This is a genomic window from Desertihabitans brevis (assembly GCF_003327535.1).
GTDB lineage: Bacteria > Actinomycetota > Actinomycetes > Propionibacteriales > Propionibacteriaceae > Desertihabitans > Desertihabitans brevis.
Map to the genome: position 1 here is coordinate 341,444 of NZ_QOUI01000002.1, position 55,956 is coordinate 397,399.

58 protein-coding genes, 2 tRNA genes and 1 pseudogene (1 of these 61 running past the window's edge) are annotated in these 55,956 nt (G+C 72.5%); 21 read left to right on the forward strand and 40 right to left on the reverse strand.

Annotated elements, in window-relative coordinates; all coding sequences use genetic code 11:
- Positions 1-28: 28 nt before the first annotated feature.
- Complete coding sequence (locus DT076_RS04940) at positions 29-1,252, forward strand: LCP family protein (protein WP_114125521.1); 1,224 nt, start codon at positions 29-31, stop codon at positions 1,250-1,252.
- Positions 1,253-1,268: 16 nt separating this feature from the next.
- On the forward strand, positions 1,269-1,670 hold the full coding sequence (locus DT076_RS04945) for an SRPBCC family protein (RefSeq protein WP_114125522.1): 402 nt from the start codon (positions 1,269-1,271) through the stop codon (positions 1,668-1,670).
- 39 nt (positions 1,671-1,709) lie between these two features.
- On the opposite strand, the gene DT076_RS04950 is transcribed toward DT076_RS04945, so the two are convergent.
- Together DT076_RS04950 and treS are read right to left on the reverse strand one after the other, a co-directional pair.
- Positions 1,710-1,964 (reverse strand): hypothetical protein, encoded by a 255-nt coding sequence (locus DT076_RS04950; protein WP_114125523.1) that lies wholly within the window; start codon positions 1,962-1,964, stop codon positions 1,710-1,712.
- A complete protein-coding gene (treS, locus tag DT076_RS04955; protein WP_233493643.1) occupies positions 1,957-4,233 on the reverse strand; it encodes a maltose alpha-D-glucosyltransferase in 2,277 nt (758 codons plus the stop codon). The genes DT076_RS04950 and treS overlap by 8 nt, the downstream gene beginning before the upstream one ends.
- Positions 4,234-4,624: 391 nt before the next feature.
- On the opposite strand from treS, the gene DT076_RS20415 reads away from it, so the two are divergent.
- Both DT076_RS20415 and DT076_RS04965 read left to right on the forward strand, forming a co-directional pair.
- Entirely contained in the window at positions 4,625-4,783 is a 159-nt protein-coding gene (locus tag DT076_RS20415; RefSeq protein ID WP_233493644.1) for a DoxX family protein, read from the forward strand.
- An 18-nt stretch (positions 4,784-4,801) separates the two neighbouring features.
- Positions 4,802-5,431, forward strand: a complete 630-nt coding sequence (locus tag DT076_RS04965) for a DUF2461 domain-containing protein (protein WP_114125524.1) — start codon at positions 4,802-4,804, stop codon at positions 5,429-5,431.
- A 39-nt stretch (positions 5,432-5,470) separates the two neighbouring features.
- Here DT076_RS04965 and DT076_RS04970 read toward each other — a convergent pair whose 3' ends face one another.
- The 4 genes from DT076_RS04970 to DT076_RS04985 all read right to left on the reverse strand — a co-directional run bounded on the left by DT076_RS04970 (position 5,471) and on the right by DT076_RS04985 (position 10,145).
- Entirely contained in the window at positions 5,471-6,610 is a 1,140-nt protein-coding gene (locus DT076_RS04970) for an acyl-CoA dehydrogenase family protein (protein WP_114125673.1), read from the reverse strand.
- Positions 6,611-6,831: 221 nt separating this feature from the next.
- A complete protein-coding gene (locus DT076_RS04975; RefSeq protein ID WP_147264056.1) occupies positions 6,832-7,620 on the reverse strand; it encodes an EI24 domain-containing protein in 789 nt (262 codons plus the stop codon).
- A gap of 171 nt (positions 7,621-7,791) precedes the next feature.
- Entirely contained in the window at positions 7,792-9,306 is a 1,515-nt protein-coding gene (gene glpK, locus DT076_RS04980; protein ID WP_114125526.1) for a glycerol kinase GlpK, read from the reverse strand.
- A 23-nt stretch (positions 9,307-9,329) separates the two neighbouring features.
- The gene (locus tag DT076_RS04985) at positions 9,330-10,145 is read right to left on the reverse strand and encodes a carbon-nitrogen hydrolase family protein (RefSeq protein ID WP_114125527.1); all 816 of its coding nucleotides are present in this window, start codon (positions 10,143-10,145) and stop codon (positions 9,330-9,332) included.
- Positions 10,146-10,233: 88 nt separating this feature from the next.
- Between DT076_RS04985 and DT076_RS04990 the strand changes: the two genes are divergently transcribed.
- On the forward strand, positions 10,234-10,932 hold the full coding sequence (locus DT076_RS04990) for an NUDIX hydrolase (RefSeq protein WP_114125528.1): 699 nt from the start codon (positions 10,234-10,236) through the stop codon (positions 10,930-10,932).
- A gap of 72 nt (positions 10,933-11,004) precedes the next feature.
- On the opposite strand, the gene DT076_RS04995 is transcribed toward DT076_RS04990, so the two are convergent.
- From DT076_RS04995 to DT076_RS05005, 3 genes are all read right to left on the reverse strand, one after another.
- Complete coding sequence (locus tag DT076_RS04995; RefSeq protein ID WP_114125529.1) at positions 11,005-11,880, reverse strand: Bax inhibitor-1/YccA family protein; 876 nt, start codon at positions 11,878-11,880, stop codon at positions 11,005-11,007.
- A gap of 71 nt (positions 11,881-11,951) precedes the next feature.
- Positions 11,952-12,764: a hypothetical protein gene (locus tag DT076_RS05000; RefSeq protein ID WP_114125530.1), complete on the reverse strand. Its 813-nt coding sequence runs from the start codon at positions 12,762-12,764 to the stop codon at positions 11,952-11,954.
- Between the two features lie 50 nt (positions 12,765-12,814).
- On the reverse strand, positions 12,815-14,146 hold the full coding sequence (locus DT076_RS05005) for a threonine/serine exporter family protein (protein ID WP_233493645.1): 1,332 nt from the start codon (positions 14,144-14,146) through the stop codon (positions 12,815-12,817).
- 850 nt (positions 14,147-14,996) lie between these two features.
- On the opposite strand from DT076_RS05005, the gene DT076_RS19145 reads away from it, so the two are divergent.
- Complete coding sequence (locus DT076_RS19145) at positions 14,997-15,656, forward strand: hypothetical protein (RefSeq protein ID WP_147264057.1); 660 nt, start codon at positions 14,997-14,999, stop codon at positions 15,654-15,656.
- A gap of 30 nt (positions 15,657-15,686) precedes the next feature.
- Here DT076_RS19145 and DT076_RS05010 read toward each other — a convergent pair whose 3' ends face one another.
- The 3 genes and pseudogenes from DT076_RS05010 to DT076_RS05020 form a co-directional block, all read right to left on the reverse strand.
- Positions 15,687-16,457: a hypothetical protein gene (locus tag DT076_RS05010; RefSeq protein WP_114125531.1), complete on the reverse strand. Its 771-nt coding sequence runs from the start codon at positions 16,455-16,457 to the stop codon at positions 15,687-15,689.
- Entirely contained in the window at positions 16,454-17,095 is a 642-nt protein-coding gene (locus tag DT076_RS05015; protein WP_114125532.1) for a hypothetical protein, read from the reverse strand. Before DT076_RS05015 ends, DT076_RS05010 begins: the two co-directional genes overlap by 4 nt.
- 725 nt (positions 17,096-17,820) lie before the next feature.
- Positions 17,821-19,058 (reverse strand): annotated as a pseudogene (locus DT076_RS05020) (IS256 family transposase).
- A 216-nt stretch (positions 19,059-19,274) separates the two neighbouring features.
- Here DT076_RS05020 and DT076_RS19305 point away from each other — a divergent pair.
- Complete coding sequence (locus DT076_RS19305) at positions 19,275-19,427, forward strand: hypothetical protein (RefSeq protein ID WP_158548048.1); 153 nt, start codon at positions 19,275-19,277, stop codon at positions 19,425-19,427.
- Positions 19,428-19,667: 240 nt separating this feature from the next.
- On the opposite strand, the gene DT076_RS05030 is transcribed toward DT076_RS19305, so the two are convergent.
- The 6 genes from DT076_RS05030 to eno form a co-directional block, all read right to left on the reverse strand.
- A tRNA-Leu gene (locus tag DT076_RS05030) sits at positions 19,668-19,743 on the reverse strand.
- 30 nt (positions 19,744-19,773) lie between these two features.
- The gene (locus DT076_RS05035; RefSeq protein ID WP_199538967.1) at positions 19,774-21,045 is read right to left on the reverse strand and encodes an alpha-galactosidase; all 1,272 of its coding nucleotides are present in this window, start codon (positions 21,043-21,045) and stop codon (positions 19,774-19,776) included.
- Positions 21,042-21,977, reverse strand: a complete 936-nt coding sequence (locus tag DT076_RS05040) for a Ppx/GppA phosphatase family protein (protein WP_114125534.1) — start codon at positions 21,975-21,977, stop codon at positions 21,042-21,044. Before DT076_RS05040 ends, DT076_RS05035 begins: the two co-directional genes overlap by 4 nt.
- Positions 21,974-22,516 (reverse strand): DUF501 domain-containing protein, encoded by a 543-nt coding sequence (locus DT076_RS05045; RefSeq protein WP_114125535.1) that lies wholly within the window; start codon positions 22,514-22,516, stop codon positions 21,974-21,976. Before DT076_RS05045 ends, DT076_RS05040 begins: the two co-directional genes overlap by 4 nt.
- Complete coding sequence (locus DT076_RS05050) at positions 22,513-23,175, reverse strand: FtsB family cell division protein (protein WP_114125536.1); 663 nt, start codon at positions 23,173-23,175, stop codon at positions 22,513-22,515. Before DT076_RS05050 ends, DT076_RS05045 begins: the two co-directional genes overlap by 4 nt.
- 14 nt (positions 23,176-23,189) lie before the next feature.
- Positions 23,190-24,485 (reverse strand): phosphopyruvate hydratase, encoded by a 1,296-nt coding sequence (eno, locus tag DT076_RS05055; RefSeq protein WP_114125537.1) that lies wholly within the window; start codon positions 24,483-24,485, stop codon positions 23,190-23,192.
- A 277-nt stretch (positions 24,486-24,762) separates the two neighbouring features.
- Between eno and DT076_RS05060 the strand changes: the two genes are divergently transcribed.
- Both DT076_RS05060 and DT076_RS05065 read left to right on the forward strand, forming a co-directional pair.
- The gene (locus DT076_RS05060) at positions 24,763-24,981 is read left to right on the forward strand and encodes a hypothetical protein (protein ID WP_147264058.1); all 219 of its coding nucleotides are present in this window, start codon (positions 24,763-24,765) and stop codon (positions 24,979-24,981) included.
- Positions 24,978-25,814 carry a nucleotidyltransferase family protein gene (locus DT076_RS05065; protein WP_199538968.1) on the forward strand — a complete coding sequence of 279 codons (837 nt, stop codon included), beginning with the start codon at positions 24,978-24,980 and terminating at the stop codon, positions 25,812-25,814. The genes DT076_RS05060 and DT076_RS05065 overlap by 4 nt, the downstream gene beginning before the upstream one ends.
- Before the next feature lie 12 nt (positions 25,815-25,826).
- On the opposite strand, the gene DT076_RS05070 is transcribed toward DT076_RS05065, so the two are convergent.
- Complete coding sequence (locus DT076_RS05070) at positions 25,827-26,843, reverse strand: alpha/beta fold hydrolase (protein WP_114125539.1); 1,017 nt, start codon at positions 26,841-26,843, stop codon at positions 25,827-25,829.
- An 83-nt stretch (positions 26,844-26,926) separates the two neighbouring features.
- On the opposite strand from DT076_RS05070, the gene DT076_RS05075 reads away from it, so the two are divergent.
- Positions 26,927-27,505, forward strand: coding sequence for a TetR/AcrR family transcriptional regulator (locus tag DT076_RS05075; protein WP_114125540.1), 579 nt, complete (start codon positions 26,927-26,929; stop codon positions 27,503-27,505).
- 1 nt (position 27,506) lies between these two features.
- Here DT076_RS05075 and DT076_RS05080 read toward each other — a convergent pair whose 3' ends face one another.
- Genes DT076_RS05080 through trmD form a run of 6 tightly spaced genes read right to left on the reverse strand, consistent with a single transcriptional unit; the run spans position 27,507 to position 35,646 of the window.
- Complete coding sequence (locus DT076_RS05080) at positions 27,507-28,535, reverse strand: glycoside hydrolase 5 family protein (protein ID WP_114125541.1); 1,029 nt, start codon at positions 28,533-28,535, stop codon at positions 27,507-27,509.
- Between the two features lie 2 nt (positions 28,536-28,537).
- Positions 28,538-29,560: a zinc-dependent alcohol dehydrogenase gene (locus DT076_RS05085; protein WP_114125542.1), complete on the reverse strand. Its 1,023-nt coding sequence runs from the start codon at positions 29,558-29,560 to the stop codon at positions 28,538-28,540.
- Positions 29,561-29,605: 45 nt separating this feature from the next.
- Positions 29,606-30,211, reverse strand: coding sequence for a MazG family protein (locus DT076_RS05090; protein ID WP_114125677.1), 606 nt, complete (start codon positions 30,209-30,211; stop codon positions 29,606-29,608).
- Between the two features lie 41 nt (positions 30,212-30,252).
- Positions 30,253-30,789: a hypothetical protein gene (locus DT076_RS05095; protein WP_114125543.1), complete on the reverse strand. Its 537-nt coding sequence runs from the start codon at positions 30,787-30,789 to the stop codon at positions 30,253-30,255.
- Between the two features lie 53 nt (positions 30,790-30,842).
- A complete protein-coding gene (gene mfd / locus DT076_RS05100) occupies positions 30,843-34,442 on the reverse strand; it encodes a transcription-repair coupling factor (RefSeq protein ID WP_407642704.1) in 3,600 nt (1,199 codons plus the stop codon).
- Between the two features lie 28 nt (positions 34,443-34,470).
- On the reverse strand, positions 34,471-35,646 hold the full coding sequence (gene trmD / locus DT076_RS05105; RefSeq protein WP_114125545.1) for a tRNA (guanosine(37)-N1)-methyltransferase TrmD: 1,176 nt from the start codon (positions 35,644-35,646) through the stop codon (positions 34,471-34,473).
- A 70-nt stretch (positions 35,647-35,716) separates the two neighbouring features.
- Here trmD and DT076_RS05110 point away from each other — a divergent pair, with 70 nt between their 5' ends.
- From DT076_RS05110 to DT076_RS05125, 4 genes are all read left to right on the forward strand, one after another.
- Positions 35,717-36,799, forward strand: coding sequence for a hypothetical protein (locus DT076_RS05110; protein ID WP_114125546.1), 1,083 nt, complete (start codon positions 35,717-35,719; stop codon positions 36,797-36,799).
- Between the two features lie 87 nt (positions 36,800-36,886).
- Positions 36,887-37,873, forward strand: a complete 987-nt coding sequence (locus DT076_RS05115) for a TIGR03557 family F420-dependent LLM class oxidoreductase (protein ID WP_114125547.1) — start codon at positions 36,887-36,889, stop codon at positions 37,871-37,873.
- A gap of 19 nt (positions 37,874-37,892) precedes the next feature.
- Positions 37,893-38,591 (forward strand): dihydrofolate reductase family protein, encoded by a 699-nt coding sequence (locus tag DT076_RS05120; protein ID WP_114125548.1) that lies wholly within the window; start codon positions 37,893-37,895, stop codon positions 38,589-38,591.
- A gap of 47 nt (positions 38,592-38,638) precedes the next feature.
- Positions 38,639-39,967, forward strand: a complete 1,329-nt coding sequence (locus tag DT076_RS05125) for a DICT sensory domain-containing protein (RefSeq protein WP_114125549.1) — start codon at positions 38,639-38,641, stop codon at positions 39,965-39,967.
- A 401-nt stretch (positions 39,968-40,368) separates the two neighbouring features.
- Here DT076_RS05125 and pth read toward each other — a convergent pair whose 3' ends face one another.
- The 4 genes from pth to glmU all read right to left on the reverse strand — a co-directional run bounded on the left by pth (position 40,369) and on the right by glmU (position 44,327).
- A complete protein-coding gene (gene pth / locus DT076_RS05130) occupies positions 40,369-40,965 on the reverse strand; it encodes an aminoacyl-tRNA hydrolase (RefSeq protein ID WP_114125550.1) in 597 nt (198 codons plus the stop codon).
- Between the two features lie 24 nt (positions 40,966-40,989).
- Complete coding sequence (locus DT076_RS05135; protein ID WP_114125551.1) at positions 40,990-41,649, reverse strand: 50S ribosomal protein L25/general stress protein Ctc; 660 nt, start codon at positions 41,647-41,649, stop codon at positions 40,990-40,992.
- Between the two features lie 150 nt (positions 41,650-41,799).
- Positions 41,800-42,777, reverse strand: a complete 978-nt coding sequence (locus DT076_RS05140) for a ribose-phosphate diphosphokinase (RefSeq protein ID WP_114125552.1) — start codon at positions 42,775-42,777, stop codon at positions 41,800-41,802.
- A 44-nt stretch (positions 42,778-42,821) separates the two neighbouring features.
- Positions 42,822-44,327 carry a bifunctional UDP-N-acetylglucosamine diphosphorylase/glucosamine-1-phosphate N-acetyltransferase GlmU gene (gene glmU, locus DT076_RS05145; protein ID WP_114125553.1) on the reverse strand — a complete coding sequence of 502 codons (1,506 nt, stop codon included), beginning with the start codon at positions 44,325-44,327 and terminating at the stop codon, positions 42,822-42,824.
- Positions 44,328-44,456: 129 nt separating this feature from the next.
- On the opposite strand from glmU, the gene DT076_RS05150 reads away from it, so the two are divergent.
- Complete coding sequence (locus DT076_RS05150) at positions 44,457-45,065, forward strand: dihydrofolate reductase family protein (protein ID WP_114125554.1); 609 nt, start codon at positions 44,457-44,459, stop codon at positions 45,063-45,065.
- A gap of 43 nt (positions 45,066-45,108) precedes the next feature.
- On the opposite strand, the gene DT076_RS05155 is transcribed toward DT076_RS05150, so the two are convergent.
- A tRNA-Gln gene (locus tag DT076_RS05155) sits at positions 45,109-45,188 on the reverse strand.
- A gap of 153 nt (positions 45,189-45,341) precedes the next feature.
- Between DT076_RS05155 and DT076_RS05160 the strand changes: the two genes are divergently transcribed.
- The gene (locus tag DT076_RS05160) at positions 45,342-45,935 is read left to right on the forward strand and encodes a TetR/AcrR family transcriptional regulator (protein WP_114125678.1); all 594 of its coding nucleotides are present in this window, start codon (positions 45,342-45,344) and stop codon (positions 45,933-45,935) included.
- A 2-nt stretch (positions 45,936-45,937) separates the two neighbouring features.
- On the opposite strand, the gene DT076_RS05165 is transcribed toward DT076_RS05160, so the two are convergent.
- From DT076_RS05165 to DT076_RS05195, 7 genes are all read right to left on the reverse strand, one after another.
- Entirely contained in the window at positions 45,938-46,435 is a 498-nt protein-coding gene (locus DT076_RS05165; protein WP_114125555.1) for a MarR family winged helix-turn-helix transcriptional regulator, read from the reverse strand.
- Between the two features lie 54 nt (positions 46,436-46,489).
- On the reverse strand, positions 46,490-47,416 hold the full coding sequence (locus DT076_RS05170; protein WP_114125556.1) for a 4-(cytidine 5'-diphospho)-2-C-methyl-D-erythritol kinase: 927 nt from the start codon (positions 47,414-47,416) through the stop codon (positions 46,490-46,492).
- An 11-nt stretch (positions 47,417-47,427) separates the two neighbouring features.
- The gene (rsmA, locus tag DT076_RS05175; RefSeq protein WP_114125679.1) at positions 47,428-48,309 is read right to left on the reverse strand and encodes a 16S rRNA (adenine(1518)-N(6)/adenine(1519)-N(6))-dimethyltransferase RsmA; all 882 of its coding nucleotides are present in this window, start codon (positions 48,307-48,309) and stop codon (positions 47,428-47,430) included.
- A 10-nt stretch (positions 48,310-48,319) separates the two neighbouring features.
- Positions 48,320-49,543 carry a resuscitation-promoting factor gene (locus DT076_RS20340; RefSeq protein WP_114125557.1) on the reverse strand — a complete coding sequence of 408 codons (1,224 nt, stop codon included), beginning with the start codon at positions 49,541-49,543 and terminating at the stop codon, positions 48,320-48,322.
- 110 nt (positions 49,544-49,653) lie between these two features.
- Positions 49,654-50,175, reverse strand: coding sequence for a phosphotransferase-like protein (locus tag DT076_RS05185; RefSeq protein ID WP_158548049.1), 522 nt, complete (start codon positions 50,173-50,175; stop codon positions 49,654-49,656).
- Positions 50,176-50,235: 60 nt separating this feature from the next.
- Entirely contained in the window at positions 50,236-50,805 is a 570-nt protein-coding gene (locus DT076_RS05190; protein WP_114125559.1) for an AAA family ATPase, read from the reverse strand.
- Between the two features lie 64 nt (positions 50,806-50,869).
- Complete coding sequence (locus DT076_RS05195) at positions 50,870-51,757, reverse strand: helix-turn-helix domain-containing protein (protein ID WP_114125560.1); 888 nt, start codon at positions 51,755-51,757, stop codon at positions 50,870-50,872.
- A gap of 179 nt (positions 51,758-51,936) precedes the next feature.
- On the opposite strand from DT076_RS05195, the gene DT076_RS05200 reads away from it, so the two are divergent.
- From DT076_RS05200 to DT076_RS19310, 4 genes are all read left to right on the forward strand, one after another.
- Positions 51,937-52,335, forward strand: coding sequence for a VOC family protein (locus DT076_RS05200; protein ID WP_199538969.1), 399 nt, complete (start codon positions 51,937-51,939; stop codon positions 52,333-52,335).
- Positions 52,325-52,612, forward strand: a complete 288-nt coding sequence (locus DT076_RS05205) for a mycothiol transferase (protein ID WP_233493646.1) — start codon at positions 52,325-52,327, stop codon at positions 52,610-52,612. The genes DT076_RS05200 and DT076_RS05205 overlap by 11 nt, the downstream gene beginning before the upstream one ends.
- Before the next feature lie 214 nt (positions 52,613-52,826).
- Positions 52,827-53,192 carry a hypothetical protein gene (locus tag DT076_RS05210; protein WP_325048353.1) on the forward strand — a complete coding sequence of 122 codons (366 nt, stop codon included), beginning with the start codon at positions 52,827-52,829 and terminating at the stop codon, positions 53,190-53,192.
- Positions 53,193-53,344: 152 nt separating this feature from the next.
- Positions 53,345-53,500 carry a hypothetical protein gene (locus tag DT076_RS19310; protein ID WP_158548051.1) on the forward strand — a complete coding sequence of 52 codons (156 nt, stop codon included), beginning with the start codon at positions 53,345-53,347 and terminating at the stop codon, positions 53,498-53,500.
- 163 nt (positions 53,501-53,663) lie between these two features.
- Here the strand turns inward: DT076_RS19310 and DT076_RS05215 are convergent, their stop codons facing one another.
- Positions 53,664-54,305 carry a GNAT family N-acetyltransferase gene (locus DT076_RS05215; RefSeq protein WP_114125564.1) on the reverse strand — a complete coding sequence of 214 codons (642 nt, stop codon included), beginning with the start codon at positions 54,303-54,305 and terminating at the stop codon, positions 53,664-53,666.
- Positions 54,306-54,437: 132 nt separating this feature from the next.
- Complete coding sequence (locus DT076_RS05220) at positions 54,438-54,932, reverse strand: DinB family protein (protein ID WP_114125565.1); 495 nt, start codon at positions 54,930-54,932, stop codon at positions 54,438-54,440.
- A 356-nt stretch (positions 54,933-55,288) separates the two neighbouring features.
- Between DT076_RS05220 and DT076_RS05225 the strand changes: the two genes are divergently transcribed.
- Positions 55,289-55,630, forward strand: coding sequence for a TetR family transcriptional regulator C-terminal domain-containing protein (locus tag DT076_RS05225; protein WP_233493647.1), 342 nt, complete (start codon positions 55,289-55,291; stop codon positions 55,628-55,630).
- Positions 55,631-55,642: 12 nt separating this feature from the next.
- Here the strand turns inward: DT076_RS05225 and DT076_RS05230 are convergent, their stop codons facing one another.
- Positions 55,643-55,956 carry the 3' portion of a nitroreductase family protein gene (locus DT076_RS05230; RefSeq protein WP_114125566.1) on the reverse strand. Its footprint extends 301 nt past the window's final position, so only the last 314 of its 615 coding nucleotides appear in the window; its start codon lies off the right edge, out of view — the gene reads right to left on this strand; it ends in the stop codon at positions 55,643-55,645.

The window sequence follows — 55,956 nt, forward strand, 5'->3', positions numbered from 1 at the left end:
GCCGCGGCTGGGAAGTACGGTGGCTGCCATGGGTCCCGACTCCAGGAACGACGACCTCGACTGGCTGTACCGCCGGGAGCCGAGGGACCGTCCGGTCACACCCGAGCAGACCCGGATGATGTCGGACGAGGAGCTGTCGGAGCTGCGGGCGCGGACCGAGCAGCACGACCGGGACGCCGGGGCCCGTCAGCCGCGGCCCGAGCCCAGCCGGCGCGAGCCGGTGCGCCCGGTCGCCCCTCCCCCACCGCCCGACGACCCGTACACCACCCCGACGCGGACGCGCACCCGCCGCCGGCACCCGGTGCGGCGCTTCTTCGCCGTGCTCGGCGTGCTGCTGCTGGCGATGCTGGTCTGGCTGGTCGGCGTCCCGGTGTACGCCTGGACGCAGGGCGACGACGTCGAGGCGTTCCCGACCGGGGAGCGTCCGGACGGCCAGCCGGGCGAGCTCTACCTGCTGGTCGGCTCGGACTCCCGGGAGGGGCTGTCGGAGGAGGAGCGCGACCGGCTGGGCACCGGCGACGCCGAGGGTCGCCGGGCCGACACCATGATGCTGCTCTACGTGCCGTCGGAGGGGCCGCCGGCGCTGATCTCGCTGCCCCGCGACTCCTACCTGGAGATCCCCGACAACGGCTCGAACAAGCTCAACGCCGCCTACGCCTTCGGCGGCCCGCAGCTGCTCACCGCCACCGTCGAGCAGAACACCGGGCTGCGGGTCGACCACTACGTCGAGATCGGCTTCGGCGGCTTCGTCGGCGTCATCGACGCGGTCGGCGGGATCGAGATGTGCGTGGAGGAACCGATCAAGGACAAGGCGTCGCGGCTCGACCTCGAGGCCGGCTGCCAGACCATGGACGGGGGCACCGCGCTGGGCTACGTGCGGATGCGCAAGGCCGACCCCCGCGGCGACCTGGGCCGGGTGGAGCGGCAGCGGGAGATGCTCGGCGCGCTGGCGCAGGAGGTCGCGAGCCCCGCCACGGTGCTCAACCCGGTGCGGTACTGGAACCTCAACCGGGCGGTGGCCGGTGCGCTGTCCACCGATCCCGGCACCGGGCTGTTCGACGCCGGGGCGATGGCGCTGGCGGTGGCCCGGGTGTCGGGCGGCGACGGGCTCACCCTCACCGTCCCGGTCGGCGACCCCGACTACGCCACCTCGGCCGGGTCGTCGGTGCTGTGGGACAGCGAGGACGCCCCGGAGATGTTCGAGGCGATCGCCCGCGGCGACTCGGCCGCGCTGGCGCAGTTCACCGAGTGAGCGCGGAGCACGGGCGATGAGCTGGTTCGGGTCGGGGGCGGCGCACACCGTGGCGGTGGCCGGTCCGGTGCCGGTGGCCGAGGCGTGGGAGCGCTACCCCGACGTCGCCCGGTGGCCGGAGTGGTCGCCGCAGATCCGGGCGGTGGAGACCGCCTCCACCCGGCTCGTGCCGGGCATGAGCGGCACCGTCCGCACGGTGCTCCCGGTGGCGGTGTCGTTCACCGTGGAGACGGTGGACGCCAGTCGACACACCTGGTCGTGGCGGGTCGGCACGGGTGCGGTGACGGTGCTGATGGAGCACCAGGTGGTCGCCCGCGACCGCGGCTGCATCGCCACCCTGACGGTGCACGCGCCGCTGCCGCTGGCCTTCGCCTACGGGCAGCTCTCCCGGCTGGCGCTGCACCGGCTGGTGCACTGACCCTCCACCACGACGTCGGTCCGGGCTCGGACCCGGGGCTCAGCCGTGCTCGTGCTCCGGGCTCTGCACCGACTCCTCCAGGGTGCCCTCCGGGTCGTCGGTGCGGGCGTCGGAGTCGTGCAGGATCTCCGCGGCCTGGGCCTGCGGGTCGTCGCTGCCGACGACGTCCTCCTCCGGCAGCAGCTGCGCCCGCTCGGCCTCGCGCAGCTCCTCGGAGTGCTGCTCGCCGGAGTCGGGGGCGCGGCCGGTGCCGTCCGGCTGCGGGGTGTTCTCGTGGGTGCGCGGTTCAGTCATCGTCGCCGTCCTCCTTGATGATCAGGGCGAGCCCGCCGAACGGGCCGAGGGAGACCCGGAAGCTGCCGAGGTCGTCGACCTCGGCCACCTCCTCGTCGGTGGTGAGGTCGACCACGCGGGCCCCGATGGGCAGCCGTGGCGACATCACCGTGCCGCGGATCTCCTCCTCGCCGAAGTTCAGCACCGTCACCTGCACCGCACCGACGGCGAGCCGGTTGACCAGCACGAGCATGGCGGCGTGGCTGCCGTCGGGGACGTCCAGCAGCTCGCCGGTGGCGATCCCGTGGGCCTCGCGGACCGCCAGCAGCCCCGCCAGCCGGGAGGCGAAGGAGGACGGGTCGGCCAGCTGCTCGGGCAGGGTGCCGTAGAGCGAGGTGGCCCGCAGCATGCCCGAGGAGGACTGGTTGGCCTCGGGGTTCCAGCCCATCAGGTCGTGGGCGCCGCGCTCGAGCCAGCGGGTGTCGCCGGTGCGGATCAGGCTCTTCACCTGCTCCCGGGTCAGCGGCAGCGTGCCGCACAGGTCCCAGCCCGACAACGCGAACACCCCGGGCTGCCAGGCGTTGTACATGGCCAGCAGCAGGTGCGCGGAGCGGATCCGCTCGACGTCGTCCTCGCCGATCTCGTCGAGGTCGGTGATGCCGAGGGAGGCCGTGATCACCGACGCGGTGGTGCAGGCGATGCCGTTCTGGGTGAAGATCGCGTTGTACGGCCCGGCCTCACCGGTGAGCTCCTGGCGCAGCGTCTCGCGGACGTGCTCGGCCAGGTCGGAACCGACCATCTCGACCCCGCCGAGGGTGTAGACGTCGTCGCGGTGGGTGGTCGCGAAGTGCACCAGCTCGTAGGTGAGCTCGTCGTGGTTCTGCAGGGCGTGCACCAGGGAGGCCTGGTCGATCCCGACCCGCATCCCCTCCCGCAGCACGAGCCGCAGGAACTCGGTGTCGCCCGTGGCCAGCGCGTGGTGGTAGGCGGGCCGGGTGACGAAGTCGTAGGACAGGTCGGGCCCGGACTCCGAGGTCGCCTTGATGGCGTCCATGGTGAGGTTCAGCTCCTGGAAGGTGAACCCCCCGACCTTGCGCACCATCGAGCCGATCAGCTGGTTGGCGGCCTCCGACAGCGGGTGGCCCTCCGACCAGGCCGGCGACTCCTCGGCCGAGCGCTCCACGCCGAGGAAGCCGTTGGCGTCCAGCCGCAGCCCGCCCGAGCCGAGGTCGAGCAGGGAGTGCAGGGCGTCGCCCATCACCAGCCGCATCCCGGCGAAGGTGGGGTCGAGCCAGTTGATCGAGGGCTGGCCGGCCTTGAAGTAGTGCAGGTACACCCAGCGGCGCCGCTGGCCGGTGGTGTCGGTGACGGCGCGGGTGGCGCTCCAGTTGGTCTCCTTGACCCCGGGCTCGTAGAAGATCACCCGCTGCAGCTGGCCGATGATGTAGCCGGCGTCCTGCAGCTTGCGCTCGGTCTCGGCGTCCAGGTTGACCGAGTCCTCGCCCTCGGGGACGTCGGGCAGCAGGCCCCAGTCGCTCTCGGGGATCTCCACCATGTGGTAGATGCCCGGGTAGTCGCGGTAGTTCATCTCGGCCAGGCGGAAGTCCGCGCCCTTGCCGGTGTGGCCGGGGACGATGTCGTCGATGATCGTGCCGCCGTGGGCCGCGGCCTGCTCGCACATGTGGCGGAAGTCGTCCTCGCTGCCGAACAGCGGGTCCATCGCCATCGCGATCCGGTCGAAGTGGCCGTCGATGCTGGGGGTGGGCTCCCAGCCGGTGATGCCGCCGGCCATCTTCACCGGGCCGGTGTGCACGGCCTTGATGCCGATCTGCTCGAAGCACTGCCACAGCTCGTCCGCGCCGAGCGCGTTGAGGAAGGACTGCCCGCGCCCGGTGATCAGCGACAGCGGGTAGGCGGTGAACCAGACCGAGGCGGTGTCGACGGCGCGTCGCGGGTTGGGGTGGGCGAAGGGGTTGTTCCACATGCTCGACTGCCCGGCCAGCTGGCGGGCCATCATGGTGGCGTCGCCCAGCATCGACTGGTTGACCAGCCACTCCACGTAGGCCTTGTTCGTGCCGGTCGGCTCGAACGGCGGGGTGAGGTCGCCGGTGAAGGTGAGCTTGCGCCGGGCCCGCGGGCGCAGCGACCGCGGACGCGCCGGGTAGAACTGCTCGTCGAAGTTGAGCTCGGAGCCGCCTTCACCGTCCTCGCCGGGTTCGCCGACCCCCGGGGCGGGGATGGGCGGCATCTCCTCGACGACGGGCTCCTCGGCTGTCGACTGCTCGCTCACGCGCACTCCCCACTCGGGCCGCTGCTGCTGGGACCCGTCCATCCTGTCATTGGGACGACCGGGTGCTTCAACCCGGCACGGGAGCGGGACGGACCGGGTCCGCTGGGTACGGTCGGAGCACCGTCCCCGCAGCCCGGAGGAAGCACATGACGACCCGTCGCACTGTTCCGGCGAAGCACCTGGCCCGCTGGGCGCTCGGCGGCATGCTGGTGCTCTCCGGCACCAGCCACCTCACCGTCGCCCGCAAGCCGTTCCGGGCGCAGGTGCCCGACTGGGTGCCCCTGCACAAGGACACCACCGTGCTCGCGTCGGGGGTGGTGGAGATCCTGCTCGGCAGCGCGGTCGCGCTGGCCCGCGGGGTCTGCGACCCCTGGTCGGCAAGGTCGCGGCGTTGTTCTTCGTGGCGATCTTCCCGGGCAACCTCGCCCAGCTCAACCGCCACCAGGACGCCTTCGGCCTGGACACCGACCGCAAGCGGATCGCGCGGCTCTTCGGACAGCCGGTGCTCATCGCCTGGGCGCTGTGGTGCACGTCCGGCCGGGGCCGCTGACCGCACTACCCTCGGCGCGTGGCGTTCAGCGGCATCCCCGAGGTGGCTTTCGACTTCTACGACGACCTCGAGACCGACAACTCCCGGTCCTTCTTCGAGGCGCACCGGAGCACCTACGAGGAGTCGGTGCGCCGGCCCGTGCAGGAGCTGTGCGCCCTGCTCGCCGAGGAGTTCGGCGAGGCGAAGCTGTTCCGCCCGCACCGGGACGTCCGCTTCAGCAAGGACAAGTCGCCGTACAAGACCCACCAGGGCGCCTACGTCGCCACCGGCCCGGCCACCGGCTGGTACCTGGAGGTGTCGGCGGCCGGGGTGCGGGTGGGTGCGGGCTTCTACGACGCCGAGCCGGCACGACTGGCGGCGATCCGGGCGGCGGTGGCCGACGAGCGCAGCGGGCCGGCGTTGCGGCGGGTGCTCACCACCCTGGAGAAGCGGGGGTTCGAGGTGGGCGGTGACCGGCTGAAGACGTCCCCTCGCGGCTACCCGGCCGACCACCCGCGGATCTCCCTGCTGCGGCACAAGACGCTGGCGGTCAGCCACGTCCTCGGCTTCGGCGCCGACGTCACCTCCCCCGCGCTCGCCGACCTGGTCCGCGCGGACTGGCGCGCCTGCCGGCCACTGCTGACCTGGCTGGAGCGGGCCACCGCCTGAGCAGCGATCCGGCGGCGCCGGTGGCCTCCGACCAGCGGGTCAGCGGCGCAGCAGCTGGCGGGCCATGACGATGCGCTGCACCTGGTTGGTGCCCTCGTAGATCTGGGTGATCTTCGCGTCGCGCATCATCCGCTCCACCGGGAAGTCCTTGGTGTAGCCGTAGCCGCCGAGCAGCTGGACCGCGTCGGTGGTGACCCCCATCGCGACGTCGGAGGCGTAGCACTTGGCCGCGGCACCGAAGAAGGGCAGGTCGGCGTCCCCGCGCTCGGACTTCGCGGCAGCGGCGTAGGTGAGCTGGCGGGCGGCCTCCAGCTTCATGCCCATGTCGGCGAGCATGAACTGCAGCCCCTGGAAGTCGGCGAGCGGCCGGCCGAACTGCTGGCGCTCCTGGACGTAGCCGAGCGCGAAGTCCAGCGCCCCCTGGGCGATCCCGAGGGCCTGCGCGGCGATGGTGACGCGGGTGTGGTCGAGGGTGCGCATCGCGGTGGCGAAGCCGGTGCCCGGCTCGCCGATCATCCGTGACGCCGGCACCACCACGTCGTCGAGGTAGACCTCGCAGGTCGGCGAGCCCTTGATGCCGAGCTTGCGCTCCGGCGCACCGAAGCTGACCCCCTCGTCGTCGGCGCTGACCACGAAGGCGCTGATCCCGCGGCTGCCGGCATCGGGGTCGGTGACGGCGAAGACGGTGTAGAAGCGCGACACCCCCGCGTTGGTGATCCAGCGCTTCACCCCGTTGAGCCGGTAGCCGTCGCCCTCCGCCACGGCCCGGGTGCGCATCGCGGCGGCGTCCGACCCGGCCTCCGGCTCGGACAGGCAGTAGGAGAACATCGCCTCCCCCGACGCCACCGGCGGCAGGAACTCCCGGCGCAGCTCCTCGCTGCCGCTCAGCAGCAGCGGCAGGGTGCCGAGCTTGTTCACCCCGGGCACCAGCGACGTCGCCGCGCAGGCCCGGGCCACCTCCTCGATGACGATGCACGTGGCCAGCGCGTCGGCGCCGACCCCGCCGTAGGTCTCGGGCAGGTGCGGGGCGTGCAGGTCGGCGGCCCGCAGCGCGTCGTAGGAGGCCTGCGGGAACTCCGCCCGCTCGTCGGCCTCCGCCGCGTTCGGTGCGACCTTGGCCTCGCACACCTCGCGGACGGCGGCGCGGAAGGCATCGTGCTCGTCATTGGGCCGATACATCTGCGTGAAGTCGGTCACGTCGGCAGCGTACAACGCGTTGCTACTGGTGAGTAACTACTGCTGCCGAACGCCGGGCGGGGGCCGCGCCGAACGGAACGTCCGAGGGGTCCCGGAGGTGCTCGGACCCCGCGGACGTTCCGCTCGGCGTCCTCCCCCGGTGCTCGACCCGGCTGGCTGCACCGCCATGTGAGCGTCCCACCCGGCTGGGACGCGCCGGGTCGTCAGGTCGCGGGCGCGGAGGGCTTCGGCTCCGGCCGGCCGGGCTCGGGCGCCAACAGCTCCCGGGCGAGCAGGGTGCCGGCCGCGCTCGCGACCGGGAACACCGCGATGGCGACCAGCGGCAGCGCCAGCAGCAGGAACAGCGGGACGCCGAAGCCGAGGGTCCGGGCGGGCTGGCGGCGCATCGCGGCCCAGCGGTCGCGGAGACGGAACCGGCCCCGGCGTTCGAACCCGCCACCGACCATCTCGGTGGTGATCATCCAGCCGCCGAAGACGGCCGACAGCAGGCCGCCGACCACGGTGCCCACCACGGGCAGCAGCCCGAGCAGGAACAGCGGCAGCGCCGCCAGCGCCGAGATCGCCACCAGGGTGAGCACCTGCCGGATCGTGCGGGGCACCGAGCGCAGCAGCGGCTCCTCCACGGCGGTCGGGACGTCGCCGAGCACGTCCTCGGCCTCCTCCCCGATCCGGTCGTACAGCGGGGACCCGACCGCCAGTGTCACCGCGCTGAACGCGATGACCATCAGCGCGCCGGCCGCCACCAGCAGCGCGATCGCGACCAGCACCCGGAACGCCTCGACCCAGCCCCAGTCGGCGGCGAACGGGGTGAGCGCGGCGGCGAGGTCCATCGCGTTCACCGCGAGCAGCACGAACACCGCGCCGAAGACCAGCGAGACCACCAGGGGCGGGATGAGCCCCAGCCCGAGCAGCCGCGGACGTCGGGTCATCAGCCGGAGCCCGCGAGGCAGCAACGCCGCCCCGGCCAGTGCGTTCGAGATCGGGTTCGCCACGCGCACAGCGTAGGGCGCGCGGCGCTGTGCGGGCTGCGCCGTCGGGGGCCGGTCAGGGACGTCCCCCGGCGCACGTCCGCGGGTCGCCCTCCGACAGGGTCGGGGCGTTGGGGCACGTCGGGCGGTCGGGCTCGAGTGGTCGGCCTCCGGCAGGTTCGGGGCGAGGTGGGGTCAGCGGGTGTCGGCGTCGACCCAGTCGAAGGTGCGCCGGACGGCCTTCTGCCAGTTGCGGTGGAGGCGCTCGGCCTCGGCACGCTCCATCCGGGGCTCCCAGCGGCGGTCCTCGCTCCACTGGTCGCGCAGCTCGTCCAGCCCGCTCCAGAAGCCCACCGCGAGCCCGGCGGCGTAGGCCGCGCCCAGGGCGGTGGTCTCGACCACCCGGGGCCGCACCACCGGGATGCCGAGCACGTCGGCCTGGAACTGCATCAGCGTGTCGTTGGCGACCATGCCGCCGTCGACCTTGAGCTCGGCGGCCGCCTCGTCGGCGTCGGCGTCGGCCGCGGCGAGGACGTCGCGGGTCTGGAAGGCGACCGACTCCAGCACCGCGCGGGCCAGGTGGCCCTTGGTGACGTAGCGGGTCAGTCCGACCAGTGCGCCGCGGGCGTCGGGACGCCAGTAGGGCGCGAACAGCCCGGAGAACGCCGGCACGAAGTAGGCGCCGCCGTTGTCCTCGACGCTGAGCGCGAGCTCCTCGATCTCCGGCGCCTCGCGGATCAGCCCGAGGTTGTCCCGCACCCACTGCACCAGCGACCCGGTGACGGCGATCGAGCCCTCCAGCGCGTAGCGGACCGGCTCGGTGCCGAGCTGGAAGGCGACGGTGCTGAGCAGCCCGTGCTCGGAGCGGACCAGCTCCTCCCCGGTGTTGACGATGAGGAAGTTGCCGGTGCCGTAGGTGTTCTTGGACTCCCCCGCCTCGAAGGCCACCTGGCCGAAGGTGGCGGCGTGCTGGTCGCCGAGGATGCCGGTGACCGGGGTCTCCCGCAGCAGGCTGGAGGACTCGATCCGGCCGTACTCCTCACTCGAGCTGCAGATCCTCGGCAGCATCCGGGCCGGGACGCCGAGCTCGTCGAGGATGGCCTGGTCCCACTGGCAGGTGCGCAGGTCCATGAACAGGGTCCGGCTGGCGTTGGTGACGTCGGTGGCGTGCACGCCGCCGTCCGGGCCGCCGGTGAGGTTCCACAGCAGCCAGGTGTCGACGGTGCCGAAGAGCACCTCCCCGGCCTCGGCCCGCCTCCGCAGACCGTCCACGTTCTCCAGCAGCCACAGCAGCTTGGTGCCGGCGAAGTAGGTGGCCAGCGGGAGCCCGGTGACGTCGCGGAAGCGGTCGGTGCCGCCGTCGGCGGCCAGCCGGTCGACGATCTCCTGGGTGCGGGTGTCCTGCCAGACGATCGCGGGGTGCACCGGCTCGCCGGTGGCGCGGTCCCAGACCACGGTGGTCTCCCGCTGGTTGGTGATCCCGACGCAGGCGATGTCGTGGCGGGTGATGTCGGCCCGCGACAGCGCCTGGCCGATCACCTCCCGGGTGTTGCGCCAGATCTCGGCGGCGTCGTGCTCCACCCAACCGGCGCGGGGGAAGGACTGCCGGTGCTCCAGCTGCCCGGTGGAGACGACGCCGCCCGACTGGTCGAAGACCATGGCCCGGGTGGACGTCGTCCCCTGGTCGATCGCGAGCACGTACCGGGCCACGGGGCGGGTCCTTCCTCCAGGGATCAGCTGAGCCGGGCGTTGGCCAGCACCGGCAGCTGCTCCCGGACGCGGGCGACGGTGTCGGCGTCCACGTCGGCGAGGAGCAGCTCGGGACCGGCTCCGGCCCGGGCGGCCACCGTACCGTCCGGGGCGACGACGGCGCTGCGGCCGATCCCGGTCGGCGCGCCGGGCACCGCCTCGACGCCGGCGGCGGCAGGGTCGGACTGGGCGCAGGCCAGCACCCAGGAGGTGCAGTCCAGGGCGCGGGCGCGCAGCAGCAGGTCCCACTGCTCGGCCTTGCCGGGTCCGGCGGCCCAGGAGGCGCAGACCACCACGGCGTCGGCGCCGGCGCGGGCCAGCGCGGTGAACAGCGCCGGGAACCGGACGTCGTAGCAGGTGGCGAAGCCGAGGGTGAGCCCGCCGACGTCCACGGTGAGCAGCTGCTGCCCCGCCGCCACGGTGGCGGACTCGGCGAAGCCGAAGGCGTCGTAGAGGTGGATCTTGTCGTAGCCGCGGTGCAGCCCCGGGCCGGTGACCAGCACCGTGTTCGTCACCTTCGGACGTCCCGAGCCCGGCCGGGTCTCGGTGCTCGGGGTGAACATGCCCAGCACCACGGTGAGCCCGGTCTCCTCCGCGAGCCGGTGCACCCGGGACGCGAAGGGGCCGTCCAGCGGCTCGGCGACGTCGTCCAGCCGGTGCCCGAAGGCGCGCTGCGTCGCCTCCGGCAGGACCACCAGCTCGGCACCCCGCTCGGCGGCCGCCCGCACCTGCTGCTCGACGAGGGTGAGGTTGGCCGCGACGTCGCGTCCGGTGGTGACCTGCGCCAGGGCGATCCGCATCCCCTCACCCTAGGGCCGCCGGTGACCGGCCGGCGGGCGCCCGCCTGTCGCCGGCGTCCGGTTTCACCGGATGAGGCAAGATGACGGGATGGACATCGTGGGGCTCTCGGTCTCCTCCCTCGATGTGGTCTACCGGCACCGGCTGGCCCACGGGGAGGATCCCCGGCACGCGGCCGCCGAGCGCGGCTGGAAGGTGGAGCGTGCCCTGCGCGCCGAGCTCTCCGGGGACGACCTCGAGCTCGCCCTGCTCGTCTCCCCCCTTCGCGGCGGACCCCGCAGGCCGTCCCGCACCCGATCCGACAGCGTGGCCGGGGCCGTCGTCCGGCAGCGCCCGGCCGCCTACGGGATCGTGCTCTGCGAGGACTCGCTGCTCGCCACCGAGTTCTCCTCGCTGACCGGTGTGCCCGGCCAGTGGGGGCTGCCTGGCGGCGGCATCGAGCACGCCGAGGACCCGGCGCACACGGTGGTCCGCGAGGCCTGGGAGGAGGCCGGCCAGGAGCTCGAGGCGCCGGTGCTCATCGACGTCCAGTCCGACCACTGGGTCGGGCACGCCCCGAGCGGGGTGCTGGAGGACTTCCACGCGGTGCGGCTGATCTACGCCGCCCGCTGCCCAAGGCCGAAGCGGGCGGTGGTGCACGACGTCGGCGGCACCACCTCGGCCGCGCAGTGGGTGCCGCTGCAGCGCTGGCACTCCGTCTCGTGGACCCGCGGTGCGCGCTCGCTGCTGCAGCGCCACCTCGACAGCTGCGTCAGCGGGCTGTCCGCCGAGTTCTCCTGCCGCTCCTGACCGTCCCCTCCGCGGGCCGGGACGCGACGAGGCCCGCCACCCCGGAGGGTGACGGGCCTCGTGCGTCCGGGCTCAGCGCCGGAAGTAGGAGATGATCCGCAGGATCTCGATGTAGAGCCAGACCATGGTGACGGTCAGACCGAAGGCGGCCAGCCAGGACTGGGAGGCCGGGGCACCGTTGCGGACGCCGCGCTCGACCAGGTCGAAGTCGAGGATGAGGTTGAGCGAGGCGAGCACCACGCCGAGGATGGAGACACCGATGGCCAGCATGCTGACCGGGCCGTCCACACCGGCGCGGAAGCCGAGGCCGCTGCCGCCGTTGACGCCGAAGATCGCCAGCGCGAAGTTGAGCAGCATGGCCAGGCCGAAGGAGACCGTGGCGATGATCAGCACCTTGGTGAACACCGGGGTGACGCGGATGACCTTGAAGCGGTAGGCGACCAGCATCACCGCGGCCACGACCAGGGTGGCGAAGACGGCCTGGACGACGATGCCCGGGTAGGACTGCTCGAAGACCATCGAGATCATGCCGACGAAGACGCCCTCGAGGACGCCGAGCAGCAGCGCGGCCACCGGGCCCACCTTGGAGCGGAAGCCGACCACCAGCGACAGCACCACGGTGCCGAGACCGCTGACCACCATCAGCGGCAGCGCGGCCTGGATCGGCAGCAGGCCGGTGATGATCGAGGCCCACGTGGCGGCGGCCACCAGGATCATCAGACCCATGACGACCAGCGTCTTGGTGAGCACGTCCTCCATGGTCATCCGACCCTTGGACGACGTCGGCGCGCCGACCGGGCCCTGCTGGTACGGGTTGGCTCGGCGCGGGTCCTGCATGCCGAACCCGGGCGCCTGCTGCGGGTAGGCGCCCCACTGGCCCTGACCCTGGGGCGCCCGCGGGGCGAACGCCTCGTCCTTGGTCAGGATGGGGTTGCTCGTGCGGAGCATGTGTCCTCCTCGGGAAGTCTCTGCACCCCGATCCTACCGGGCCGCACCAGGGTCGTGGTGGTGCCGCGACCTCACCCGGCGGCCTGCTCGCGGGCGTACCCGCGCAGGTCGTCGACGGCCGTGGCGGTGGCCTGACCCCGGCCGGCGACCTCGGCGTCCAGGGTGGCCGCGGCCTGCTGCAGCCGCTGCAGGTAGCGCTCGTGCAGCCCGGTGAGCTCGTCGGCGGCGGCAGCCTCGCCGCCGCGCACCCGCTCGGCCAGCGCGGCGTAGTCCTCGACGTGGGCGGCGTGGGCGTCGGCGAAGGCCTGCCAGGCCCCGTCGGGCACCTCGCGCAGCGACTGCACCCGCTGCAGGCACGGCGCGCTGGCCGAGGCGATCTGCTCCTCGCTCGGGCCCGCGGCCAGGTCGAGCTCGGTGTCCCAGGTGGGGCAGGCCGTTCCGGCGCCCTGCAGGGGCAGCAGCGCGGTGCTGTAGCGCTCGAGATAGCCGTCGAGCTCGTCCACCGCGGTGTGCAGGGTCTGCAGCCGGCGCGCCACCTCCGGGTCGTCGGCCGCGCGCAGCCGGTCGAGCGCCGCGGTCTGGTCCTGCAGCTGCACCGTCTGCAGCTCGATCGCCCCGACCAGCTGCTGCACCTGGTCGGGCCCGGGCGCCGACACCGCGGCCGGGGCCCGTCCCACCTCGGCGGCCAGCAGGGTGACGAAGTCGCTGGTCAGCGCGCTCTCCTGCTCGAGGCGGGTGTAGTCGGCGGCCGACGGCGGGCGCCAGGCGTTCCAGCCCAGCAGGCCGAGCACGCCGAGCACGAGCAGCGCCAGCACGCCGCCGACCACGGCCACCATGACGGTGAGCGGGGAGCGTCGCCGACGGTCGGGGCTGGGCGCGGGCATGGCCCCGAGTGTGCCAGCGCCGTCCGACCGTCCGGCCGGGGACGGAGCGGTCAGCTGTCGGGGTGGCGGACAGGCCGGGAGCGCAGCGGCCCGACCAGACGCGGCCCGGACAGCCGCCGTTCCAGCCGGCGGGCCTCGCGCGCCAGCGGCTGGGCGATGTACTCCCCGAGGATCACCCCGGCGGCCAGCGCCAACGCGATCGAGGCGGCGGTGACCATGGCGACGATGCCCTGGGTGCTGGCCTCCACGCCGCCCTCCCCCAGCAGCGAGAGCCCGCGGTAGATGGTCAGCCCGGGCAGCAGCGGCACCACCGCCGAGACCACGACCACCAGGGGCGGGACGTGCACCCGACGGGCCACCGCGTAGCCGACGACGCCCACGCCGACCGCGGCCAGACCCACCGGCCAGAGCCGTCCGAAGCCCAGCTCCTCGACCACCCGGGACAGCCCGGTCGCCCCCGCGGCCACCACCGCCACCGGCAGCAGCACCACCACCCGTGCGTAGCTGGCGTAGGCGAAGCCGGCCGCGGCGACCCCGGCACCGACCCCGAGCAGGGCCAGCTCGACCAGACCCGGCGGGGAGGGGTCCATCCGTCCGATGTCGACGCCCAGCACCGCCGCGGCGGCCAGACCCCCGGAGACGCCGACGATGATGCCGGCGGTGGAGAGCATGGCCTCCAGCAGCCGGGCGCCCGCGGTCACGTAGAAGCCGCTGAGGGCGTCCTGCAGGGCACCCATGAAGCCGATCCCGGCCAGCAGCATGACGATGTTGGCGGTGACGACCAGGGACGGGTCGATGCCGTCCACCCCGGTCAGCGCCACCACCACCGCCCCGATGGTGGCGATCGCGCCGCCGGCGACCTGCTGGTAGAAGGTCGGCAGCCGGCGCCGGGTCATCAGCGCCTGGGCGTGGTCGATGACCATCGCGGTGACCAGCGCGCTGCCCACCACCCAGGCCCCGCCGCCGAGCATCAGCGCCACCCCGGCGGCCATCACGCCCCAGCCGAGGGTGACCGCCCACCGACGCCGGTGGTGGCCGGTCGAGAACAGGGTGAGGATCGAGGCCCGGGCCGAGCGCAGCGACTCCTTGTCGGCCAGGATCCGCGCGATCAGGTGGTCGACCCGGGTGAGGTCCTCGTAGTCGATGCCGCGCTGCTTGACCTGGCGGATCATGGTGTGCGCGGGCTCGCCGTCCGCCGGGTGGTAGCTCATTGAGAGCGAGGTGAAGGTGACGTCGATCTCGGCGTTGCGGAGCCCGTAGTGGTGGGCCACCGAGTCCATCGCGAGGGTCACGTCGGCCGCCCCGGCACCGTTGGCCAGCAGCATCTCACCGATCCGCAGGCACAGGTCGAGGACGCCGGTCACGTCGTTCTGGGCAGGCACGGGGCAAGGGTGCCAGAGCCGGCCGGACGTCCGGGACGTCGTCTGGGGCGCCTCGCGGGATGCTTCTCAAACCCCCGCAAGCCTGTGAAGACCTTCTCAAACCCCCGCAAGCCTGTGAAGACCCTGATCCGCCGTGTTCTGCGAGAATCCCGGCGTTCGAGTCGTCGTTCCAGGGACCAGCGTATAGAGGATGTGCGCGGTCCAATGGCGAAAAAGACTCGCTTCGTCCTCAAACCCGTTTGAGCGTCCCCAATCGAGCCGCGCTGGCCGATGCGTACGCCAGCGGCACGTCGGTAGATGAGTTGGCGCAGCGGTTCGGAGTGCATCGACAGACGGGCCTTCGCATCATCACTCAGGCAGGTCTCGACCTGCCTCGCCGCGGCCTCGCTCCCGAGCACGCTCACGCTGCAGCGCGAGTCTACGAGGGCGGCTCGTCGTTGGTAGAAGTCGGGAACAGGTTCGGTGTTGGTCCGATGCCGTCAGGCGAGTCCTGTCGGATGCCGGGGTCACCATCCGCCGACGGGGACGACGCGCAAAAGAATCAGTGACTGAGCACGGCCCACGGGATAGAATAAGAGACTGCCAGATGTCAAGGCGCCCCGTGAGTACGCGAGCTTGCGGCGGGAAGACGCACGTTCTGAACCGTGCGGATCCCGGCTGCTTGTTCCATTCACCCGGACTGGGGCCTGGTGAGGCTTGGCCCAGGCATCCGCGCTGTCGCTCTCACTTCGGCTGCCCACGCTGGTCGTGTAGCTCTCCCCTGGCCGACGTAGCTCGGGCGGTGCCGGGCTCGGAGAGGCTCTGCCCGGCTCGAAGCTGCGTTTCCCTCTCAGCACGACAGACCAACGGGTTGGAGCATCCGCTGTCGGGTATCGATGCAAGTGGGGTTTACCTGCTGTTGAATCTGGCGCAGGCGGGAAAGGAGTGTCGAATGTCGACCGTTTGGACTGAGTGGGGTGCGCTCACTCGATTTCTCGAAAGCGCCCGGCTTGCTTTCGCGCGGCAGCGAAATCTATGGAGCTCGCTTGAACTCGCCGATCCTGACGCGGTGAAGATCACGAGCGCCACAGGCCTCCGGCGCTATGAAGTGGCGCTCAAGAACCACCTATCCGCCGTCGAAGACGAAGTCACTCTTTACGCGTCGGTGCTGATCCACACGTACGCACTCGCAGAGTCGGCTGCGTGTCGGAAACTTGGGATCGATTCGCGGACTGCTGGCGGCATCGAAGCCTGGGGAGGGAGTCTGCTCGGCGCGCACGGCCGAGACTGGAGTGGGGTCTTCGATGGCGAGGCCGGTGCAGTTGAAGTTGCAGTAGTACGGAACGCTTTCGCGCACGGCACGCGGCTGATCGACGACTCCTCAGAGCAACGATTGGCGGCAGCAGGTGCCCCGCCCCGAACGTCTGGAGATGCTGTGACCTTGGAGTACGAAGAGTTGCGCCAGTATCGAGACCGGCTGCGAAGTTTGCTACGGGTCGGCGGCGTAGATCTGATGTCGCCGACTCCATGAATATCGGTGCCGTCGGCTTCCGGGGACGGCCTACTGCGGTTCGAGCAACTTTCGCTGCTCGACGTCCCGTTCGCCGAGGTGCGTCAGAACGTAGCGGTCACCGTTGAGGTGAATTAGATCCTTGGCGTCCAGCGTGTTCAGGGTGCGCTTCAGGTTGGCGCGCATCGCTGCCCTCGACCACGAGTGCAACTCGGTGAAAGTGGCACCCTCGACACCGCGCCAGTAGAGCAGGGCGAGCATGTGGTCCGATGCCTTCAACTGCTTCAGCACGCGCGGGAAGCCGTCGAAGACCTGGATCAGCGGGACGTCCTTCGACACCAGGGCGACGATGATCCCGTGCGCCTCGGTCGCAGACACGTTGTGGTGGAGGCGTACAAGTTCGGCGAGCACCCACTCCATGTTCCGAACGACCATCGTGGCGTCCTGCTGGTTCGGGTCGATGCCGTCGCCAAGGTGCGCCACGTCCCGCTTGTTCCGCACGTCGTAGATCAGACGGAGCGTCCGCGGGATATGGAAGCGGACGCTCTCGGGCGCAGCCGTAGCCTGCTCCAACTTGCCCATCAGGGTCGGGACCTTGGGCAGGTTGCCGCCGAGCGGCGTGTACTGCTGCGCCGTCGCCCACTCGAGGATCCGGAACACGGCCTCCGAGAACCGAGCCCCCTCGATCTCGGAGGGCCGCAGGTCGTCCCGGTAGAACCGCCGCTTTGCCTCGGCGAACGCCTCCAGCAGCTCCTTCACCAACTCGGCGGGGATGCCCGCAGTGACGAAGCCCTGCTGGACGCGGACGTCGAGCGCGGTCACGACTCGTCCAGCAGGCTGTCCACGAACGCCGGGAACGCGGTGATGCCACCTGACTTCGCCCGGATGCGGCGGTTGGCGCCGCTGCCCGTCATGAGGTAGCCGTTGAGTGCCCTGATCTGCGACGAGAAGTTCGCCTGGTCGTAGCAGCGTAGACGCTGAGCCTCGGCGCGAACCAGTTCCACCGACGTCTCCTGCTCGTCCAGACCGAAGCCGCGCACGATGGTGATGATCTGCGCAATCGCCCGCGTCTTGTCGGCGTTGCTCTTGCCCAACTTGATTCCGGGGATACTGACCTTCAGGACTCCGTCGTCGAGGTGGACCAGTTCCTCCAGCTTCTCGCGGGAGACACCGGTGTGCTGCGCGACCTTGTCGAGGATCGTGTCCTCGGCCTCAGCAATCTTGGCCCCGTCGCCGTTGGAGCCCCCGCCGCTCACACCGCTCCCGGTGGACCCGCTCGTCGCGCCAGACTTCTCCGTCTGGCCAGACGTGCGCGGCGCGGCAGGAGAGGCAGCCGCCACGACCTGAGTGGGGACGAGCAGTCGCACCGCTTCGCGGAACGCGACTTCCTGAATCTTCTCGGGCAGACCGGCATCCTCGACGGCAGTCCACGCCTTCTTGAGCGTCTCGCTGACTTCCATGCAGCACTCCTACCACTTGTGGACTTCCTAGAGTAGCCATCCGTGATGGGCAGTCACAAGAAGGTCCGTTGTGGGGCGCGTCCATGCATGCGTTGGTATGTCTCCGCCCCATTCTGCTGCTGGTTGTAAACACACAGTTCAAACCCATCTCTGAGCACTCCGGAAGGCGGACTAGCTCATCAGCCCATGACGAGTCAGCCTCAAACTACGTCCATGAGAGCTTCAGATCGAGTGCGTTGCACGTCGTTCCAGACCTAGCGGGAAAACGGAAGTGGCAGGTTCATGCAGTCCCATACGACCCATCCATGGGATCCATGTCCTTGCGGGGCCGCTGCGTACGCCGCTCCATTCGGTGGCAGCGCAGCGAGCCCCACTCCGAGGGGTTAGCGGGGGCTCTGCCAACGGTGCGCGGCGGTCAGGTGACGCGCCCCGAACCGAATCGGAGGGAGGCCGGTACGCACGACCACCGACCCCATATGCTGGCGGGCCGGCTGAGCCGAGCGACCAGCAGGAGGTCGGCGTCGCCGTCTCGGAGGGCGGCAAGGACACCAAGCAGGCCGCGATGGGCCTGCCGGTCTGGCTGTGGTTCCCAGCTCGGTCGGCGACCCGTGTCGAATCGACCGAGTTTGTGCCGGCGTCATTCCGGGCGGTAGGACGCGGGTTCCCAGGAGTGGCGACGGTCAAGTTCCTGGAGGTGGTGTAGCAGTTGGTGACTCTCCGGGGTTTCAGGCTGTGAGTGCGGGCAGGGGCTGGTCGGGGCCGGTGGTGGTGTCGGGTCGGTGTCGGCAGCGGTGGAGGAGGTCCAGGCCGAGGTAGCGGCGGCCTTCGGCCCACTCGTCGGTCTGCTCGGCCAAGACCGCGCCGACCAGGCGGATGATGGCCTCGCGGTCGGGGAAGATCCCGACCGCGTCGGTGCGTCGGCGGATCTCGTTGTTCAGTCGTTCGGCGGGTTGTCGGACCAGATCTGCATCCACACGTCCTTGGGGAAGGTGGCTAACGCCAGCAGGTCTTCTCGGGCGGTGGCGAGGTGGTCGGCCACGGCGGGCAGCTTCTCAGCGACGTAGTCGATCAGCCGGTCGAACTGGGCCTTGACCGAGGCGGCGTCGGATTGGTCACAGACCGAGTGCAGCATCGCCTTGACCGCCGGCCACATCGATTTGGGGTCACAGACATCAAGTTCGCGGCGTAGTGGGTGCGGCAGCGCTGCCAGACCGCGCCGGGCAGGTTCGCAACCACCGCCTCGACCAGACCGCGGTGAACATCGGAGGTGATCAGGCGCCACCCCATCCAGGCCGCGGGCGACCAGGTCGGCGAAGAACTCGTTCCAGGCCGCCCCGGTCTCAGCGTTGGCCAGCCGCAGCCCCAGGACCACGCGGTGTCCGTCACCGTTGACCCCGTGGCCAGCAGGCAAACCGCGTTGATCACCCGCCCGCCCTCGCGGACCTTCACCGTCAACGCATCAGCGGTCACGAGAGTGGACGGGCCGGCGGTGTCGAGGCGGCGGTGCCGGAAGTCGGCAACCAACTGGTCCAGGTCGGTGGCCATCCGGCTGACCTGGGAACGGCTCAACGAGTCGATGCCCAAGGTCTTGACCAGCTTGTCCATCCGGCGGATGGAGACCCCGGCGAGGTAGCAGTCAGCGACCACGGTGATCAACGCGGTCTCGGCCCGCTTCCTGCGCTGCAGCAGCCGCTGGGGGGACATAGCTGCCGGTGCGCAGCTTCGGCACCGCGACATCGATCGTGCCGACCCGGGTGTCGAGGTCGCGGTGGCGGTAACCGTTGCGCTGGGCGGTCCGCCCCGGTCAGCGCTCACCCCACTCCGCGCCGACCACCGCATCGGCATCGGCTGACAACAACGCGTTGACAATGGTCTGCAACAAGCTGCGCATCAGGTCCGGGCTGGCTTGGGCCAGGGCTTCCCTCAACAGCCCGGCAGGGTCGACAATCTGTGGCGCGGTGATCGTGTGTCTCCCTTCGAGAGTGCTGTGAGGTTCGCTCGAAAGATCACGCGGTGACCGCGCCTACGTCTAGGACGCGATCCCGGCCACAGCGCTACACCACTATCAGGGACTCCACTTGAGCAGCGAGACTGCGTCGAACGTGTCGCGCTCGCCCGGTTACGACGGCAGCAGGCCGCGAGTGTGGAGAGGTTGGAGCAACTCGAGGAGGAAGCAACCATGATCGAGACCAACCGCAGCAAGCTGCTCGACGCCTATTACGCCAACGCCATCGGCCGCGACCTGTTCCTGAGCGCGCAACGACGGCTCAAAGCCGACCACGCCGCAACGATCGAGACCGGAAGACTGCCGAAGCCGACCTCGCCGACTTAGAACAGCAGACTCGCGACGCTCTCGATATGCTCCAAGACGCACACGTGAGCTATAAGCAAGCCACCAGCCCGACTCGCAAGCAACTCAACCGTGCGATCTCGCTCGCATCCTGCTGGGCTACGAGCCCGACCAGATAGGGATGGAACTCAACGAGCCCTACAACGCCCTGAACGAAGCAAGCGACCGGCCAGATCCGAGCGGGCTGGACTCAGGCCACTGGCGCTTTCGATAAGCACCTCCTGGTGCCCCCGGTGGGACTCGAACCCACACTGGAGCGGGTTTAAGCCGCCTGCCTCTGCCGTTGGGCTACGGGGGCCCCGGCGCTCAGCATGCCAGGAGGCGACGGTCAGGAGAGCAGGAACAGGGCGGCGTCGTGGGAGGCGAGGTCGACGACGACGCCGTCGGTGACGTCCACCTCGGCGCCGGTCCAGGCCTCGCGAGCCCGGGTACGGCCCTCGCCGGCCACGCTGGCCAGCGGGATGGTCCGGCGGAGCCGGTCGGGACCGATGGCGAAGACGGCCACCACCAGCTCCTCGCCGAGGCGGGCCGTCCAGACCACGTGGTCACGTTCCCGGAGCACCTCACGCGGTCCGGTGGCCGCGTCGTTGACCGCCAGTAGCAGCGGGTTCTGCAGCAGCGCGATGGTCTGCGGCGGGCTGGTGGGCAGGTCGCCGCCGACGAAGAACGGCGAGCGACCGACTCCCCACAGGGTCAGCAGCGTCCGCTGCTCGGCCCAGGTCAGCCGCGAGGTGCGGTCCGCGCCGACCTCGGCACGGATTCCCACCCGGCCCAGCGGCAGCATGTCGGCGTCGGCGAAGGCGCCCTCGCGTGACAGCGGCGCCCAGCGGGCCAGCCGGGTGAACATGTCGAGCACGTCGTCCCAGGAGTCCCACAGGTCGCTGGAGATCCGCCACATCGTGGCGTGGGCGGCCAGGTGCTCGGCACGCGTGGTGGAGACGTCCACCCCCGGCGACAGGCTCAGCTCGATCGGGCGTCCGGTGGCGGCCAGCTCGGTGGACAGCGTCTCGATGTCCCAGGCCCGGTAGGGCCACAGCATGTCGTCGGCCTTGACGAAGTCGACGCCCCAGTCCGCCAGCTGCCGCGCCACCGAGGCGTACCAGGCGGCGGCGTCCGGGTGCTCGGAGCGGACGCCGGCGTTGTCGAGGTTCCAGCTGCAGCCCTGCTCGGGGTCGGCCAGGTCGGCCGCCGTCACCTCGGTGCCGAGCACCGGCAGCCGCTGCTCCGCCGCCCGCCGCGGGATGCCACGCATGATGTGCACCCCGAACCGCAGCCCCAGGGCGTGCACCTGCTCGGCCAGAGGGGCGAACCCCCGACCGTCGGCGGCGGAGGGGAATCGGGAGACGTCGGGGATCGAACGGCCCCACCGGTCGAGCTGGACGTCGGCGTCGGCGTGGTAGCCGCCGGCCCCCACCGAGGCCGCGTACCACTGGATGTCGACGACCACGGTGTCCCAGCCGTGCGGCAGGAGGTGCTCGGCCATGAACCGGGCGTTGGCCAGCACCTCGGCCTCGGTGACGGTGGTGCCGTAGCAGTCCCAGCTGTTCCACCCCCGCGGTGGCCGGGCCGGGCGTCCGACGGCCACCGGTGCCGCGGTCACCGGCGGTCCCGCTCGAGCAGCTGCAGCACGATGCCGTCGAGGATGTCGGTCTCGCTGACGGTCAGCGCGTCGGCGCCGATCCGCTCGGCCAGCCGCTGCACGATGACCGCGCCGGCGGAGATGACGTCGGCCCGCATGGGGTGCATCGACGGGATGTCGCGCAGCTCGCCCACCGTGCGGGCGACCACCGACTCGCACAGCGGCACCAGCTCCTCGCGTGGGATCACCGCACCGTGCACCTTGGCCGGGTCGTAGGCCGGGAGCTCCTGGTGCACCGCGGCGAGGGTGGTCATGGTGCCGGCCACACCGACCCACGTCCGGGCGCGCTCGACCGCCACCCCGCTGGAGCCGAGCATCGCGTCCACGTGCTCGACGGTGGCCCGGATCTCGTCCTGGCTGGGCGGGTCGCCCTTGAGCAGCCGCTCGCGCAGCCGCACCGAGCCGATGTCGATGCTGGTGGCGGCCAGGATGCGGCGCTCCTCACCGAGCACCAGCTCGGTGGACCCGCCGCCGATGTCGACCACCAGCACCGGGTCGGGGTGCTCGCCGATCCCGCTGACCGCCCCGGTGAAGGAGAGCACCGCCTCCTCCGAGCCGGTGATGATCTCGGCGTCGACGCCGAGGCGTTCGCGGACGCCGGCGAAGAACTCCTCGGCGTTGCCCGCGTCCCGGGCGGCGGAGGTGGCGACGAACCGGGTGTGGGCGGGGTCGACGCCGTGCTCGCGCAGCAGGTCGGCGTACATCTCGCAGGCGGCGAAGGTGCGCTGCAGGGCGTCGGGGTGGAACTCGCCGGTGGCGTCCACCCCCTGCCCGAGCCGGACCATCTCCAGCCGCCGGTCCACCTGGACGAGGCCACCGGCCCCGTCGTCATCGGCCACCAGCAGCCGGATGGAGTTGGTGCCGCAGTCGATGGCGGCGCAGCGCTCGCTCACGCGTCCTCCTCGGGTCGGGTGTCGTCGTCCAGGCAGGGGCGCTGCCAGAACTCCCCCACCGCCGCGACCGCCTCGTCGCCGAGGACGTTGACGCCCGGACCGGCGGCCAGGGCGTGCCCGACCAGCACGTGCAGGCACTTGACGCGGGTGGGCATACCGCCGGCGCTGACCCCGGCGATCTCGGGCACCTCGCCGAGGCGGGCGCGGTCGGCCAGGTAGGCCTCGTGCGCCCGCTGGTGGGCGGCCCGCAGCTCCTCGTCGTGCTCCAGCCGCTCGGTCATCTCGGCCATCATCCCGGCCGACTCCAGCCGGGAGCAGGCGGCGGTCGCGCGGGGGCAGGTGAGGTAGTAGGTGGTCGGGAACGGCGTGCCGTCGGGCAGCCGCGGCTCGGTGGCCACCACTCCGGGACGTCCGCAGGGGCAGCGCCAGGCCACCCCGGCGACGCCGCGGGGCACCCGCCCGAGCTGGGCGCCGATCGCGGCCTCGTCGTCGGCGTCCATCGGCTCCAGACCGGGCAGCGGGGAGTCGTGGTGCGTCATCGGGGCTGGTCGCGCTCCGGCAGCTCGGCCGTCTCCTTCGGCGGCGGCGCCGGGTGGTCGGCCGCCTCCAGGCTGCCGGCCATCCGCGCCCACCAGGCGTCGGCGTCCGGCCGGTCGCCGTCGCTGCGCTCGGAGTCGATGGTGGTGCCGCCGTCGACCGGCTCCCCGTCGGGTCCGAGGACGACGTAGCCGGTCTCGCCCGGCATCACCCACCCGAGCCGGGCGCGGGCCTGCGCCTGGACGTAGGCCGGGTCCTGCCAGCGGTCGAGGTGGTCGCGCAGGGTGTCGATCCGCTGCTGGGTGGCCGCGATCTCGGCCCGCGCCTCAGCGGCCTCGCTCTGCTGGTTGAGGTAGATCCGCAGCGAGGACGCGTAGGACAGCACGAGCATCGCCAGCACCACGGCCAGCGCCACCGCCCGCCGGGTGACCCCGAGGGTGCGGTGGAACCGGGGCGCGGCGGCCGGCGCCTCGTCCGGGCTGGTCGGGGAGGCGGCCGGTGCCGGCAGCGTGCTGCCCGGGGTGGAGCGCACCTTGGCGCGGGCCTGCGTCCGCGCCCGCGGGGTGCTGGCGCTGCGGGGGCGCCGCGAGCCACCGCCGGAGCCGGCACGCGTGCTGCGTCCCGGTCCGGCGGTGGCCCGTGGGGTCCGTCGCTGTGCCATCGAGGCTCGTCCGCTCAGGCCTTGAACCGCGGGAAGGCGGCGGCGCCGGCGTAGCGCGCGGCGTCGTCGAGGTCCTCCTCGATGCGCAGCAGCTGGTTGTACTTGGCGACCCGCTCCGAGCGCGCCGGGGCGCCGGTCTTGATCTGGCCGCAGTTGGTGGCCACGGCCAGGTCGGCGATGGTGGTGTCCTCGGTCTCGCCCGAGCGGTGGCTCATCATGCAGCGGTAGCCGTTGCGGTGGGCCAGCTCGACGGCGTCCAGGGTCTCGGTCAGCGAGCCGATCTGGTTGACCTTGACCAGCAGCCCGTTGGCCGCCTTCTCCTCGATGCCGCGCTGCAGCCGCTGCACGTTGGTGACGAAGAGGTCGTCGCCGACGATCTGCACCCGGTCGCCGACCTTGGCGGTGAGCGAGCTCCAGCCGGCCCAGTCGTCCTCGGCCAGCGGGTCCTCGATGGAGACGATCGGGAACTGGCTCATCCAGCTCTCGTAGACCGCCACCATCTCCTCCGCGCTCTTCTGGGTCTTGTCGAAGGTGTAGACGCCGCCCCCGCCGTCCGATGCCGTGAAGAACTCGGTGGAGGCGACGTCGAGGGCCAGCGCGATGTCGGTTCCGAGGGTGAGCCCGGCCTTCTCCACCGCCTCGGCGATCAGCTCGAGCGCGGCGACGTTCTGCGGCAGGTTGGGGGCGAAACCGCCCTCGTCGCCCAGCCCGGTGGCCAGACCCTTCTGCTTGAGCACCGACTTCAGCGCCTGGTAGACCTCCGCGCCCTGGCGCAGCGCCTCGGAGAAGGTGGACGCACCGATCGGGGCGACCATGAACTCCTGGACGTCGACGTCGGAGTCGGCGTGCGCGCCGCCGTTGAGGATGTTCATCATCGGCACGGGCAGGGTGTGGGCGTTGGGGCCGCCGACGTAGCGGAACAGCGGCAGCTCGGCCGACTCCGCCGCGGCGCGGGCCACCGCCAGCGAGACGCCGAGGATGGCGTTGGCGCCGAGCGAGCCCTTGTTGTCGGTGCCGTCCAGCTCGAGCATGGTCTGGTCGACCAGGCGCTGCTCGTCGGCGTCCAGGCCGTGCACGGCGGGGAAGATCGTCTCGACCACGTTCTCGACGGCCTTGAGCACGCCCTTGCCGCCGTAGCGGGACTGGTCACCGTCACGCAGCTCGACGGCCTCGAAGGCGCCGGTGGAGGCACCCGACGGGACGGCGGCACGCCCCTCGGAGCCGTCGTCGAGGATGACCTGGACCTCGATGGTCGGGTTGCCACGAGAGTCGAGGATCTCGCGCGCGTCGACGAATTCGATGTAGGACAAGGATTCTGCCTTTCGGTCATCCGGGCGGGTGTGCGACAGCGTCCACCCTAGACCTCCGGGAGGCGCCCTGAGCCCAGGGACGGCCGCGGGTCGACGACCGTCGGGTGAACTCCACGGGACCTCACCGGGCCAGCTCCAGACTGGTCTCTCACCAGTGCCCCACTGGTGTCTACCAGCGCCCCGGGTGGTCCCTAGCGGCCGTAGGATCCGCAGCGACCACCGTCCCCTCGTTGCTACGGTGGCGCGACCCCGGGCCCGGGGCGGACAGGAGGCGATGATGGCCGATCGGGAGGACCGGACCCGTCCACGCCGGTGGTACGAGAGGTCCTGGGTGATCGTGCTCGTCTGCCTCACCGCGCTCGGGATCTCTGTGTCCTCGGTGCTCGACCTGATGGGTGATGACCCGCAGTGGGTCAGGTCGGTGGTGTTCGCCCTGTTCGGGCCGGCGGCCGTCCTGCTCGGCTGGGACACCTGGCGGAAGCGTCCGTCGTCGTGACGCCGGTGCCGACCGAGCAGGAGCTGGTGGAGCTGGCCGACCGGCTGGTGCAGGTGCCGGGGGTGGAGGCGGTCGCGCTGGGCGGCAGCCGGGCTCGCGGGGAGGCGCACCCAGACTCCGACGTCGATCTCGGGCTCTACTACCGGTCGAGCATCGACACCGGGGCGCTGCGGGCGCTCGCCGGTGAGGTGGCCACCACCCGTCCCGGCACGGGCTCGCTCGAGGTGACCGAGCCCGGCGGCTGGGGTCCGTGGGTGGACGGCGGGGCCTGGATGAGCATCAGATCGACGCCGGTGGACTGGATCTACCGCGACCTGGACCGGGTGCGCCGTTCGGTCGAGGACGCCCGGCGCGGGGTCTTCGAGTTCGCGTTCCAGGTCGGGCACCCGCTCGGCGTCCCGACCACCGCCTACGCCGGTGAGGTCGCGCTGGCGCGAGTCCTGGCCGACCCCGACGGGGAGCTGCGGGCCCTGCAGGGGCAGGTCACGGCTTATCCCCCGGCGCTGACCGGGGCGGTGCTCGAGCGGCTCGGGGAGGCCCGCTTCCTGCTGGGAGCCCTGGCCAAGTCCGCCGGACGGGGTGACACCAGCTACCTCGCCGGGTGCCTGTTCCGGGTGGTGGGGCTGTGCGCGCACGCTGTGCACGCCCGAGCCGGGAGCTGGGTGGTCAACGAGAAGGGTCTCGTCGACTCCGCCGGACGGCTGCCCGGCGCCCCGGCGGCGTTCGCCGAGCGCGCCCACCGGCTGCTGGGGGAGCTCGGCCGGAGCCCGGCGGAGCTGACCCGGTCGGTGCAGGACGCCCGTGACCTGGTCGAGGAGGTCGCTGCCGGCTGACCGCGGCGGTGTTCAACGCTGCTGGGCGAGGAAGGCAGCGACGTCGGCGGCCAGCTCGTCGGGGTACTCGCCGTTGAGAGCGTGGGTGGCGTCGGGGTAGACCCGCACGCGGCCCGGCAGCGCCTGCTCGGCGGCGGGGATCGCGGTGGCCGGGTCGTGCATCACCGAGCGGCCGGCGAGGAGGGTGAGCACGGGCACCCCGGTGTCGGCCAGCGCCGTCGGATCGATGCGGGACGGCTGCGGCAGCCTGAGGGCGTAACCCGCCATCCCGGACTCGATCATGTCGGCCACCGGCACGTCCTCCACCGGGGCGCCGCCGGCGGTGTAGGAGTTGAAGCTGTCCCGCCACGCCTTCGGCGTCCAGGACACCGAGCTGGGCAGGGAGCGCAGCACCGTCTCCAGCGGGATGTCCCCGAAGACCTGGACCGGGTCGACCAGGGTGAGGCTGGCCAGGTGGGTCGGCTCGCGCAGGGCCAGGTTGGCCGCCGTCCAGCCGCCGATCGAGAGCCCGACCAGGTGGACCTCCGGCTCGGGCAGCCCGGCCAGGGCCTGGTCGAGCCATCGCGCCTGGTCGGCGTGGTCGGTGATCGGCCGGCTCTGCACGCTCATCCCGGGCTCACCGAGCAGGTCCAGCGTCCAGACGTCGCCGATCCGCAGCAGCGAGGGCAGGTTGTCCGCCCACACCGGGGAGGCCGAGGCGGTGCCGGGCAGCAGCACCAGTGGCAGCGGCTCGTCCCCGGACCCCTCGAAGCGGTACAGCCGGACCACCCCGTAGTCGGTCCGGACGTCCAGGGTCTCGGCGGGCGCGGGGAGGTCGGCGAAGGCCGCGCGGTAGGTCTGCAGGAACGCGTCGTGGGCGGCGGCGCTGCGCCAGTGCCCGACCGGCGAGGGCGTGCGCAGGGCGAGGGTCAGCGCGAGGACCCCACCGAGGAGCACCGCGACGAGGCCGAGCAGCAGCCGCCGGGAGCGTCTCCGCCCGGCCCCGGGCGCACGGGTCGGGGTGGTCGGGGTCGTCGACTCCTGGTCCATCACTGCTCCTTACCGATCGGTCAGTTCTTCTACCGTACGGTCAGTATGGGAGGCTGGCAAGCGTCCGAGCGAGGAGGCAGCAGATGGCGGAACCGCGCCGACGGTCCTTCACCGAGCAGGCCCGACGCGCCCAGCTGGTCGAGGTGACGACCGCGCTGGTCGCCGAGCACGGCTACGCCGGGACGTCGCTGTCACGGATCGCGGCGGCGGCCGGGATCTCCAAGGCCGCGGTGCTCTACCACTTCGCGAGCAAGGAGGCCGTGGTCCGCGCCGCCCACGAGCAGGCGCTGGCCGACCTGGTGGCCGCGGTCGGCGCCGCGGTGGAGCAGGCCGACGCCGCCGATGCCCCGCTCGCCTACGTGCAGACGATGGTCGCCCACCTCTCCGCCCGGCCGGCGCAGACCCACGTGATCATCGAGGAGATGGCCCAGCGTGGGGAGCGACCCCAGCCCGAGGGGCGCTGGCGTCCGCTGGCCGAGCTGCTGCAGGCCGCCCGCCGCGCGCGGGGACGTCCGGAGCTGCCCGACGCGCGCACCGCGGCGCTCGCGGTGGGCGGGGCGGTCAACGCGGTGGTCGCCGAGCGGCTGGCCGACCCCGGCTACGACACCGCGACCGCCACGACCACCCTGACGGGCATGGTCGAGCAGCTGCTCGACGGCTGAGTCAGCCCGGGGCGTACTCGTTGAACGCCTCGTGCCCGGCGCGCAGGCTCCCGTCGGCGCGGACGAAGTGCAGCCACTCCGCGTGGCTGACCGGGCCGTAGACGTCCTCGTGCAGGTCGGCGACCAGGCTGTGCTGCAGGGCGTGCACGGTGAAGCCGATCCCGCGGGCCCGAAGCGCACCCAAGGTCACCCGCATCACCTCGACGTGGGTCGCGTCGTCACGGGCACCCCACACCGTCTCGTTGGCCAGCAGCGGCTTGCCCGCCTCCGACGCGATCGCGACCGCCTCGTCGAGGAAGGCCTCGAACCCTTCGACGGTGGCCATGTGCGGCTGGGTCGGGTGCCCGTTCCACATGTAGTAGGGGTGGAAGGAGATGACGTCGACCAGCGGCTCGGTCCGGCGGATGGCGGTGAGGCTGGCGAAGTTGCCGATGGTCAGCGGCTGGGACGCGCCGAGGTGGCGACAGCTGTCGGCGACCCAGCCGAGCCAGCGCAGCTCCGCGGCCAGCACCGGGCTGTCGTCGTCCTCGACGTAGGTGCCCATCAGCGGCTCGTTGCACAGGTCCCAGGCCACGACGCGCTCGTCGTCGGCGTGCGGGCCGACGACGCCGGCGAGGTAGGCGCCGAACAGCTGCTCCACCTGGGTTGTGGCGACGTCGACGGCGGCGAACAGCGAGTCCGAGCGCGACCAGGAGCTGGCGCCGGGGAGGATGTGGTCCAGCGGCACCCCGCCGAAGTCGCACCACGGGTCGCGCCAGCGGTTGAACAGCACCGGCACCACGCCGATACCGTGCGCGGCGAAGACCCCCAGCCCGGCCTCGAAGTTGGCCGCGAACCGCTCCGGGTCGCGCTGGTAGGCCTCGTGCGAGAGCCACCACCGCGCCGTGTTCCAGGCGGGGAAGTAGCGCTTGCCGCGGGCCACCTCCTTGGCCATCAGCCCGTGGTCGTGGTGCATCCACAGGTCGAGCCCGCTGGTCCCCCACGAGCCGTCGTAGTTGAAGCCGAAGACCCGGCTCGCGTCGAACGCCATCCTCACTCCTCGTCTCGTGCGTCGACCACGACCTTGAGCTGGTCGGGTCGTCCGATCTGGTCGAAGGCCTCCGCCGCCCGCGACAGCGGGTACCGGGCCGTGACGATGCGGTCGGGGGTGAGGGCGCCGGCGGCGATGAGCTCCAGCGTCCGCGGCCAGGCGCCGGGGCTGCCCAGGGAGCCCTGCAGCCGCAGCGAGCCGGTCACCACCTCGTCGACCGGCACCGGGATCTCCGCACCGTAGAGCGAGACGCAGACCACCGTGGCTCCTGGACGCGCGGCGGCGATGGCCGTCCGCAGGCCGCCGGCGCTGCCGGAGGCCTCGACGACCCGGTCGAACCGCTGGCGGGGCGGTCCGGTGACGGTGACGTCGAGGACGTGGTCGGCGCCCAGCCGCTGCGCCAGCGCGAGCCGGGCGGCGGCGCGGTCGCAGATCGTCACCTCGCCGCCGCGGGCGCGGACGGCCTGCATGGCCAGGACGCCGATCGGTCCGGCGCCGACCACCAGGACGGAGTCGCCCGGGCCGGGGTCGGCGGCGTCCACCGCGTGCACCGCCACCGCCGCCGGCTCGACCAGGGCGGCGGCGTCGTCGGGCAGGCCGGGCGGGACGTGGTGGGCCGCGCGGGCCGGGAACAGCAGCTCCCCGGCCAGACCGCCGCTGCGGCCGACGATCCCGGTCTCCTCGCGGTCGGGGCACAGGTGGTAGGCGCCGGAGCGGCAGGTGGCGCACCGGCCGCAGCCGATGCTGCACTCCCCCACCACCCGGTCGCCGGGGGCGAACCCCGCCACGTCGGGTGCGACCTCGACCACCGTCCCCACCCACTCGTGGCCGGGGACCACCGGGTAGCGGGCGAAGCCGGTGGTGAAGTAGACCATCTCGCCGTCGCGGACCTCCCGGTCGGTGGCGCACAGCCCGGCGACGCGGACGGCGATCCGCAGCTCGCCGGGCCCGGGCGCGCGGACGTCCTCACGCACCACCCGCACCCGGCCGTCACCGGTCAGCGCCACCGCCTCGTAGCCCGCCACGGGCCCATCCTGACCGACGCCCGTGCGAGGGTGCGCGCGGGTGGGTCAGGAGGCGGACCCGTCCGTCGCCGGCACCGGCGACTCCCGGCGACGGATGTCGCCCTCCAGGGTCCGCAGCGAGTCGCGCAGCACCTGCTCGGGGTCGAGGCCGCTGGCCTGGGCGCGCGCGGCGAGGGCGAGCAGCTCGCTGCCGAGGACGTCGGCCTCGACCGGCTCGGCCGGCAGCGGCAGGTCCACCGCGTGGGATCGGGCCCGGCTGATCGTCTTGGCCGCCCTGGTCAGCGCCGACAGCTGCGACGGGATGCCGTCCAGGGCGGAGGTCCGCTGCTTCTCGGCGCGTTTGCGCTGCTCCCAGGTGGCGTCCAGGTCGTCGGGGACGTCGCCGTCGGCGAACACGTAGGGATGGCGGGCGACCAGCTTGTCGGCCACCCCGGCGGCCACCTCGTCGAGGGTGAAGGCACCCCGTTCGGCGGCGATGGTGGCGTGGAAGACCACCTGCAGCAGCAGGTCGCCGAGCTCCTCGCGCAGGTCGGTGTCACTGCCGTCCTCGATCGCCTCGACCACCTCGCAGGTCTCCTCGACGAGGTAGCGGACCAGGCTGCGGTGGGTCTGCTCGGCGTCCCAGGGGCACTCCCGGCGCAGCCGCTCCATCACCTCGACGAAGCGCTCCAGCTCGGGGTGGACCGGGCTGCTCACGGCGTGGTGTAGGACTCGACCGACAGCGAGCCGGTGCCGGTCAGACCCTCCTGGCTGGTGGGGTCCCAGGTGCCGTAGCGCGGGTTCACCGTGACCGGGACGGCGAGGAAGGCCTCGCTGAAGGCCTCAGGCCCCAGCTGCTGCTGCACCAGCGCGACGTCGGCCAGCGCCTCGGCCAGCGGAGCCGCCTCGGGGTCGGCGGCGAAGGCCTGCAGCTGCGGCTCGGTGTTGATGAGGCTCTCCCGGGCCCGCGGGTCGACGTCGACCCCGCGCTCCTGGGCCACCTCGTCCACCACCGCACCCTGCACCAGCGAGGCCAGCACGGCACGCTGGTTGATGTCGGTCGGTGCGGCACCGAGTGCGCGGGCGGCCGCCCGCACCGTGGTCTGCAGCGAGGACTCGCTGATGGTGGTGCCGTCGACCACGGCGGCGTCGGTGGGGTGGTTCGCGCAGCCGCTCAGCAGCACTGCGACGGTCCCGGCCGCGGCCAGGTGACGTCCCAGCGCGCCACGACGGCTCTGACGCACGCTCACGGACTGCTCCCTTCGTCGGGGGTCGGCGGGCCCGATCCTAGCCAGCGGGCCGCTCAGCCGGCGGCGACCGGCTCGCGGGCGAAGACGTCCTCGACGACCGTGGTGCACCAGGCCAGCAGCTCGTCCCCAGTAGGGGCGGCCTGCCCCAGCCCGCCGCGCGGACGCGGGATGAGCACGAACCCGGCCGCCTCCTTGATGACCGCCTTGGGGTGCAGCCGCTTGAGCCGCAGCACCCGGGACTCGGGCAGGTCGAAGGGGCCGAACCGGACGTAGCTGCCCTGGCTGACCACCTCGGTCAGCCCGGCCGCCCGGGCCGCCAGGCGGAACTTCGCGACGTGCAGCAGGGTGATCACCGGACCGTCCGGGGCGCCGTAGCGGTCGGTGAGCTCGGCGACGATGGCGGCGATGTCGGCCTCGCTGCGCACCTCGGCGATCCGCTTGTACATCTCCAGCCGCAGCCGCTCGGACTCGATGTAGTCGACCGGCAGGTGCGCCTCCACCGGCAGCTCGATCCGCACCTCGGGCTCGGGCTCGGCGCCGTCGCCGCGGAACTCCGCGACCGCCTCCCCGACCAGCCGGATGTAGAGGTCGAAGCCGACGTCGGCGATGTGGCCGGACTGCTCGCCACCCAGCAGGTTGCCCGCACCGCGGATCTCGAGGTCCTTCATCGCGATCTGCATGCCAGAGCCGAGGTCGGTGTGGGCGGCCATGGTGGCCAGCCGGTCGTGCGCGGTCTCGGTGAGCGGCTTCTCCGGCGGGTAGAGGAAGTAGGCATAGCCGCGCTCCCGGCCGCGGCCCACCCGGCCGCGCAGCTGGTGCAGCTGGGAGAGCCCGAGCAGGTCGGCGCGCTCGATCAGCAGGGTGTTGGCACTCGAGATGTCGAGCCCGGACTCGACGATCGTGGTGCACACCAGCACGTCGGCGCGGCGCTCCCAGAAGTCGACCATCACCTGCTCCAGGCGAGCCTCCCCCATCTGGCCGTGCGCGGTGACCACGCGCGCCTCGGGGACCATCTCGCGGATCTGCGCGGCGGTCTTCTCGATGGTCTGCACCCGGTTGTGGATGTAGAACACCTGGCCCTCGCGGCTGAGCTCGCGCCGGATCGCCGCGGTCACCTGGCCGCGGTCGTAGGGCCCGGCGAAGGTGAGCACCGGGTGCCGCTCCTCCGGCGGGGTGGCGATGGTCGACATCTCCCGGATGCCGGTGACGGCCATCTCCAGCGTCCGCGGGATCGGGGTGGCCGACATCGCCAGCACGTCGACGGCCGTGCGCAGCCGCTTCAGCGCCTCCTTGTGCTCGACGCCGAAGCGCTGCTCCTCGTCCACCACGACCAGGCCGAGGTCCTTGAACTTCACCTCACCCGAGAGCAGCCGGTGGGTGCCGACGACGACGTCGACGGTGCCCTCGGCCAGCCCCGCCAGCGTCTCCCTGCTCTCGGCCTCGCTCTGGAAGCGGCTCAGCGCCCGCACCGTCACCGGGAACCCGGCGTAGCGCTCGGCGAAGGTCTGGTGGTGCTGCTGCACCAGCAGCGTGGTGGGCACCAGCACCGCGACCTGCTTGCCGTCCTGGACGGCCTTGAAGGCGGCCCGGACCGCGATCTCGGTCTTGCCGTAGCCGACGTCGCCGCAGACCAGGCGGTCCATCGGCACCACCTGCTCCATGTCGCGCTTGACCTCGTCGATGGTGGAGAGCTGGTCGGGGGTCTCGACGTAGCCGAAGGCGTCCTCCAGCTCGCGCTGCCACGTGGTGTCGGGGCTGAACGCGTGCCCGCGGGTGGCCTGGCGCGCGGCGTACAGCTGGATCAGCTCCCCGGCGATCTGACGCACCGCCCGGCGCGCCCTGGACTTGCGGCGGGCCCAGTCGCCGCCGCCCATCTTGTCCAGCGTCGGGTTCTCCCCGCCGACGTAGCGGGTGACCAGGTCGAGCTGGTCCATCGGCACGTAGACCCGGTCACCGGGCTGGCCGCGCTTGGACGGGGCGTACTCGATGACGAGGTACTCCCGGGTGGCCCCGCCGGCGGTGCGCTGCACCATCTCCTGGTAGCGGCCGACCCCGTGCTGCTCGTGCACCACCGGGTCGCCGGGGCTCAGCTGCAGCGGGTCGATCTGGTTCTTGCGGCGGGCCGGCATCCGGCGGGCCGATTTGTCGGCGGCGCGCTGGCCGGAGAGGTCGCCGGCGGTGAGCACGGCCAGCTGCACCGCCTCCATCCGGAACCCGTGCCGCAGGTCGGAGGTGACCAGGCTGACGGTGCCCGGCTCGGGCACGTCGGGCAGCCCGACCAGCCGCCGGGAGGCGATCTCGTGGTCGGTCAGCAGCTCGTGCATCCGGTCGATCAGGCCCTGGCCCTCGGCGGTCATGACGATCCGCCAGCCGGCCGCCACCCCGCGGCGGACCTCGGTCACCATCGCCTCGGTGTCGCCCTGCCAGGAGTCGATGGCCCGGGCCTCGACGACCCGGGTGGGGACGCTGCTGGTGCCGTCGGCCGCGGACAGGTCGACGAGCTCGCCGTCCTCGGTGCGCACCGGCACCGCCGGCCCGCCGTCCTCCGGGCCGGCGCTGAAGGAGGAGAAGCTCCACCAGGCCTGCCCACGCTCGCGGGCGCAGCGGCGCACCTCGGCGAGGCTGCGGTAGGCCGACTCGCCGAGGTCGATCGGGGTCTGCCCGCCACCGGCGGCCGCGGACCAGGAGGCCTGCAGGAACTCACTCGAGGTGCTGACGAGGTCGGCCGCGCGGGTGCGCACCAGCTCGGGGTCGCAGACCACCACCAGGGTGTCGGCCGGCATCACCTCCACCAGCAGCTCCATCCCGTCCACCAGGGCCGGGGCGAGGGACTCCATCCCCTCCACCGCGTGCCCGGCGGCGATCCGGCTGAGCATCTCGGCCAGCTCGGGCTGCTCGGTGGTCAGCTCGGCGGCGCGGGCCCGGACGGCGTCGGTGAGCAGCAGCTCGCGGCAGGGCGCGGCCACCACGGACTCGACGGTCTCCGCGCCCGAGCGCTGGTCGGCGACGGCGAAGGGGCGGATCTCCTCGACCGTGTCGCCGAAGAAGTCGATCCGGACCGGGTGCTCCTCGGTGGGCGGGAAGACGTCGAGGATGCCGCCGCGGACGGCGAACTCGCCGCGGCGCTCGACCATGTCGACCCGGGCGTAGGCGGCGCCGGCCAGGGCCCGGGCCAGCTCGTCCAGGTCGTGGTCCTGCCCGACGGTAATCCGCACCGGGAGCAGCTCGGCCAGCCCCTTCACCTGTGGCTGGATCAGGCTGCGCACCGGCGCCACCACGACCTTCGGCGCCGGCAGCTCGTCGTTGCCGGCCAGCCGACGCAGCACCGACAGCCGGCGGCCGACGGTGTCGGAGCGGGGGCTCAGCCGCTCGTGCGGCAGCGTCTCCCAGGCCGGGTAGTAGGCGACCTCGTCGGGCTCCAGGAAGGAGCCGAGGGTGGCGGTGAGGTCCTCGGCCTGGCGGTAGGTGGAGGTGACGAGCAGCAGCGGACGCCCGGTGCGCCGGGCCAGCGCGGAGGCGACCAGCGGCCGCAGCGGGGCCGCCAGGGTGAGGTCGAGGACGTCCACGGTGCGTGAGCGCGCGTCGTCGATCGACTCGGACAGGACGGGATCGCTCGCGACGTGCTCGACAAGGCCAGCCAAGGTCACCCGCAAACCTTAGTCGCCGCCTCCGACAGCCCGCTCAGCGGCGGACCGGCTTGCCCAGCTTCACCGCGCCGGGGAACGGGCACGGCTCGGGGGTCGGGCGGTATCCGGCGCGGCGGTACATGCGCAGGTTGTCCTCGCTGCGGGCGCCGGTGAACAGGGTGAACCGGGTCGCCGTGGGCGGTGCCATGGCCTCGGCGTGGGCCAGCAGCCGGCGTCCCAGACCGCGACCCCGCAGGTCGGGGGCGACCATCAGCCGGCCCACCTCCCAGTCGGTGCCGTCGAGGTGGCCGCGGACGGAGGCGACCAGACGTCCGGCGCTGCGCACCACCCAGGTCGGGTGGTCGGCCAGCGAGGCCCGCAGGTCGTCGAGGGTCTCGTGCAGGGCCGGGATCTCCACCTCGGGGTTGAGCTGGGCCTGGTGCACCCAGCACGCCAGCTGCAGCACGTACAGCTCGGGCAGGTCGGCCGGGGTGGCGGGGACGACCGCCAGCCCGGCCGGGTCGTCGGCCGCGGTCGGCGCCAGCAGGTCCGGCCGCCGGGTGGCGGTGCGCTCCAGGCGCTGCTGGTGCCGCCACCGGGCGATGGCGGCGTGGTCGCCCGACAGCAGCACCTCCGGGACGTCCAGCCCGCGCCAGCTCGCCGGCTTGGTGTACACGGGGTACTCCAGCAGCCCGTCCTCGTGGGACTCCTCCACCAGCGACTCCGCGTTGCCGACCACCCCGGGCAGCAGCCGGGCCACCGCCTCGGTGATCGCCAGCACCGCCACCTCCCCGCCGTTGAGGACGTAGTCGCCCAGCGAGACCGGGGTGACCTCGAAGCGTTGCGCGGCGTCGAGCAGCACGCGCTCGTCGATGCCCTCGTAGCGTCCGCAGGCGAAGACCAGCCACGGCTCGCTCGCCAGCTCGCGGGCCATCGCCTGGTCGAGCACCCGCCCGCCGGGGCTGGGCACCAGCAGCCGTGGACGTCCGACGTCCGCGGGCCCCGCGGCGAGCACCGCGTCCAGCGCCCGACGCCACGGCTCCGGCTTCATCACCATGCCCGCGCCGCCGCCGTAGGGGGTGTCGTCGACGGTGCGGTGGCGGTCGGTGGTGGCCTCGCGCAGGTCGTGCACGACGACGTCGAGCAGGCCGGCCCGGCGCGCCCGGCCGATCAGCGAGAGCTCGAGCGGGGCCAGGTAGTCGGGGAAGATGGTCACCACGTCGATCCGCACCGGCTCATGGTGCCACCGCCGGACCCTAGGGTGACGGCGCACGAGGCAGAGCAGACGAGCAGGAGGTGACGTGGCGACCACGTTCGACACGAGGGCGCTGACCCGGCCGGTGACACCGCAGGAGGTGTCGGCCTTCCGCCGCGCGAAGCTGGCCAGCGGTGACCCGCGCTGGCGCACCTCCCGGTGGGTCGGGGTGCTGGTGCTGGTGGCCTTCGCGGTGGTCTTCCCCCTGGTGGTCGGCGCCAACGTCGGGTTCATGGCCGACAGCGCGACCGCCGGCCTGGTGGCCGGGCTGGTGCTGCTCGGCGTCATCCTCGCCGTCGGGATCGTCCTGCTGACCCGTGGCACCCCGGGGCGCTGGGAGCGGATGCTGCGCGCGGAGGAGTTCGCCCGGGCCAACGCGATGGAGTTCTCCCCGCGCTCGGGGACCCCGCCCTACCAGGGCGCCATCTTCGGGGTCGGCTCGGACCGCACGGTGGTCGAGCACGTGTGGTCGACCCGGGGCCCGGTCGCCGACGTCGGCACCTACCGCTACACCACGGGCAGCGGGAAGAACCGCACCACCCACACCTGGCAGTTCGCCGCCATCCGCCTGGACGGTCACCTGCCGCACCTGCTGCTCGACGCGAAGGTCAACAACACCTTCCTCGGCTCCAACCTGCCGACCCTGTTCGCCAAGGAGCAGAGGCTGAGTCTGGGCGGGGAGTTCGACCGTCACTTCGACCTCTACTCCCCCGAGCAGTACGGCCACGACGCGTTCTACATCTTCACCCCCGACCTGATGGCCCACCTCATCGACGAGACCGCCGCCTTCGACGTCGAGGTGGTCGACGACTGGATGTTCCTCTACACCCGCCACCAGCTGCGCCTCACCGACCCCGCCACCTGGCAGCGGCTGGCCCGGATCAGCGACACCGTCTCGGCCCGGATGCTCGACCGCTCCCGCAGCTACCGCGACGACCGCGCCCCCCTGCCGCCCGGGGTGGCGGGCGCGTCCCGGCACGTCCGCGGGCCGCAGGCGATCGCCCCGCAGGGCCGCCGGCTCAAGCGCCGGGTCGCCTGGCTGCCGATCGTGCTCGTGGTCGGCTACATGGTGGTGCGGTTCGTGGCAGAGACCCTCGACCTGCGCCTGGCCGACCTCCTCCCCGGCTGACCCGTCCGCGGCCGCCGGCCCCGACGACCTAGGCTCACCGGAGACGTCGGAGCAGCCCCGACACCGTCGAGCGAGGAAGGTCCACCCATGTCGCTGACCATCGGCTACGCCGCGATGCTGGAGCAGTTCCACCCCACCGAGGCGGTGGAGCTGAGCGCCTACGCGGAGTCGAAGGGCTTCTCCGGGGTGATGGCGGCCGACCACTTCCAGCCGTGGGTGCCCAGCCAGGGCCAGTCAGCCTTCGTCTGGAACGTGCTCACCGCGGTCGGTGAGCGCACCTCCGGCGACTTCGGCCCCGGCGTGGTGGCCCCGCACTTCCGCTACCACCCGGCCGTGGTGGCGCAGGCCTCGGCCACGCTGGCCGCGATGTACCCGGGTCGGCACTGGCTGGGCGTGGGCGCCGGGGAGGCCCTCAACGAGCACGTGATCGCCGGCTACTGGCCCGAGGCCGGGGAGCGGTCGCGGCGGATGTTCGAGGCGATCGACATCATCAACAAGCTGTTCACGGGCAAGGACGTCAAGCACAAGGGCGAGTTCTTCCAGATGGAGACCGCCCGGCTGTGGACGATGCCGGAGACGCCGCCGGAGATCCTCGTCGCCACCGCCGGGCCGCTCAACGCCAAGCGCACCGGCCGGCACGCCGACGGGATGATCACCGTGGGCGCCCCGCTGGAGAAGATCTCCGGGCTGTTCGACAAGTTCGCCGAGGGCGCCCGCTCGGTCGGCAAGGACCCCGACACCATGCCGAAGGTGCTGCAGCTGCACCTGTCGTGGGCCCCCACCGACGAGGAGGCCCGGCAGAACGCGCTGACGGAGTGGCCCAACGGTGGGATGAAGTTCCCCAAGGCCGACATCCGCAACCCGCAGGACTTCGCCGAGATGGCCAAGCTGGTGCGGATCGAGGACTTCGAGGGCCGGATGATCATGTCCAGCGACCCCGACGAGCACCGGGCCTACATCCAGCGCTTCGTCGACCTCGGCTTCGACCGGGTCTACCTGCACAACGTCGGGCGCAACCAGCGGGAGTGGATCGACGTCTTCGCCGAGCAGGTGCTCCCCAAGCTGACCCGCTGACCCGCTGTAGCGTGCGGTCATGGCACGACCACGGGTGACCGTCTACAACGAGGTGAGCGTCGACGGCAGGATCCAGGGCTTCGTCGGCGACCCGTCCCGCTACTACCGTCGCGGTTTCGCCCTCGACTACGACGCGGTCCTCATGGGCAGCGTCACCGCCCGGTCGTTCGGGCCGGCCGAGACCGACGACGAGCAGGCCGGCCAGGGCCCGACCGTGGCCGCGCAGCCGGTGCCGGAGGGTTTCGCCGAGCTGGTCACCGAACCGCGGCCCCGGCTGGTGGTGGTGGACGGGGGCGGCGTCGTCCGGAACTGGCGCCACGCCCAGGCCCAGCCCTGGTACGGCGGCTTCGTCTCGCTCGTCAGCGCGCACACCCCGCCCGAGCACGTGGAGCACCTGCGTCGCCGCGAGGTGGACGTCGTCACCGCCGGCGACCGCCACGTCGACCTGGCCGCGGCGTTGGAGCAGCTGGCCCGCCGCCACGGGGTGCGATCGCTGCGCACCGACAGCGGGGGCCGGCTGGCCGGTGCGCTGCTGGCCGCCGGGCTGGTCGACGAGCTGGTGCTGCTGGTGGTGCCGAGACTGTCCGGACGCCACCACGGGCTGTCGGTGGTCGAGCTGCCGCACCCGATGGACGAGCACGGCCTCGACCTCGAGCTGACCGAGCTGGAGCGGCTCGACGACGGCACCCTCTGGTCGCGCTACCGCGTCCGCTACTGAGCGGAGCGGGCTGGCACCATCGGCCCGGCCCCTAGGCTGACGCCGCTATGGACGACACCTCCCCCGCCGACGGCGACCGCACCCTGCTGGACCGGCTGTTCCGACGGGGGGAGCTCCAGGTCAGCCAGCGCGCGCTGGTCGACCTCGCGACCTCGGAGGTGGCGGCGGTACGCATCCTCACCCACGGCCCCCTCTCCTCCGACCCCCTCTCCTCCGACGCCGTCGAGCACGGCAGTCCCGGCCCGGCCGAGGTCCGTCGGCTCATCGGCAGCGCACCCGACCCCGCCACCCTGGACGCCGCGGTCCGCGCGCGGGCGCTGGCGGCGGCCGACGCCGACCCGCTGGTCCCCGGTGCGGCGCGGGTGATCGACGCGGAGCTGTCCGGGCTGAGCGAGCTCGGGCTGAGCCCGCAGCCGGCACCGACGGTGCTGGTGCTGGACGCGCGCACGGTGCTGGACCGGCCGGCGTCGATGCTCCGGCTGGTCGGGGCCGCCCGCGCCCAGGGCTGGCAGCTGGGTCTGCGCCAGGTCGGCGCCGACCACCTCAGCCTGGCGGCGCTCGGGGTGGTGGAACCGGCCCTGGTGGTGCTCAGCGACCGGGTGCTGAGGGAGCCGACCAGCCAGCTCTCGGTGGAGACCATCCAGGCCACCACCGCCTTCGTGCACACCAGCGGCGGGACGGTGGCGGCCGAGGACGTGGACGACCACCCCGGCACCCGCGCGGCGGCCGTCGCGGCGGGCGCCACCCTGGTCACCGGGCGCCCGCTGGACCGTCCGCGGCGTGTCCGGCCGGTGGGCGGCGACCGGCTGTTCCGGCGGTTCACTCCCCCGCTGCCGACGCCGCACCGCAGCCCGTTCGAGCTCGCCTCCCGTCGCGCCGCACCGCGCCGGGCCGGCAAGGAGCTGCTGCTGGCTGTCAGCCGGCGGCTGGAGGCGACCGCGACGACCGCGGGCCGCTCCAGCATGGTGCTGGCGGCCTTCCAGCAGGCCCGGCACCTCACCCCCGGCACGCTGGAGCGCTACGAGCGGCTGGGACGGCGGTGCAGCCTCGTGCTCGCCGCCGCCCAGGACGTGGCGCGGACCACCGTCCCCGGGGTGTCGGTGGCCGACCTGGACGCCTCGGACCCGCTGGTGCAGGAGTGGGACATCCTCGTCCTCAGCCCGACCGGGGCGGCCATGCTGGCGGCCCGTGACACCGGTCTGCCGGCCGCGGACGACCGGTCACGCCAGTTCGACTACGTGCTCAGCCACGACCGCGACCTGGTCGCGCACGCCGCCCGGTCGATGCTCACCCGGCTCACGCAGCGCTCGGACGCCCCCGACCCCGACCCCGTCCCGGTCGGGGCGGAGGCACTGGCGGGCCCGGGGCCGTCCTAGGGGCCAGTCGGCCTGACGACCGCCGACTGGGCGCACTCATCTGGTCGCGTCGTGCCTGCCAGCGCGAGGACCGCCCACTCGACGCACTCGTCTGGTTGCGCCGCCCCTGCCAGCGCGATGACCGCCCACTCGACGCACTCGTCCAGGCGCTCGGCCCAGCCGCCTGACGACCGCCCACTCGGCGTACTCGTCTTGTCACGCCGCCCCTGCCGACGCGAGGACCGCCCGCTCGATGCGCTCGTCGGCTCATCAGCCGTGCCGACCTGAGGACCGCCCGCTCGACGCACTCGTCCGGTCGCTCGGCCCCTGCCAGCCTGACCGCCGCCCACTCGACGCACTCGTCGGGACGCGACCCGGCCAGCGGCTCCACGCCCGGCGCAGCGGGCAGCGGGGACCGGCGATCAGGAGTTGAAGCGGTTCTGGGCCGCGACCAGGCCCTCGGTGAGCAGCAGCTCGACGGCGTCCGCGGCCCGTGACACCTCGAGCTCGACGTCGGCGCGCTCGGCGGCGCTGAAGTCGGAGAGCACGAAGGCGTGCACCTCCATCCGGCCCGGCGGGCGCCCGATGCCGAACCGGACGCGGGCGAAGTCACCGGTATGCAGGTGCGCCCGCAGCGAGCGCAACCCGTTGTGGCCGTTGTCGCCGCCGCCGACCTTGAGCCGCAGCCGGCCGAGGTCGAGGTCGAGCTCGTCGTGCACGGCGACCACCTGCGCCGGGTCGATCTTGTGGAAGGCGGCCAGCTTGGCCACCGCGATCCCGGAGTCGTTCATGTACGTGCGGGGCTTGACCAGCAGCACCTTGTCGGTGCCGCCGAACCCGCCCAGCCCGGACGTCCCCAGCCGGGCCTCGGCGACCTCGGCGCGCATCCCGCGGGGCGCGCCGAACGGGGCGTCGGCCCGGCGGGCCAGCTCGTCGGCCACCCGGAACCCGACGTTGTGCCGGTGGGCGGCGTAGGTGGGGCCCGGGTTGCCGAGCCCCACCACCAGCCAGGTCGTCATCGCGTGCTGCCGAGCCGGACCGGCTCAGGACTCCTGGGAGGACCCACCCTCGGCGGTCGCGCCGGCGGTCTCGGCCTCCTCGCCCACGGACGGCTCGATGCCGGCGTCGGCCTCGGCGCCGGCCAGCTCGGCCTCCACCTGCGCGGTGGTCGGGGCGCCGGTGATGTTGACGATGAGCAGGTCGGGGTCGACGTCCAGGGTGACGTCACCGGGCAGGGTGAGGTCGGAGGCGAGCACCTGGGTGCCGGCCGCCAGGCCCTCGACCGAGACCTCGACGGCGTCGGGGATGTGGGTGGCCGGGGCCTGCACCCCGATCACGGTGGCGTCGAGCACCACCAGGGTGTCCGGGCCGGCCTCGCCGACGACCTGCACCGGCACCTCGACCGACACCTTCTCGCCGCGCCGCACGACCACCAGGTCGACGTGCTCGAGGAAGCCCTTGATCGGGTCGCGCTGGACCTGCTTGGCCAGCACCAGCTCGTTGCGGCCCTCGATGTCGACCGACATCAGGGCGTTGGCGTTGCGCAGCGCCAGCAGGGTCTCGTGACCGGGCAGCGAGATGTGCACCGGGTCGGTGCCGTGGCCGTAGATGACGGCGGGGACGCGGTCGGCGCGGCGGATGCGGCGCGCCGCACCCTTGCCGAACTCCGTGCGCAACTCGGCCTGCAGCTTGATCTCTGACATCGGTGGTACTCCTCAACCGTGGGCTCGGACGGGCGAGGCCAGGGAGATGTCTCTCACCCTGTCGATCACGGGGACGGCGGTCCCCCTCGCCATGGTTCAGCCCCGGATGCTAGCCCACCGGTGCGGGCAGGGAGAAATCGGCGGCCGGGCTCAGCTCTGGCCGTTGAACAGCTTGGTCACCGAACCGTCGGTGAACACCTGCTGGATCGCCTCGGCGATCAGCGGGGAGATGCTCAGCACGGTGAGCTTCTCGACCGGCTCAGGGGTGTCGATCGGCAGCGTGTTGGTGACGATGACCTCCTCGAACGCCGAGGCGTTGAGCCGCTGCGCCGCCGGCCCGGAGAGCACGGCGTGGGTGGTGGCCGCGATCACGGACTTCGCCCCGCGGGCCTTGAGCGCCTCGGCGGCCTGGCAGATGGTGCCGGCGGTGTCGATCATGTCGTCGACCAGCAGGCAGACCTTGCCCTCGACCTCGCCGACCACCTCGTGCACGGCGACGGTGTTGGCGACGTCGGGGTCGCGGCGCTTGTGGATGATGGCCAGCTCGGCGTTCAGCCGGTCGGTCCACATGTCGGCCAGCCGCACACGTCCGGCGTCGGGCGAGACGACCGTCATCTCGGAGGTGTCGTACTTGCTCTGCACGTAGTCGGCCAGCACCGGCAGCGCCCACAGGTGGTCGACCGGGCCGTCGAAGAAGCCCTGGATCTGCGCGGCGTGCAGGTCGACCGACATGATCCGGTCCGCGCCGGCGGTCCTGAACAGGTCGGCCACCAGCCGGGCCGAGATCGGCTCACGGCCGGCGTGCTTCTTGTCCTGCCGCGCGTAGGGGTAGAACGGCGCCACCACGGTGATCCGCTTGGCGGAGGCCCGCTTGAGGGCGTCCACCATGATGAGCTGCTCCATCAGCCACTCGTTGACCGGGGCGCAGTGGCTCTGCACGACGAAGGCGTCGCACCCGCGCACCGACTCCTCGAACCGCACGTAGATCTCGGAGTTCGCATAGCTCAGCGCCCGCATCGGCACGACGCCCACACCCATCAGGTCGGCGATCTCACCGGCGAGCTCGGGGTAGGCACGCCCGCTGAACAGCATCAGGTGCTTCTCGGTGGACTTCTTCAATCCGGTCACTCAGCGTCTCCCCGGTGGGCGTCGAAGGTCGGTGATGAAACCTACTACTGCCCACCCCGGCTGTCGCCTCCGGCGATGTGGCCCTCACCACTCGACGCCCCGCCGGGGCCGTCGGCCAGCCGGGCCCTGCGCCGGTCGGCCCAGCCCTCGACGTTGCGCTGGCGTCCGCGGGCGATCGCCAGGTCGCTGCCCGGCACCGGATCGGTGACGGTCGACCCGGCGGCCACGTAGGCCCCGCTCTCCAGCGCGGCCGGGGCGACCAGCACGGTGCCGGAGCCGACGAAGACCTCGTCGCCAACCTCGCTGCGGTGCTTGTCGCGCCCGTCGTAGTTGGCGAAGATCGTGCCGGCCCCGATGTTGGTGCCGGCGCCGATGGTGGCGTCGCCGACGTAGGACAGGTGCGGCACCTTCGAGCCCTCGCCGATGACGGCCTTCTTGGTCTCGACGAACCCGCCGATCTTGCCGCCGCGGCCCAGCTGGGTGCCCGGCCGCAGGTACGACCACGGCCCCACCGTCGCCTCGGCGCCGACCACGGCCAGGTGCGCCTCGGTGCGCACCAGCGAGGCACCCGGGCCGACCTCGCAGTCGCGCAGCCGGGTGTCGGGGCCGAGCTCGGCGCCCTCCCCCACCGTGGTGGCCCCGGCGAGGATGGTGCCGGGGTGGATGAGGACGTCCCGGCCCAGGTCGACGTCGGCCTCGATCCAGGTGGTCGCCGGGTCGACGACGGTGACCCCGGCCCGCATCCAGCCCTCGACGGTGCGGCGGTTGAGCTCGGCGTTGAGCCGGGCCAGCTGCACCCGGTCGTTGACGCCCTCGGTCTGCCAGGCGTCCTCGGTCACCAGGGCGCCGACCCGCCCGCCGTCGGCGCGGGCGGTGCCCAGCACGTCGGTGAGGTACAGCTCGCCCTGGTCGTTGTCGCTGTCCAGCCGGCCCAGCCCGGCGGTCAGCGTGGCGGCGGCGAAGACGTAGATGCCGGAGTTGATCTCGCGCACCGCCCGCTCGGCGTCGTCGGCGTCGCGGTGCTCGACGACGCGCAGCACGCCGCCCTCGGGGTCGCGGATGACCCGGCCGTAGCCGGTGGGGTCGTCGACCTCGGCGGTGAGCACGGTGACGGCGTTGCCGGCGCGGCGGTGCTCGGCCACCAGGGCGGTGAGCGTCTCGCCGGTGAGCAGCGGCACGTCGCCGTAGGTGACCAGCACCTCGCCCTCCAGCGGCGGCAGCACCGACAGCCCGCACTGCACCGCGTGCCCGGTGCCCAGCTGCTGCTCCTGGACGGCGGTGACGGCCTGCGGCGCCACCTCGGCCACGTGCGGCTCCACCTGGTCGCGGGCGTGGCCGACCACCACCACCAGGTGCTCGGGTTGCACCTCGGCGGCGGCCCGCAGCGCCGAGCTGAGCATCGAGCGGCCACCCACCTCGTGCAGCAGCTTGGAGCGCGACGACTTCATCCGCGTCCCGCCACCGGCGGCGAGCACCACCACCGCCGACACCCCGGAGGGCTGCGCGGTCTGGTCGTCGGAGGAGGGCTGGCCGGGCGGGACGGTCGTCATCGGCACTCCAGGGGTGGGGCGGCGGCAGGGACCCGGTCAGCGTAACGGCTCCCCGGTCGCCGGCAGCCGATGAGTTCGCGCCCGCCCGCCGGTCGACCCCTCGACCGTCACCAAGGGAAGGACAACGTCATGGCCGAGCTCCTCGTCGACTTCATCACCTCGCTGGACGGCTACGCCTCCGGTGCGGGCTGGCCCGGGTTCTGGGGCCTGGAGAGCCCGGACTACCTCGCCTGGCTGGGCGAGCAGCCCCAGGTCACCTACCTCATGGGCGCGACCACCTACCGCCTGATGTCGGGCTTCAGCACCGGCGGGGTGGAGGGCGGCCCGGACGAGCTCCGACCCGGTGAGGAGGCGTCGGTGGACGAGCTCGCCCAGGCCCCCAAGCTGGTGTTCTCCTCCACTCTGGAGGAGCCGTTGACCTGGTCCAACGCCACGCTCGTCCGCGGAGACGCCGTGGCGGCCGTCCGGGCGATGAAGGCGGAGCGGACGGGGCTGCTCAGCACGCTCGGCAGCCTCAGCCTGTCCCGCTCGCTGCTGCGCGCCGGTCTGGTCGACCGGTTCCGGGTCGTGCTGTTCCCGGTGATCACCGGAGCCACCGGCGCGGAGCGCATCTACGACGGCTACCCCGACGTCGCCCTCGAGATGACCGACCACCGCACCTTCGGCGGCGGCATCCAGCTGGTCGAGTACCGGCCGCGGGTGCTCGAGCACCCGCCGCTGGGCGCCGCCCCGGCCTGAGCGCCCGGCTCGGAACGCCCGGTGGTCAGCGCGACGTCCTCGGCTCCCCGGGCAGGAGTCGAACCTGCGTCGCTTGATCCTGATTCAAAGTCAGGCGGGCCCTGCCGGCAGACCAACCGGGGATCGGTGGCGTCCGGCGCGCCGCCGGTCCTGGCGACGCGCGACGACCACCGGGGTCAGCATAACCGCGAGGACGGGCCGCTCCCATCCGTCACACTGGGTGCCGTGCCGACCCCCAGCGACCCCGCCTCCGCCCCCCGTCCCGGACGCACCCGGATGACCAGCGCCGAGCGCCGCGAGCAGCTGATCCGGGTGGCCCGCCACTCCTTCGCCGAACGGGGGTTCGAGGGGACGTCGGTCGAGGAGATCGCCGCCCGGGCCAGGGTCAGCAAGCCGGTGGTCTACGAGCACTTCGGGGGCAAGGAGGGGCTGTACGCGGTCGTCGTCGACCGGGAGGTGCGCACCCTGCTGGACGCCATCCGCGGCGCGCTGGAGACGCCGGGCAGCAGCCGGGCGCTGATCGAGCGGGCCACCCTGACGCTGCTGGACTACATCGAGACCAACCCCGACGGGTTCCGGATCGTGGCCCGGGACTCCTCGCTGGAGAGCACCGGCAGCTCGTTCGCGAGCATCCTGTCCGACGTCGCCTCGCAGGTGGAGGACATCCTCGCCGCCGCCTTCAAGGTGCAGCGGATCAACCCGAAGGTGGCACCGATGTACGCCCAGATGCTGGTGGGGATGATCGCCTACACCGGCCAGTGGTGGCTGGACGCCCGGCGGCCGAAGAAGCCCGAGCTGGCCGCGCACCTGGTCAACCTGGCCTGGAACGGGTTGCGCGGCCTGGAGGCCTCGCCGCAGCTGCGAGCCTGAGCTCAGGCCGCGAGGTCGGTGAAGGAGAGCCCCAGGGAGCGCAGCAGACCGGCGAGCTGGGTCTGCTCGTCCTCGCTCAGCCCCGAGAGCAGCCGCCGCTCGGCGTCCAGCAGGCTGCCCAGTGCGCCGTCCACGGTGTCGCGTCCCTCCGGGGTCAGCGTGACCAGCACACCGCGGCGGTCGCTGGGGTCGGCGCTTCGGGTGACCAGGCCGCGGTGCACCAGCCGGTCGACCCGGTTGGTCATGGTGCCGCTGGTGACCATCGTCTCGCGGATCAGCGCTCCCGGGGAGAGCGTGTAGGGCGCCCCGGCCCGGCGCAGGGCGGCCAGCACGTCGAACTCCCAGGCGACCACGCGGTGGGCGCTGAAGGCCTCCTTGCGGGCCCGGTCCAGGTGCAGCGCGAGCCGGCTCACCCGGCTCAGCACCTGCATCGCGGACAGGTCGAGGTCGGGACGCTCCCGCGCCCAGCTCGCCACCAGGGCGTCGACCTCGTCTCGCACGGCTCGAGCATAACGCGGCGAGATTCTTGATATCGAGACTCTGTGAGGTAGGCCTCAGCTGATCAGCCGCGCACCCTCGACCGGACCGTGCACCCGGCGGACGGCGTGCACCGCCGGCTCGCGGCCGAGCTTGGTGCTGACGTCGATCGCCGCGGACTCGTCGGCGCAGAGGAAGGCGCACGTCGGTCCGGAGCCCGAGACCAGGGCAGCCAGCGCACCGAGCCGGCGACCCCGCTCCAGGACGTCGGCCAGGTCGGGGCGCAGGTCGAGGGCGGCCGCCTGCAGGTCGTTGCCGACGACCCCGGCCAGCGCCTCGGCCCGTCCGGTGCGCAGCGCCTCCATCAGGGCGTCGGGCACCTCGAGCGGCTCCTCGGCCGGCGTGCTCAGCTCGTCGAAGCGGGCGAACACCCGCGGGGTGGACAGCCCCTGCGCCGAGAGCCCGAGCACCCAGTGGAAGGTGCCACGGCTGAGCACCGGGGCGAGGACGTCACCGCGGCCGGTGCCGATCGCGGTGCCGCCGAGGAGGGCGAAGGGGACGTCGGCCCCGAGCCGGGCGGCCAGCGCGGTCAGCTGGTCGGGCTGGACGTCGAGGTCCCACAGCACCGAGCAGGCCAGCAGCGCCCCGGCGGCGTCGGCCGAGCCGCCGGCCATCCCGCCAGCCACCGGGATCGTCTTGCGCAGGGTGAGGCGCACCCCCAGCCCGGGATCGCCGTGCTCGGCGGCGAGCAGCCGGACCGCGCGGACGGCGAGGTTGTCCTCGTCGGCCGGCACCCCGGGCTGCTCCCCCACCAGCTGCAACCCGACCTCGCCGCCGGGCGCGGTCTCGGCGGTGACGTCGTCGAACAGCGAGACGGCCTGGAAGACGTTGACCAGCGGGTGGTAGCCGTCCTCGGAGCGCGGACCGACCCGCAGCGCGAGGTTGATCTTGGCCGGGACGCGGACGCGGACCAGCTCGAGCTCGGGCTCGGCGTCGGCACTCACGCGAAGCGAGGCTAGCGCCCGGCGCCCGACCTGCCGTCGCGGCCCGGCAGCTGCTCGGCCACCCGGGCGAAGTCCTCGACGGTGAGCGTCTCCCCGCGGGCCTGGGGGTCGACCCCGGCGGCCTCGAGGACGGTGCTGGCGGCCGCGGACGAGCCGAGCAGCGGGGAGAGCGCGGCGCGGAGCATCTTGCGGCGCTGGGCGAAGGCGGCGTCCACCACGGCGAAGACCTGCTCGCGGGTGGCGGTGGTGCGGGGCGGCGGGCGGCGGGTCAGCCGGACCAGACCGGAGTCGACGTTGGGCACCGGCCAGAACACCCCGGGTGGGACGGTGCCGACCCGGACCGCCTCGGCGTACCAGGCCATCTTCACCGAGGGCACCCCGTAGGTGCGCGAGCCCGGGCCGGCCACCAGCCGGTCGGCCACCTCGAGCTGGACCATCACCAGGCCGCGGGACCAGTGCTGGTCGATCGCGAGCAGGTGCAGCAGCACCGGCACCGACACGTTGTAGGGCAGGTTCGCCACCACCACGGTCGGGTGCGGCTCGGGCAGCGCCGGCACGGCCAGGGCGTCGGCCTCGAGCACGGTGAGCCGCTCGGCCGCGCCGGGCATCCGGGTCGCGACGGTGTCGGCCAGCTGCCCGGCCAGCAGCGGGTCGATCTCGATCGCCAGCACGTGCCGGGCCTGCTCGAGCAGGCCGAGGGTGAGCGAGCCCAGCCCGGGACCGATCTCGCACACCACGTCGTCGGCGCCGAGCCCGGCCAGCGCCACCAGCCGCCGGATGGTGTTGGCGTCGGTGACGAAGTTCTGCCCGCGCTGCTTGGTGGGCCGCAGGCCCAGCCGGGTGGCCAGGGCGCGCACGGAGCTGGGGTCGAGCAGACCCGTCGTGGTCGTCAGCGGACCGGGCTCAGCGCAGGCCGAGCTTGGCCGAGCAGTGCGGCCACTGGCCCCAGCCCGCAGCGGCCTGCAGCTTCTTGGCGATCCGGATCTGCTCGGCCTTGCTGTTCTCGTGCGGCAGGCCCTTGCCGCCGTAGGCCTTCCAGGTCTGGGCGCTGAACTGCACACCGCCGTAGTAGCCGTTGCCGGTGTTGATCGACCAGTTGCCGCCGGACTCGCACTTGGCCAGCCGGTCCCAGACGCCGTCGGAGGAGCCGGAGGAGCTGCCGCCGGACGAGCCGGAGGAGCTGTCGTCATCGTCGTCGTCGGAGGAGGAGCCGCCCGAGGAACCGCCGGAGGACGAGCCGCCGGAGGAGGAACCACCCGAGGAGGAGCCGCCGGTGGAGCGCTTCGGCTCCGGCTCGGGCTCGCGGGTGCCGACCAGGACGACCTCGTCGACCGGCTGGCGGGTCACCTCGTCGGACTTCTTCTCCTCCTTGACGACCTTGCCGTTCTCCTTGGTGACGGTGGTGACGACGGTGCGCTCGCCGGCCACGCCCTCGGTCTCGGTCCTCGTCGTGCCCTGGAGGAGCTCCGAGGACTCCTTCCGGACGGTCTTGAAGTCGACCGGCTGCTTCGTCGTCTTGTCCTCGACGTGCACGTGGACCACGGTGATCCGCGATCCGTCCAGCGCCGCCTCGCCGAGACCGGGGGTGACGCGGTCGTCGTCGTCGTGCTTGGCCTCCACCTCGTCCAGCACCTCCGCGACGGTGGCCGCAGTCGTCTCGTGGGAGGACGTCTTGCCGCCCACCTCGAGCTCGACCTTCTTGAGGGTGTCGACGCTGAACTCCAGGCCCTCACGCCCGATGGCGGCGGAGCGGCTGGTGGAGATGTCGGCGCCCTCGGCCTTGATCTGCAGCACCGCGAGCGCCTCCCCCACGGTGGTGGCGGTGGTCCAGTGGGTGGTGGTCTGCCCGTCCAGCTCGATGGTGACCTCGCGCCCGTAGCGGACCGCGATCCGGCTGCCGTCCTCGATCTCGGTGGTGACGGAGGGAGCGACCAGGTCGCGCTCGCCGACGGTGATGCCCTGCTGCTCCAGCACGTCACCGACGTCGGAGCCGAAGCTGGTGACGGTGGTGGGCACGCCGTCGACGGACACCTCGACGGTCTTGTCGGCCACCTGGTAGCCGACGATGCCGCCGGTCACGGCGAGGGCCACGGCAGCGGCGATCGAGACAGGGACGAGCTTGCGCACGGGACGACTCCACGAGTAAGAGGTGAGGCGGCCCGCACCCCGAGGCGGACCCGTTCGGGAGGCACCTTAACCTTCGGGCGGCTCGATTCCCAAGCCGCGGGTGAGAATTCTCAGCGAACCGGCGTGTCGGCTGGACGCCGATGGCGACGACGGAGCGCGGTCCAGACCGACCGGGCGTGCTCGTCGGTGGCGCCGGAGGTCGTGTCGATGTCGAGCAGCAGGTCGAGACCGTCGTTGACGTCCGCAGCCTGCCGCTCCGCCCAGCCGGCCAGGCGGGGCTCTGGTCGGGCGGTCTCCCGCCGGCGCAGCTCGGTGAGGTCGCAGTGGACGCCGACGACGAAGGAGCGCCCTGCCGGCAGGGCCTCGAGGCACTGACGACGCAGGTCGTGGTCGTCGTAGGGCAGCGACCCGTCGAGGACGAGGTGGTAGCCGGCCTCCGACCACGCCGCCATGCTCCGGTGGAACACCACGATCGCGGTGTGCGGCGGCACGTTGAGGGCCGGGTAGGCGGCGTCGGCCTCGACCAGCGCGCACGGTTCGCCGGTCTGTCGCAGCAGGGCCCGGGCGAGCGTCGACTTGCCCGACGAGCTGCTGCCCGACAGCAGAAGGACGACACCACCCTCGGCTCGCACCACGCTCACGCTACGCGCCCGGGTCGTGGAGCGCGACGAGCAGCCGCTCCCGTCCTGACGTCAGGGGCGGCCAGTGGACGCCGGGGTGCTTCCGTCATCGGACCAGCCGGCGGCCGCCAGGACCGCGTCCGCGGCAGCCGGTGGGTCCAGCTCGGTGACGTCGACCACCGCGTCGTCGACCTCAGCGCGGTCCAGGATGCGCTCGAGCTCCAGCACCCGTTCCAGGTGCCAGGCCAGCGCGGCTCCGCCGTCGTGGTCCGTGCGGTGCCTGGCGGTCAGCCTGGAACGGATCAGGTCAGGATCGGCCCGCAGCCGCACGACGGTCAGGGGCAGCTGGAGAGCCTGCTGCTGCCGGTCGCGCTGGGCGCGGTCCTCGAGCACGTCGGCCACCACCAGCCGGCGAGCGCCGACCCGCACGTCGTTGGCCACCACCGCAGCGAGGTTGGCCAGGCCGAGCCGCGCGTTGAACGGGTCGTCGGCCGGCGCGGGCCAGGCGCGCCGCAGCTCGTCCACGTCGACCACCGCGCCAGGAAGCCCGCGGTCGCGCCAGCGAGCCGCCACTATCTCCGCCGTCGTGGTCTTGCCGACGCCGACCGTGCCGTTGATGACCAGCACCCTCGCATCCGTCACGGCGCCTCCCCTCAGCCGGAGACCAGCATGCACCGCCTGCCGCCGTGCTGCCCTCAGGCTCGGCTCACGTAACGGGTGGCTCGTGGGCGGCGACGCCGTCGGCCAGCTCCAGGCAACGCAGACGAGCCGGGGAGAAGTCGTAGGGCATCTTCCCCACAGCCGCCACCACGCTCATGGGCTCCTGGCCCGCGCCGTCCCCGGCCTCGCCTTCGTCGCCGGGGTGCAGGTCCTCCCAGGAGTCGAAGAGCGCTTCCTCGTCCTCAGCCAGCCCGGACTCCTCGATGACGGCGTGCAGCCTCAGCTCGAAGGCCCGCCGTTCGGCGGCCACCTGTGCCACGCGGGGGTCGTCGACAGCGACCGTGTCATCGAGTGCCTCCTCGGCGGCGTCGACCCGGTCGGACTCCTCCCGTAGATCGGGATGCGTGGCCAGGGCGAGAAACCGAGTGGCCTGGACGGCCGCACCGAGGCGGCCGAAGATCCGCTCGGTGACCAGCAGGCTGTCGAGGTCCGACTGGCGCAGGGAGCCGTCGGGCAGGCCCTCCAGGCGGCTGGCGACGACGTCGGAGAGCAGACCCATCCTGCTGCCCCGGGTGCGCATGCGGTGCACGGCAGACCGCTGCCGCTCCAGCTCTGCCTGCTGAGCGGCGAGGGTCTCCTCCAGCCGTTCCAGGATGCGCGCGACCTCCTGGTCTTCGTGGGCACCAGCCGGAGCCGTGTCGGCGAAGGCGGCACGGATGTCGGTCAGCGCGATCCCGGCGTCAGCCATCTTGCGGATCCACAGCAGCCGGATCATCTCCGCGTAGCCGTACCGGCGGCGGTCGCCACGACTCCGCTCGGGCTCGGGCAGCAACCCGATCTGGTGGTAGTGGCGGATCGCGCGCGGCGTGGTGCCGACGAACGATGCCGCATCACCGATCGCGACCTGACGCGGCGGGCTGAAGGACGCATACATCGGTTGGACCTTCCTCGGTGGGCGGGACGTGGGTCCACCGGATCACATGACGTAACGGAACATGCAAGTCCAGGACTCTGGCCGTCGGGTGAGGGTCCGCTCGTGTCGGGTATCGATCGCGGTCCCTGGTCCAGGTGGTCGCCAGTCGCTGGCGTCCGTCCATGGGTCTGGTCTGGACAGTGACGATCGACGCCGGGGATCCGAAGCGGCTCGCAGCCTCCTGGGCGGGAGCGCTCGGGTACATCGACGAAGAGGGCCACGACTTCGAGGACGGCGCGTCGCGCGTCGATCCAGATGGCCAGCGTCCCGCCGTCAGCTTCCTCTGGGTACCCGAGGCCAAGACCGCGAAGAACCGGTGTCACCTCGACCTGTGGCCCGCTGCTGGTGTCGAGGACCTTGCCGAGCGGGACGCGGTGATCCGCACCAAGGTGTCCGCGCTGGTCACGGCCGGCGCGACGATCACGCGAGAGGCCAGCTGGGCCGGGCACGTCGAGGGCGTCGTGATGGCCGACCCGGAAGACAACGAGTTCTGCGTCGCTGGATCAGGACCGGGTCACTGGTCCAGGAGTGCGGCCTGATCTCGACGACTTCGACCTCCGGCAACCGCTGACACCCACGGGCACGAACCTGTTGGGCTTGGTGAAGCACCTCGTCGGTCTGGAGTACGGCTACCTCGGGTTCTGCTTCGGCCGGCCGGGAGAGCGGCTCAGCTGGGTGGAGGACGGCTCGGTGGCCGAAGGAGCCGACATGTGGTACGGATGTTGCTCGACACCGGGAGCCGGGCGCTCGGCCGTCGCGGCCGGGTACGCGCTCGCCATCGGGCCGGGGGCGACGAGCTCGAGGTGGAGCGGGTGACGACCCGCCTGCGCCTCTCCAGCGCCTTGTCCTGCTCACTGACGGTCGACGTCCAACCCGATGGCTGGCAGCATCCACCGATCCTGGGTACCGACGTCTTCGGCAACCACCGTTGCCGCTTCCGCTTCGGGATCGGCCAGATCGAGATCGACCCGCCTGAACGACCAGACGAGACGTACCGAGCGGGACCGTGGCGGGGGGGCCATGCGTCCCGGTGCGATGGGGCGACACGGTGGTCGACGCCGTCTGGGACACAGGCGCCGGTGTGACCGTGGTCGACCGCGCCTGGGCCGAGGCCCACCCTCATGCGGTCACGCTCCTGCAGGAGCCCAGCCGCGGCACCGACGTCACCGGAGCGGAAATTCCCGGAGCTCGTGGCCTCCTCAGCGCCAGCCTCGTCGCCGGCCAGGCTTTGGCCCCGCAGGAGTGCGGCGTCGTCGACCTCTCCCAGCTGAACGCGCACCTCGACGACCCGATTCGGCTCATCATCGGACTGCCGCAGATCGTCCAGCGGGACTGGTACGTCGACTTCCGCACCAGAGTGCTGGCTCCCTACCCGACGACGAGTCGCGTTCACTGAGGATGGTTAGCGAGCGGTTCGACGAGGATGCGTGACGCTCTGACGAGTCTGGAGCGTGTGCCGGCAGGCGACGGCCATCGGTAGTCGTCGCGTCGCTCAGATGGCGAAGCGCTGTACCGGGCGAGGTCGACGGCGAGCCGCAGGAGGAACCGGTGGAGCTGCGTGCGGTCGCCCGCGACCTCCGACTCGCCCACGACGAGACGGTCCCAGGACCCGACGGCTCGTACCCGCGGCCCATCATCAGCACCCGCAGCACCTCGAGGCCACCTCGCGGAGACGCCGCCCGCGGCTGGACGCCGGCGGTGTGACGGCCCCCATCGCCCGGGAGGGCCCGAGCGGGCCTGCTGCCGGGCGCACCGAAGAAGCGGCTCGGCGCCAGAGCCCGTGCAGCGCGTGGTGCGTGCAGGACGCACCCGATCAGTGGAGGCCCTTGATGTTCGGCCGGTCCGGACGTGCGGGGCGGCTCGGCTGTCAGGGGAGGACGGTGCGGCGCACCAGCCAGGCCCACTTGCCGAGCTGGCGGACCCGCTCGAAGCCGTGGTCCTCGAAGAGCTCCACGGATGCCTGGAACAGGAACCGCCCGTGGGCGACGCGGCCGCTCGTCACCTCGGGGATGGCCTCGACGGTCCCGCCGCCGGCGGCCTGGATCAGGTCGAGCGCACCTCCGAGCGCTGCCCGGGCGATCCCCTCGCGCCGACGGGACTTGTCGGTGTAGAGGCAGGCGATACGCCAGTCGGGTGGCCTCACGGGCTCCTTCTCGTAGGCCCTGCGGTGCTGGGCGAGGATCGGCAGCTCCTCGAACCGGCCGTACTTGGCCCACCCCTGGGCCAGCCCGTCCTCGTCGAGCACGAGCGCGGCGTGCGCTCGACCGCTACGCACCAGCGCCTCCTTGGTCGCCCGCTTGTCGATGCCCCGGATCTGGTGGTAGGACCGCCCGTCCGGGGCCTGGTGGTGGCCCATGCACCAGCAGCCACCGAAGACGCCGCCGTTGCGCTCCACGAGCTCCGCGAACGCGTCCCAGGTGTCACCGTCCAGTGGGCGCACGGAGTAGCGCGGCGACTGCGTCTGCGGACGGCCCAGCCGGGATCTGGTGGTCTCGTCGTCGATACCCATCGGTCGGTCCCTCCGCCGCTTCTGGAGTCCTCGCTGGCGTCGGATCTGCACCGGTCCGCTGATCAACGTTGAGGTGATTGTCGACCAGTCACCAGCTCCCGGACCACCCCACGTGACGACTCCGGCCTGCGCTCAGCCGATCCAGGCAGCCCAGGCCGGGCCGGCGTCGCGCCGAAGGGCTCCCAGGTAGACGCTGAGCTTGCCGTAGAAGATGTAGACCGCCTCCCGGTAGACCTGGTGCTGGACGAACGGGGACGCGATGAAGCCGCCGCCCCGGTCGATGCTGCCGACATGGAGCTCGTCATCGGTGAACCGGTCGAGAGCGGCCTTCATCGCCTCGTCGTGCGCTCCGAACCATGCACGCAGGGTCTCGATGGTGGGAGGAGCAGGGGCGGGCAGCTGCCGGTGCGACCAGTCGAGCGCGAGGGTGGCGAACGAGTGCGTGTAGACGCCCTGCAGGTCGCCCATCTCGATCAGCAGCTCGCCCAGGGTCGGGTTCCACCCCGGCATCTGCTTGGTGAGGTCGTCGTCGGAGACCACGGTCAGGACGTGGTCCCGCATGCTGTGGTGCCCGCGGATCTCTTCGTCGAACAGCGTGTTCATCGGGTGCCGCCCGGCCCACGCCATCGCTGCCTCACCATCGATCCTCCTGTCGGCTGCCGCCTCCCGCGCGCTGCCCCGAGAGCCGATGCGGCGTCACGCTGGTGGTGTCTCTTGACCCGCGACGCTAGCGAAGGGTCCGGACGATGTCGACGCCCACGTCGAGCCGATCGACCGACTAGGTCTCAGGCCTCCGACGGGGGCGACGGACGGCGCCTGCCGAAGAGGTGACGACGACGGCTGTCGTCCGGCTTGGCTGGTTCGCGCGCCTTCCTCCTGGCTTCCTCAACCCGGGCGGCCCTGCGCTCGGCCCACGCGGTCACCGTGGCCTCCACAACACACGGCATCTCGCCGCACTCGACCAACCTCCGCACCCCCGCGACGTGCTGCGACCGGTGCTCACCGAGATGCTCCCGCTGCGACCCGATGCTCGGGCCACCAGTCGCATGAACGCGGCCTACGTCCTCGAGGCGATGCACGACCCGACGCTGCAGCGGCAGGTCGGCATCGGACTACGCGAGGGACGCGCGATGGTCGGACGTCTGATCCGACAAGCGCTGGAGGACGGGCACATGCCTGCGGACCGTGACCCCGACATCGAGACCGATCTCATCCTCGCCCTGACGGGTTTCGCCACGCTGATCGAGCTCGACGTCGTCGAACCGCAGGCGGCACTGGCAGCCATCGACCAGCACCTGGATCGGCTCTTCCGCCCTGCCGCGTGACGTGCGGGTCGCTCAGGACGCCGGCGCACCCCATCGGCCGTCGTGCACGCGCAGCTCCCGCGGCCGCCGCGGCCGGCGACGTCCTGAGCCGGCGGCCCGCTCCCCCGGCGCCCGGTGCCCGAGCGCCACGACGCCCGCGCTGGACCAGCCGTCCGGGACGCCGAGCGCCGTGGCCAGCGCCGCCTGCCGGTCCGCGGGGACGCCGAAGAAGCAGGCGGCGAGCCCGGTCTCGGTGACGGTGAGCAGCATCGCCAGCACGGACATCCCGGCGTCCACCCACCACCACGGCGCAGCGAAGCCTTCCCCGGCGGCGCGGCGCTTGTCCG

Coding starts and splice junctions, on each gene's coding strand:
- DT076_RS04940 (WP_114125521.1), top strand. CDS start 29: ATGGGTCCCGACTCCAGGAACGACGACCTCGACTGGCTGTACCGCCGG.
- DT076_RS04945 (WP_114125522.1), top strand. CDS start 1,269: ATGAGCTGGTTCGGGTCGGGGGCGGCGCACACCGTGGCGGTGGCCGGT.
- DT076_RS04950 (WP_114125523.1), bottom strand. CDS start 1,964: ATGACTGAACCGCGCACCCACGAGAACACCCCGCAGCCGGACGGCACC.
- DT076_RS04970 (WP_114125673.1), bottom strand. CDS start 6,610: ATGTATCGGCCCAATGACGAGCACGATGCCTTCCGCGCCGCCGTCCGC.
- DT076_RS04985 (WP_114125527.1), bottom strand. CDS start 10,145: ATGCGGATCGCCCTGGCGCAGGTCACCACCGGACGCGACGTCGCGGCC.
- DT076_RS04990 (WP_114125528.1), top strand. CDS start 10,234: ATGGACATCGTGGGGCTCTCGGTCTCCTCCCTCGATGTGGTCTACCGG.
- DT076_RS04995 (WP_114125529.1), bottom strand. CDS start 11,880: ATGCTCCGCACGAGCAACCCCATCCTGACCAAGGACGAGGCGTTCGCC.
- DT076_RS05000 (WP_114125530.1), bottom strand. CDS start 12,764: ATGCCCGCGCCCAGCCCCGACCGTCGGCGACGCTCCCCGCTCACCGTC.
- DT076_RS05015 (WP_114125532.1), bottom strand. CDS start 17,095: ATGGAAGTCAGCGAGACGCTCAAGAAGGCGTGGACTGCCGTCGAGGAT.
- DT076_RS19305 (WP_158548048.1), top strand. CDS start 19,275: ATGATCGAGACCAACCGCAGCAAGCTGCTCGACGCCTATTACGCCAAC.
- DT076_RS05045 (WP_114125535.1), bottom strand. CDS start 22,516: ATGACGCACCACGACTCCCCGCTGCCCGGTCTGGAGCCGATGGACGCC.
- DT076_RS05050 (WP_114125536.1), bottom strand. CDS start 23,175: ATGGCACAGCGACGGACCCCACGGGCCACCGCCGGACCGGGACGCAGC.
- DT076_RS05060 (WP_147264058.1), top strand. CDS start 24,763: ATGGCCGATCGGGAGGACCGGACCCGTCCACGCCGGTGGTACGAGAGG.
- DT076_RS05070 (WP_114125539.1), bottom strand. CDS start 26,843: ATGGACCAGGAGTCGACGACCCCGACCACCCCGACCCGTGCGCCCGGG.
- DT076_RS05075 (WP_114125540.1), top strand. CDS start 26,927: ATGGCGGAACCGCGCCGACGGTCCTTCACCGAGCAGGCCCGACGCGCC.
- DT076_RS05080 (WP_114125541.1), bottom strand. CDS start 28,535: ATGGCGTTCGACGCGAGCCGGGTCTTCGGCTTCAACTACGACGGCTCG.
- DT076_RS05090 (WP_114125677.1), bottom strand. CDS start 30,211: ATGGAGCGGCTGCGCCGGGAGTGCCCCTGGGACGCCGAGCAGACCCAC.
- DT076_RS05115 (WP_114125547.1), top strand. CDS start 36,887: ATGTCGCTGACCATCGGCTACGCCGCGATGCTGGAGCAGTTCCACCCC.
- DT076_RS05120 (WP_114125548.1), top strand. CDS start 37,893: ATGGCACGACCACGGGTGACCGTCTACAACGAGGTGAGCGTCGACGGC.
- DT076_RS05125 (WP_114125549.1), top strand. CDS start 38,639: ATGGACGACACCTCCCCCGCCGACGGCGACCGCACCCTGCTGGACCGG.
- pth (WP_114125550.1), bottom strand. CDS start 40,965: ATGACGACCTGGCTGGTGGTGGGGCTCGGCAACCCGGGCCCCACCTAC.
- DT076_RS05135 (WP_114125551.1), bottom strand. CDS start 41,649: ATGTCAGAGATCAAGCTGCAGGCCGAGTTGCGCACGGAGTTCGGCAAG.
- glmU (WP_114125553.1), bottom strand. CDS start 44,327: ATGACGACCGTCCCGCCCGGCCAGCCCTCCTCCGACGACCAGACCGCG.
- DT076_RS05150 (WP_114125554.1), top strand. CDS start 44,457: ATGGCCGAGCTCCTCGTCGACTTCATCACCTCGCTGGACGGCTACGCC.
- DT076_RS05160 (WP_114125678.1), top strand. CDS start 45,342: ATGACCAGCGCCGAGCGCCGCGAGCAGCTGATCCGGGTGGCCCGCCAC.
- DT076_RS05195 (WP_114125560.1), bottom strand. CDS start 51,757: ATGTATGCGTCCTTCAGCCCGCCGCGTCAGGTCGCGATCGGTGATGCG.
- DT076_RS05215 (WP_114125564.1), bottom strand. CDS start 54,305: ATGGGTATCGACGACGAGACCACCAGATCCCGGCTGGGCCGTCCGCAG.
- DT076_RS05220 (WP_114125565.1), bottom strand. CDS start 54,932: ATGGCGTGGGCCGGGCGGCACCCGATGAACACGCTGTTCGACGAAGAG.